Annotated in this window: 59 protein-coding genes (1 of these 59 running past the window's edge); 45 read left to right on the top strand and 14 right to left on the bottom strand. The window is 33.1% G+C overall.

Translation table 11 applies throughout. From position 1 onward, the window contains the following. Positions 1–156 precede the first annotated feature (156 nt). Positions 157–1,263, bottom strand: coding sequence for a Glu/Leu/Phe/Val family dehydrogenase (locus tag GSY47_RS14360; protein ID WP_179006935.1), 1,107 nt, complete (start codon positions 1,261–1,263; stop codon positions 157–159). Positions 1,264–1,467: 204 nt separating this feature from the next. Between GSY47_RS14360 and GSY47_RS14365 the strand changes: the two genes are divergently transcribed. The 4 genes from GSY47_RS14365 to GSY47_RS14380 all read left to right on the top strand — a co-directional run bounded on the left by GSY47_RS14365 (position 1,468) and on the right by GSY47_RS14380 (position 5,228). After that, positions 1,468–3,246, top strand: coding sequence for an ABC transporter ATP-binding protein (locus GSY47_RS14365; protein WP_219071418.1), 1,779 nt, complete (start codon positions 1,468–1,470; stop codon positions 3,244–3,246). A 68-nt stretch (positions 3,247–3,314) separates the two neighbouring features. Beyond that, the gene (locus tag GSY47_RS14370; RefSeq protein ID WP_091496046.1) at positions 3,315–3,683 is read left to right on the top strand and encodes a PUR family DNA/RNA-binding protein; all 369 of its coding nucleotides are present in this window, start codon (positions 3,315–3,317) and stop codon (positions 3,681–3,683) included. Positions 3,684–3,829: 146 nt separating this feature from the next. Continuing rightward, positions 3,830–4,654, top strand: coding sequence for an alpha/beta hydrolase (locus GSY47_RS14375; protein WP_179006931.1), 825 nt, complete (start codon positions 3,830–3,832; stop codon positions 4,652–4,654). A 25-nt stretch (positions 4,655–4,679) separates the two neighbouring features. Next, positions 4,680–5,228 carry an RBBP9/YdeN family alpha/beta hydrolase gene (locus GSY47_RS14380; RefSeq protein WP_179006929.1) on the top strand — a complete coding sequence of 183 codons (549 nt, stop codon included), beginning with the start codon at positions 4,680–4,682 and terminating at the stop codon, positions 5,226–5,228. 79 nt (positions 5,229–5,307) lie between these two features. On the opposite strand, the gene GSY47_RS14385 is transcribed toward GSY47_RS14380, so the two are convergent. Then, positions 5,308–5,643 (bottom strand): tRNA-binding protein, encoded by a 336-nt coding sequence (locus GSY47_RS14385; protein ID WP_179006927.1) that lies wholly within the window; start codon positions 5,641–5,643, stop codon positions 5,308–5,310. 130 nt (positions 5,644–5,773) lie between these two features. Here GSY47_RS14385 and GSY47_RS14390 point away from each other — a divergent pair, with 130 nt between their 5' ends. The 3 genes from GSY47_RS14390 (at position 5,774) to GSY47_RS14400 (ending at position 8,120) form a co-directional block, all read left to right on the top strand. Next, the gene (locus tag GSY47_RS14390; protein ID WP_219071419.1) at positions 5,774–6,667 is read left to right on the top strand and encodes an alpha/beta fold hydrolase; all 894 of its coding nucleotides are present in this window, start codon (positions 5,774–5,776) and stop codon (positions 6,665–6,667) included. Between the two features lie 127 nt (positions 6,668–6,794). After that, positions 6,795–7,349, top strand: a complete 555-nt coding sequence (locus GSY47_RS14395) for a thioredoxin family protein (protein WP_179006924.1) — start codon at positions 6,795–6,797, stop codon at positions 7,347–7,349. Positions 7,350–7,724: 375 nt separating this feature from the next. Next, positions 7,725–8,120, top strand: coding sequence for a GreA/GreB family elongation factor (locus GSY47_RS14400; protein ID WP_179006921.1), 396 nt, complete (start codon positions 7,725–7,727; stop codon positions 8,118–8,120). 103 nt (positions 8,121–8,223) lie between these two features. Here GSY47_RS14400 and GSY47_RS14405 read toward each other — a convergent pair whose 3' ends face one another. The 8 genes from GSY47_RS14405 to GSY47_RS14440 form a co-directional block, all read right to left on the bottom strand. Further along, complete coding sequence (locus GSY47_RS14405; RefSeq protein WP_179006920.1) at positions 8,224–8,523, bottom strand: c-type cytochrome; 300 nt, start codon at positions 8,521–8,523, stop codon at positions 8,224–8,226. 93 nt (positions 8,524–8,616) lie between these two features. Then, on the bottom strand, positions 8,617–9,549 hold the full coding sequence (locus tag GSY47_RS14410) for a peptidylprolyl isomerase (protein WP_179006918.1): 933 nt from the start codon (positions 9,547–9,549) through the stop codon (positions 8,617–8,619). Between the two features lie 42 nt (positions 9,550–9,591). Next, on the bottom strand, positions 9,592–10,746 hold the full coding sequence (locus GSY47_RS14415; protein ID WP_246611334.1) for an MFS transporter: 1,155 nt from the start codon (positions 10,744–10,746) through the stop codon (positions 9,592–9,594). Between the two features lie 142 nt (positions 10,747–10,888). After that, positions 10,889–11,230, bottom strand: a complete 342-nt coding sequence (locus tag GSY47_RS14420) for a cupin domain-containing protein (RefSeq protein WP_179006914.1) — start codon at positions 11,228–11,230, stop codon at positions 10,889–10,891. A 2-nt stretch (positions 11,231–11,232) separates the two neighbouring features. Next, positions 11,233–12,144, bottom strand: a complete 912-nt coding sequence (locus GSY47_RS14425; protein ID WP_179006913.1) for a Zn-dependent protease — start codon at positions 12,142–12,144, stop codon at positions 11,233–11,235. 14 nt (positions 12,145–12,158) lie between these two features. After that, on the bottom strand, positions 12,159–13,031 hold the full coding sequence (locus GSY47_RS14430) for a sugar phosphate isomerase/epimerase family protein (RefSeq protein ID WP_179006911.1): 873 nt from the start codon (positions 13,029–13,031) through the stop codon (positions 12,159–12,161). Between the two features lie 31 nt (positions 13,032–13,062). Beyond that, positions 13,063–13,599 (bottom strand): NADPH-dependent FMN reductase, encoded by a 537-nt coding sequence (locus GSY47_RS14435; protein WP_179006910.1) that lies wholly within the window; start codon positions 13,597–13,599, stop codon positions 13,063–13,065. A 91-nt stretch (positions 13,600–13,690) separates the two neighbouring features. Then, positions 13,691–14,053, bottom strand: a complete 363-nt coding sequence (locus tag GSY47_RS14440; RefSeq protein ID WP_179006908.1) for a hypothetical protein — start codon at positions 14,051–14,053, stop codon at positions 13,691–13,693. Positions 14,054–14,297: 244 nt separating this feature from the next. Here GSY47_RS14440 and trmD point away from each other — a divergent pair, with 244 nt between their 5' ends. The 15 genes from trmD to uvrB all read left to right on the top strand — a co-directional run bounded on the left by trmD (position 14,298) and on the right by uvrB (position 29,031). After that, positions 14,298–14,978 carry a tRNA (guanosine(37)-N1)-methyltransferase TrmD gene (gene trmD, locus GSY47_RS14445; RefSeq protein WP_179006905.1) on the top strand — a complete coding sequence of 227 codons (681 nt, stop codon included), beginning with the start codon at positions 14,298–14,300 and terminating at the stop codon, positions 14,976–14,978. Between the two features lie 239 nt (positions 14,979–15,217). Next, on the top strand, positions 15,218–15,568 hold the full coding sequence (gene rplS, locus GSY47_RS14450) for a 50S ribosomal protein L19 (protein ID WP_179006903.1): 351 nt from the start codon (positions 15,218–15,220) through the stop codon (positions 15,566–15,568). Positions 15,569–15,850: 282 nt separating this feature from the next. After that, positions 15,851–18,070 carry an NADP-dependent isocitrate dehydrogenase gene (locus GSY47_RS14455; protein ID WP_179006901.1) on the top strand — a complete coding sequence of 740 codons (2,220 nt, stop codon included), beginning with the start codon at positions 15,851–15,853 and terminating at the stop codon, positions 18,068–18,070. A gap of 146 nt (positions 18,071–18,216) precedes the next feature. After that, positions 18,217–20,595 carry a TonB-dependent receptor gene (locus GSY47_RS14460; protein WP_179006899.1) on the top strand — a complete coding sequence of 793 codons (2,379 nt, stop codon included), beginning with the start codon at positions 18,217–18,219 and terminating at the stop codon, positions 20,593–20,595. Between the two features lie 30 nt (positions 20,596–20,625). Next, positions 20,626–21,447 (top strand): DUF4249 domain-containing protein, encoded by an 822-nt coding sequence (locus tag GSY47_RS14465; RefSeq protein WP_179006897.1) that lies wholly within the window; start codon positions 20,626–20,628, stop codon positions 21,445–21,447. A gap of 2 nt (positions 21,448–21,449) precedes the next feature. Next, positions 21,450–21,932, top strand: a complete 483-nt coding sequence (locus tag GSY47_RS14470; protein WP_179007719.1) for a GyrI-like domain-containing protein — start codon at positions 21,450–21,452, stop codon at positions 21,930–21,932. A 43-nt stretch (positions 21,933–21,975) separates the two neighbouring features. Then, the gene (locus GSY47_RS14475) at positions 21,976–22,419 is read left to right on the top strand and encodes a DinB family protein (RefSeq protein WP_179006895.1); all 444 of its coding nucleotides are present in this window, start codon (positions 21,976–21,978) and stop codon (positions 22,417–22,419) included. A gap of 97 nt (positions 22,420–22,516) precedes the next feature. After that, entirely contained in the window at positions 22,517–22,972 is a 456-nt protein-coding gene (locus tag GSY47_RS14480) for a RidA family protein (RefSeq protein ID WP_179006893.1), read from the top strand. Positions 22,973–23,039: 67 nt separating this feature from the next. Then, positions 23,040–23,702 (top strand): thiamine diphosphokinase, encoded by a 663-nt coding sequence (locus tag GSY47_RS14485; RefSeq protein WP_179006891.1) that lies wholly within the window; start codon positions 23,040–23,042, stop codon positions 23,700–23,702. Positions 23,703–24,107: 405 nt separating this feature from the next. Then, positions 24,108–25,058, top strand: coding sequence for a 23S rRNA (adenine(1618)-N(6))-methyltransferase RlmF (gene rlmF / locus GSY47_RS14490; RefSeq protein WP_179006889.1), 951 nt, complete (start codon positions 24,108–24,110; stop codon positions 25,056–25,058). A gap of 58 nt (positions 25,059–25,116) precedes the next feature. Next, positions 25,117–25,344 carry a hypothetical protein gene (locus tag GSY47_RS14495; RefSeq protein WP_066032455.1) on the top strand — a complete coding sequence of 76 codons (228 nt, stop codon included), beginning with the start codon at positions 25,117–25,119 and terminating at the stop codon, positions 25,342–25,344. Then, positions 25,329–25,631, top strand: coding sequence for a type II toxin-antitoxin system RelE/ParE family toxin (locus GSY47_RS14500; RefSeq protein WP_179006887.1), 303 nt, complete (start codon positions 25,329–25,331; stop codon positions 25,629–25,631). Before GSY47_RS14495 ends, GSY47_RS14500 begins: the two co-directional genes overlap by 16 nt. 101 nt (positions 25,632–25,732) lie before the next feature. Continuing rightward, positions 25,733–25,969, top strand: coding sequence for a uroporphyrinogen decarboxylase (locus GSY47_RS14505; RefSeq protein WP_179006885.1), 237 nt, complete (start codon positions 25,733–25,735; stop codon positions 25,967–25,969). Positions 25,970–26,054: 85 nt separating this feature from the next. Beyond that, positions 26,055–26,993 (top strand): alpha/beta fold hydrolase, encoded by a 939-nt coding sequence (locus GSY47_RS14510; protein ID WP_179006883.1) that lies wholly within the window; start codon positions 26,055–26,057, stop codon positions 26,991–26,993. Positions 26,994–27,039: 46 nt separating this feature from the next. Then, positions 27,040–29,031, top strand: a complete 1,992-nt coding sequence (gene uvrB, locus GSY47_RS14515) for an excinuclease ABC subunit UvrB (RefSeq protein WP_179006882.1) — start codon at positions 27,040–27,042, stop codon at positions 29,029–29,031. Here the strand turns inward: uvrB and GSY47_RS14520 are convergent. Beyond that, positions 29,028–29,429 carry a TerB family tellurite resistance protein gene (locus tag GSY47_RS14520; RefSeq protein WP_179006880.1) on the bottom strand — a complete coding sequence of 134 codons (402 nt, stop codon included), beginning with the start codon at positions 29,427–29,429 and terminating at the stop codon, positions 29,028–29,030. The two genes, uvrB and GSY47_RS14520, sit on opposite strands and share 4 nt — an antisense overlap. A 57-nt stretch (positions 29,430–29,486) precedes the next feature. Here GSY47_RS14520 and GSY47_RS14525 point away from each other — a divergent pair, with 57 nt between their 5' ends. From GSY47_RS14525 to GSY47_RS14540, 4 genes are all read left to right on the top strand, one after another. Beyond that, entirely contained in the window at positions 29,487–30,284 is a 798-nt protein-coding gene (locus GSY47_RS14525) for an alpha/beta hydrolase (RefSeq protein ID WP_179006877.1), read from the top strand. A gap of 28 nt (positions 30,285–30,312) precedes the next feature. Continuing rightward, on the top strand, positions 30,313–31,323 hold the full coding sequence (locus tag GSY47_RS14530; RefSeq protein ID WP_179006875.1) for a dipeptide epimerase: 1,011 nt from the start codon (positions 30,313–30,315) through the stop codon (positions 31,321–31,323). Between the two features lie 2 nt (positions 31,324–31,325). Beyond that, positions 31,326–32,348: an aminotransferase class I/II-fold pyridoxal phosphate-dependent enzyme gene (locus GSY47_RS14535; protein ID WP_179006873.1), complete on the top strand. Its 1,023-nt coding sequence runs from the start codon at positions 31,326–31,328 to the stop codon at positions 32,346–32,348. Between the two features lie 97 nt (positions 32,349–32,445). After that, positions 32,446–32,913, top strand: coding sequence for a DUF1456 family protein (locus GSY47_RS14540; protein WP_179006871.1), 468 nt, complete (start codon positions 32,446–32,448; stop codon positions 32,911–32,913). 352 nt (positions 32,914–33,265) lie between these two features. Here the strand turns inward: GSY47_RS14540 and GSY47_RS14545 are convergent, their stop codons facing one another. Both GSY47_RS14545 and GSY47_RS14550 read right to left on the bottom strand, forming a co-directional pair. Continuing rightward, positions 33,266–33,973: a LytR/AlgR family response regulator transcription factor gene (locus GSY47_RS14545; RefSeq protein WP_179006869.1), complete on the bottom strand. Its 708-nt coding sequence runs from the start codon at positions 33,971–33,973 to the stop codon at positions 33,266–33,268. Between the two features lie 3 nt (positions 33,974–33,976). Beyond that, a complete protein-coding gene (locus GSY47_RS14550; protein WP_179006867.1) occupies positions 33,977–35,017 on the bottom strand; it encodes a sensor histidine kinase in 1,041 nt (346 codons plus the stop codon). Between the two features lie 222 nt (positions 35,018–35,239). Here GSY47_RS14550 and GSY47_RS14555 point away from each other — a divergent pair, with 222 nt between their 5' ends. Beyond that, positions 35,240–36,037 carry a DUF5694 domain-containing protein gene (locus GSY47_RS14555; protein ID WP_179006865.1) on the top strand — a complete coding sequence of 266 codons (798 nt, stop codon included), beginning with the start codon at positions 35,240–35,242 and terminating at the stop codon, positions 36,035–36,037. Positions 36,038–36,297: 260 nt separating this feature from the next. On the opposite strand, the gene sucC is transcribed toward GSY47_RS14555, so the two are convergent. Further along, positions 36,298–37,491, bottom strand: coding sequence for an ADP-forming succinate--CoA ligase subunit beta (gene sucC / locus GSY47_RS14560; protein WP_179006863.1), 1,194 nt, complete (start codon positions 37,489–37,491; stop codon positions 36,298–36,300). A gap of 416 nt (positions 37,492–37,907) precedes the next feature. On the opposite strand from sucC, the gene gltB reads away from it, so the two are divergent. The 18 genes from gltB to GSY47_RS14650 form a co-directional block, all read left to right on the top strand. Continuing rightward, on the top strand, positions 37,908–42,425 hold the full coding sequence (gltB, locus tag GSY47_RS14565; protein ID WP_179006861.1) for a glutamate synthase large subunit: 4,518 nt from the start codon (positions 37,908–37,910) through the stop codon (positions 42,423–42,425). A gap of 169 nt (positions 42,426–42,594) precedes the next feature. Beyond that, complete coding sequence (locus GSY47_RS14570; protein ID WP_179006859.1) at positions 42,595–44,049, top strand: glutamate synthase subunit beta; 1,455 nt, start codon at positions 42,595–42,597, stop codon at positions 44,047–44,049. A gap of 635 nt (positions 44,050–44,684) precedes the next feature. Further along, on the top strand, positions 44,685–45,908 hold the full coding sequence (gene lysA / locus GSY47_RS14575) for a diaminopimelate decarboxylase (RefSeq protein ID WP_179006857.1): 1,224 nt from the start codon (positions 44,685–44,687) through the stop codon (positions 45,906–45,908). Positions 45,909–46,100: 192 nt separating this feature from the next. Further along, positions 46,101–46,634 (top strand): hypothetical protein, encoded by a 534-nt coding sequence (locus tag GSY47_RS14580; RefSeq protein WP_179006855.1) that lies wholly within the window; start codon positions 46,101–46,103, stop codon positions 46,632–46,634. Positions 46,635–46,831: 197 nt separating this feature from the next. Beyond that, positions 46,832–47,293, top strand: coding sequence for an RDD family protein (locus GSY47_RS14585; RefSeq protein WP_179006853.1), 462 nt, complete (start codon positions 46,832–46,834; stop codon positions 47,291–47,293). 438 nt (positions 47,294–47,731) lie between these two features. Continuing rightward, on the top strand, positions 47,732–48,184 hold the full coding sequence (locus GSY47_RS14590; RefSeq protein ID WP_179006851.1) for a hypothetical protein: 453 nt from the start codon (positions 47,732–47,734) through the stop codon (positions 48,182–48,184). 57 nt (positions 48,185–48,241) lie between these two features. Next, positions 48,242–48,604, top strand: coding sequence for a hypothetical protein (locus GSY47_RS14595; RefSeq protein ID WP_179006849.1), 363 nt, complete (start codon positions 48,242–48,244; stop codon positions 48,602–48,604). A 240-nt stretch (positions 48,605–48,844) separates the two neighbouring features. Continuing rightward, a complete protein-coding gene (locus tag GSY47_RS14600; protein ID WP_179006847.1) occupies positions 48,845–49,999 on the top strand; it encodes a DUF1624 domain-containing protein in 1,155 nt (384 codons plus the stop codon). Positions 50,000–50,123: 124 nt separating this feature from the next. Beyond that, positions 50,124–50,891 carry an ankyrin repeat domain-containing protein gene (locus GSY47_RS14605; RefSeq protein WP_219071421.1) on the top strand — a complete coding sequence of 256 codons (768 nt, stop codon included), beginning with the start codon at positions 50,124–50,126 and terminating at the stop codon, positions 50,889–50,891. Between the two features lie 70 nt (positions 50,892–50,961). Further along, positions 50,962–51,528, top strand: a complete 567-nt coding sequence (locus GSY47_RS14610; protein WP_179006843.1) for a hypothetical protein — start codon at positions 50,962–50,964, stop codon at positions 51,526–51,528. A 15-nt stretch (positions 51,529–51,543) separates the two neighbouring features. Continuing rightward, entirely contained in the window at positions 51,544–52,095 is a 552-nt protein-coding gene (locus GSY47_RS14615; RefSeq protein WP_179006841.1) for a hypothetical protein, read from the top strand. Between the two features lie 47 nt (positions 52,096–52,142). Beyond that, on the top strand, positions 52,143–52,613 hold the full coding sequence (locus tag GSY47_RS14620) for a DUF1572 domain-containing protein (RefSeq protein WP_179006839.1): 471 nt from the start codon (positions 52,143–52,145) through the stop codon (positions 52,611–52,613). Between the two features lie 57 nt (positions 52,614–52,670). Beyond that, positions 52,671–53,654, top strand: coding sequence for a hypothetical protein (locus tag GSY47_RS14625; protein ID WP_179006837.1), 984 nt, complete (start codon positions 52,671–52,673; stop codon positions 53,652–53,654). A gap of 25 nt (positions 53,655–53,679) precedes the next feature. Further along, positions 53,680–54,417, top strand: a complete 738-nt coding sequence (locus GSY47_RS14630) for a hypothetical protein (RefSeq protein WP_179006835.1) — start codon at positions 53,680–53,682, stop codon at positions 54,415–54,417. Then, positions 54,414–55,121, top strand: coding sequence for a PA3715 family protein (locus GSY47_RS14635; RefSeq protein WP_179006833.1), 708 nt, complete (start codon positions 54,414–54,416; stop codon positions 55,119–55,121). The genes GSY47_RS14630 and GSY47_RS14635 overlap by 4 nt, the downstream gene beginning before the upstream one ends. 44 nt (positions 55,122–55,165) lie before the next feature. Beyond that, entirely contained in the window at positions 55,166–55,654 is a 489-nt protein-coding gene (locus GSY47_RS14640; protein ID WP_179006832.1) for a YegJ family protein, read from the top strand. Positions 55,655–55,679: 25 nt separating this feature from the next. Beyond that, positions 55,680–56,381 carry a M949_RS01915 family surface polysaccharide biosynthesis protein gene (locus GSY47_RS14645; protein ID WP_179006830.1) on the top strand — a complete coding sequence of 234 codons (702 nt, stop codon included), beginning with the start codon at positions 55,680–55,682 and terminating at the stop codon, positions 56,379–56,381. A 230-nt stretch (positions 56,382–56,611) separates the two neighbouring features. Further along, on the top strand, positions 56,612–57,671 hold the 5' portion of the coding sequence (locus GSY47_RS14650) for a hypothetical protein (protein WP_219071422.1). 128 nt of this gene lie beyond the right edge of the window; only the first 1,060 of its 1,188 coding nucleotides appear in the window; its start codon is at positions 56,612–56,614; the stop codon falls past the right edge of the window.

Genomic DNA, 57,671 nt, shown 5'->3' on the forward strand with positions numbered 1-57,671 from the left:
CTTTTTAGCGGTCAGTTTTCAGGATTTAGTGGTCAGTGATCAGTTTTTAGTGAGCAGTACCAAACATTCGCAAAAAAAAAATCTCAGTTACAGATTAAACTGTAAACTGAGACTTTAAGACTGAACACTTAAAAAAAGTGAACACTGAACACTTAATTACTTAGCCGCGTTCTCGATTCTTCTTTGATCGATACGATTTTGAGCAATTGTAAGTGCCGCTTTATGCGTTGTCATATTATTTTTAGCAGCAAAATCTATAATTTCTAAAGTTGTATTATAGATATTCTCTGTTTTTGTCATGATTTCAGCTTTACCGTAGTTTGCCAATTCAGCATAAACATTGATGATTCCACCAGCGTTGATTAAGAAATCCGGAGCATATAAAATTCCTCTTTCTTGTAAAATCGCACCGTGAACATTTTCATCTGCTAATTGATTATTCGCTGCACCCGCAATTACCTTAGCTTTAATTTTATTTACTGTATTATCATTGATTGTTGCTCCCATTGCACAAGGTGCGTAGATATCTACATCAGCAGTATACAAATCTTCTCCAGTGTAGATTGTTGCATTGTATTTTGAAGCAACCTGATACAATTTTTCTTCATTAATATCCGTAATTGTTACCTGCGCTCCTTCTTTAGTTAAATAATCAACCAAAGTTTCCCCTACGTGTCCAATTCCTTGTACCAAAACTTTTTTACCATCTAAAACATCAGTTCCAAACTGACTTTTAGCAGCTGCTTTCATACCTAAATAAACTCCATAAGCAGTAACTGGAGAAGGGTTTCCAGAACCACCTCTTTCTTCAGAAATACCTGTCACATAAGGAGTAACATCTCTTACAGTATCCATGTCTTTAGTTTCCATTCCGACATCTTCTGCTGTAATATATCTTCCGCTTAGTGAATGAACGAATTCACCAAACTTACGCATTAATTCAGGTGTTTTTTGTGTTTTAGCATCACCGATAATTACGGCTTTTCCTCCACCAATATTAAGTCCAGTAATAGCAGATTTAAACGTCATACCCCTAGAAAGACGTAAAACATCGTTTAAAGCTTCCCATTCTGTGTTATAATTCCACATTCTGGTTCCTCCCAAAGCTGGCCCCATAACCGAATTATGAATACCAATAATTGCTTTTAAACCTGTATCTTTGTCATTGCAAAATACAATTTGTTCGTGATCGTCAAAAGATAATTGACCAAAAACAGGATCCATTTTTTGAAGTTCCTTTCCAGTTGCGAAAGTTGCATCCATAGCGCTAGTATTAATTAGGTTAAAATTATGAATTCGTCAAAAAGACAACTCAAACTTAATTAAAAAATACACATGTGCTAATTTTTTATCTTTAAAATAACAATATTACAATATAATTGTTTTGATTAAATCGTAAGTTATTATAATTTTATTTAATAATAATTCTTAAATCCAAATCAATTCAATATCAGATTTCTTAAAAAAATGAAAGAACTAAGCTATTTAAATAAATATTTCATCAAATATAAATATAGTTTTTCACTTGGTATTTTAACCACTATAATCGCACAAATATTTTCTTTGTATACTCCAAAGCTTATCAGTAAGTCTTTAAACGCTATTGAGAATTTTGATAAACTACCAATTGCCGATCAAAAATCAGAGATTATAATTGCTGCTTATCGCCAAGATTTAATCCATAACGTATTATTAATCATTGGCACAACGATTGTAGCCGGCTTTTTAACGTTTTTAATGCGTCAGACCTTAATTGTAATGTCCCGCCATATTGAATTTGACTTGAAAAATGAAGTTTTTAGACAATATGAAAATCTATCACAGACTTTTTACAAACAAAATCGAACTGGGGATTTAATGAACCGAATCAGCGAAGACGTTTCAAAAGTCCGCATGTATGTTGGCCCAGCTGTTATGTATACTATTAATACAGCTATCCGTTTTGCAATTGTTATATTATATATGTATAATGTATCGCCACGTCTTACCTTATATACCATATTACCACTACCGATTCTTTCGTATTGTATTTTTAAATTAAGCTCAGAAATCAACAAACGAAGTACTACTTTTCAGCAGTACCTTTCCAAGGTTTCAAGTTTTACTCAGGAAATATTCTCAGGAATTCGTGTAATCAAAGCGTATTCTTTAGAAAATCAGCATCAGAATATTATGGTTGATCTTGCAGAAGAAAGCAAACGTAAAAGTTTAAGTCTGGCAAGAGTTCAATCTTTATTTGGCCCATTGATGATTGCGCTTATTGGAATCAGTAATTTGGTGGTAATTTATTTTGGTGGAGTAATGTATATCAACGGAAGCATTCCAAACATTGGAACTATTGCCGAATTTATTTTATATGTAAATATGCTGACCTGGCCTGTTGCTTCTTTAGGATGGGTTTCATCTATGGTTCAGGAAGCAGAAGCTTCTCAAAAACGTTTAAATGAATTTTTGAAGATTGAACCTGAAATTAAAAACAACAATGAAAGTTCATCAGTGATACAGGGAACGATTACTTTCGACAATGTTTCTTTTACCTATAACGACACTAATATTGAAGCACTAAAAAATCTTTCTTTCACAGTAAAAAAAGGAGAAACACTGGCAATTCTAGGAAAAACTGGTTCTGGAAAATCTACTATACTTTCTCTAATATCCAGATTGTATGATGTAACCGATGGAGAAATTAAAATTGACGAAAACGAAATTAGTACTTTAAATCTAAATGATCTCCGAAATAATATCGGAATTGTACCTCAAGATGCTTTCTTATTTTCTGATACTATTAAAAATAATATCAAATTCGGAAACCAGAATGCAACTGACGAAGAAGTGTATGAAGCAGCCAAAAATGCAGTGGTTCATGACAACATTATTGCATTTAACAAACAGTATGACACTATTTTAGGAGAAAGAGGAATTACGCTTTCTGGAGGTCAGAAACAACGTGTTTCGATTGCTAGAGCAATTATTAAGAACCCTGCAATCTTACTTTTTGATGATTGTTTATCTGCCGTTGATACTGAAACCGAAGAAATGATTTTAAACAATTTGTTTGAGATTTCGAAAGACAAAACAACCATAATTGTAAGTCACCGAGTATCATCTGCTAAAAATGCAGACAAAATTATTATACTCGAAGATGGTAAGATTATTCAACAAGGTTCTCATAATCAATTAATAAATCAGGAGGGATATTATGCATCGTTATATTTAAAACAACTTTCGGAAAAAGAATTACTTTAATTGTTGCGTAATAGATAATTTTTTATGATTTTTGAGTACTATTAATTCCAAAAATGATAGAACGTATTATGAGAGAAAATGACATGTTAGAAAAAGAAGAGATTTTTTCTAAAGTATTACGAGCAGGAAGAAGAACTTATTTCTTTGATGTGAGAGCTACCAAAGCCGATGATTACTATATTACTATTACCGAAAGCAAAAAGTTTACTGAGGAAGATGGTTCTTTTCACTTCAAAAAACACAAAATTTACTTGTACAAAGAAGATTTTAGTGCTTTCGCAGAAATTTTAGAGGAAATGACTTCTTATGTTTTGAACCACAAAGGCGAAGAAGTAATTTCTGAAAGACATCAAAAAGATTTTAAAAAAGAATATAGTTCAGATAAATCCGAAAGCCCAAGATCTAGTTTTACAGATATTGATTTTGATGATATTTAATTCAAAATAAAACTTTATTATAAAGTACGAGTCCAAATTGTTCTGCATTTTGGGCTTTTTTTATATATTAATTTATTATTTTAGACTTTAGACTTCAGATTTTAGATTCTATCTAATCGAATAAATTCAACAATACAATATAAAAAATGAGAAAATTAATTATTCTTCTAAGTTTCTTTCTTTACGGAGTTTCATTATCTGCACAGAATCTAGAATATGAAACGAAAAATAACATTCAATATTATAGTGCGTCTGTAAATAAATCAGATAAGTATATCAATGAAAGATGTGTGCTCGATATTTACTATCCTAAGAATAAAAAGGATTTCGCAACTATTGTGTGGTTTCACGGCGGCGGATTGACTGGTGGCAACAAAGAAATTCCCGAAGCTTTAAAAAACAAAGGTTTTGCAATTATTGGAGTAAATTACAGATTATCTCCTAAAGCAAAAGCCGAAAAAGCGATTGAAGACGCGGCGGCTGCCGTTGCATGGACTTTTAACAATATTGCCAATTATGGAGGAGACAAATCAAAGATTTTTGTTTCCGGACATTCTGCTGGAGGTTATTTAGGAATGATGATCGGTTTAGATAAAAAATGGCTTCAAAAAGAAAACATCGATGCCAATCAAATTGCGGGGCTTATTCCGTTTAGCGGACAATGTATTACACATTTTGAAATTAGAAGAGAAAACGGAATACCAGAAAAACAGCCTACAATTGATGCTTTTGCTCCTTTATTCCATGTCCGCGGCGATGCTCCGCCTTTGTTATTAATTACCGGAGATCGTGAATTAGAAATGCTGGGACGTTACGAAGAAAACGCTTATATGACAAGAATGATGAAACTGAACGGACATAAAGATACCAAACTTTACGAATTGGATGGTTATGGTCACGGAATGACAGAACCTGCTTTTCCGCTCTTAGTAAATGAAGTAAACCGAATTCTGAAAGAACTTAAAAAATAATCACTAAATAAAAAATTCCACGGCAATGGAGACACAACTTTTAATCATACCAGGACTTGGAGATTCTGGCGAAAAACACTGGCAGACCTTTTGGCATCAAAAATTCAAAAACTCGATTCGCGTTGTACAAGACAATTGGGATGAACCTGTTCGGGAAGAATGGCTTGAGCGCTTAAATGAGAACATTTTAAAACTAGACCAACCAACCATTCTTGTAGCGCATAGTCTGGCTGTTTCATTGGTTTTACATTGGGCAGAAAAATATAATAATCCGAATATAATTGGTGCTTTTTTAGTCGCTCCTGCTGATGTCGATTCACCTCAACACACACCAGAATGCACAAGAAACTTCTCTCCGATTCCGCTTTACAAATTACCTTTTCCATCTGTAGTCGTTGCAAGCGAAAATGATCCTTATGCTTCTTTCGAAAGAAAAAAATACTTTGCTGAACAATGGGGAAGTCATTTCGTAAATATCGGTCAGCAAGGGCATATCAATTCCGATTCTGACTTAAAATATTGGGAAGAAGGTCAGTTGCTATTACAGAAGTTAATTGAGAATATTAAAAAGTAATCAGTGTTCAGATTTTTAGTGTTCAGTAACGATAATTAAACTCTTGCAAACTGAACACTAAAAACCTAAACACCGAACACTAACCTATACGTAACCCATTTTCTATTTTAAAATCCGGAGCTAATAAAACAACATCTCCTTCCTCTCCTACTGCACCTAAAACAAGGCATTCGCTCATAAATTTTCCAATTTGCTTTTTAGGAAAATTGACTACTGCCACAATTTGTCGATTGATTAAATCTTCTTTTTGATATCGTTTAGTAATTTGTGCGGATGATTTTCTAATTCCGATTTCTGAACCAAAATCTATTGTTAATTGATAAGCCGGTTTTCTGGCTTCTGGAAAATCATTTACTTCTAATATGGTTCCTACGCGCATATCGGTGCGCTCAAATTCACTCCAAGTTAAATCCATTTTTATTGTATTAGTAGTACAAACCTATAAATTCTGTAATTAATCTCCCTAATTCTATAACCTATTTCTTTTATTAAGAAGCTAATTTTACGAGAAGATAATAATGGTACTCACGTAAAAAAGATATAAAATGGAACATACACTTAGCAATACAAACTTATCATTAAAGGATTTTGAATCTAATCTAAAACAAGTCCATACTGATAAATACATAGAAGTAGCTCAAAATGTTAGATTATATGTAAAAGATTATGGAAAAGGAAAACCTGTAATCCTTATTCATGGATGGCCTCTTTCAAATGAAATGTGGGAATACCAAATTGATCATCTTGTACAAAATAATTACCGAGTAATTGCATACGATCGACGCGGATTTGGTAAATCATCGCAGCCATGGGATGGCTACGATTATGATACTTTAACGGATGATTTGAAAGAAATTATCGAGCAATTGGAATTGGAAAATGTAACACTTGTAGGTTTTTCTATGGGTGGCGGAGAAGTGGTTCGCTATTTCAGCCGTCATGGAGGAAAAGGTGTTACTAAAGCGGCTTTAATTTCATCTATTATACCTTTTCTTCTAAAAACAGACGATAATCCAGACGGACATCCAAAAGAAAAAAGTGAAAATACAGCCGCTGCAATTAAAGAAGATCGAATAGCATTTGTTGACAATTTCGGAAAAACTTTCTTTGGCATCAATATCATCAACAAGCCAATCAGTACACCATTATTAGAATATTACAGAACTTTATGTTCTCTTGCTTCACCAAGAGCAACTTTAAAATGTGCAGAATCTTTTTCTTATACTGATTTTAGGGATGAACTGGATTTTATAAAAGTTCCAACTCTAATCATTCATGGAGATGACGACAAAATCGTACCAATTGACCTTACTTCAAGAAAAGCAGCTAAAGCAATTGCAAATAATACGTTTATTGAATATGAAGGAGCGCCTCACGGCTTATTTTATACCGACAGAGAAAAACTAAACGAGGATTTACTTCAATTTTTAAATTCTTAAAAAAAACAAAAAAGTATCCAAAGAGCAAGCCGACAATGATAACTGCTTCTTTGGGTATTTTTTTATTCTTGTGCTCTTTTATTTACAGATTTTTAAACCTATTTTTGAAAATCTAATTTCTAATAAAATGGCACGTACAGAATCGACAATGCTTCCTTTAGGAACAATTGCACCTGATTTTTATTTAAAAGATACCAATTCTAATGACACTTTCACTTTTCAAGATTTGAAAGGATCAAAAGGAACATTAGTAATGTTTATCTGCAATCATTGTCCGTTTGTACATCATGTTATTCAAGAAGTTGTAATGATTGCTAATGATTATCGAGTTCAGGGAATTGGAGTTATTGCTATTTCAAGCAATGATGTTGTAAAATATCCGCAGGATTCTCCAGAATTAATGGCAGATTTTGCGTTGGAAAACAAAATCGACTTTCCCTATTTATACGACGAAAGCCAAGAAACCGCAAAAGCTTATCAAGCAGCCTGTACTCCTGATTTTTATTTATTTGATAATCAAGACAAATTATTTTATCGCGGACAATTGGACGATTCTAGACCAGGAAACGGAATTAGCCTGAGTGGAAGCGACTTAAGAGGTGCTATTGATGCCTTAATTTATAACAGAAGTTTGAAAGAACCACAAAAACCAAGTTTAGGCTGTGGCATAAAATGGAAGTAAATACGCACTAAATCCAAAAAGATTCCCTATATTTGCAGATCAATTTATCATCCTTATGGGAAATACAATACCATTTACAGCTCCTGAAAAGTCGTTTTGCTTTGCAAAACCACTCGTTGCTGTAATTATTTCGCATAATAAGGCCTTTATTAATTAGGCCTCCGTCTATTTCAGCTTCTTCTTTCTGACGGAGGATTTACATCAACTTAAACATTTATTTATTTGACAAAAATCAGTTTTTGGTCAGATCTTTTTTTGTTTTTCAAATTAAACATTTCCGATACTTCTTTATTGTGAAATAAGAAATTGTTCGTTTATGTAGATTCAAAAGAAGAATAATCATTTAAATTTTATAACAATAAATTCAATATAGATATGAAACCAACACCCACTTTCTGTAAATCAGATTATCAATTTTTAAGAGAATTGATTTTAAAAAGTAAAAATTCAACAAATACCAAAGAAGCCAATCAGCTTTCACAAGAATTGGATCGTGCCGTAATAAGCAAAGAAAGCGAACTCGATAGTACTGTAATCCGAATCAATTCTATTGTAACGATTGAAGATGTGCAAGCCAAGAAACAAATGAAAATTCAGATCGTTCTGCCTTCTGCAGCAGATGTAAAACAATCTAAAATCTCAATTCTAGCACCATTAAGCGTTGCTATTATTGGTTTTAAAGAAAATGATGAAGTTGATTGGGAACTGCCAGCTGGAATAAAGACTTTAAAAGTAATAGCTGTAGATAATTCGGCTGTACATCATTCTTAAATTTTTAAACACCTCATTCTGTGACGGTGTTTTTTTATATCTATTTGAAAATAAAAAAACTGTTCGATTGAACAGTTTTTTTATGCCTTTTCTAAAACTTAAATTACAATTGCGAATGAATGTAATCTGTAACAGACGCTAATTGGGTTTCGTCTAATTTCGCCTTTTTACCCATTCTTACCAAAATTGGAGCCCATTCTTCTTTTGTAAATTTCTTCGGATCGTACAATTTGTGGCATTTTGCACAATTGTTCTCATACATGTTTTTACCTGCTTCTAATTCAGGAGTCAATGCAACTGTCTTTGATGGTTCAGTAGTTGTCGAAGCAACGGCTGCCGTTTTTTGAGATCCGCAAGCAACCATAAATAATGCAAGCCCTGCAAGGATTAAAATATTTTTCATCAGCTTTGTTTTTTATAGTAAATATAAAAAAATCCCATACACCGCGGTATATGGGATTGCTATTTAAAACAATACTAAATTGCTTCTAAATTATTATTTTACGTCCATTAATTCAACGTCAAAAACTAAAGTTGCATTTGGCGGAATAACTCCTCCTGCACCAGATGGTCCGTAAGCTAAATCCGATGGAATTACGAAACGGGCTTTGTCTCCAACCTGTAATAAAGCAATACCTTCGTCCCATCCTTCAATAACCTGTCCAATTCCTAATTTGAATTCGATTGGTTTTTTACGTGGGTAAGAGGAATCGAAAACTTTTCCATTTTCTAAAGATCCTTCGTAGTGAACAGAAACTGTTTTTCCAGCTTCCGCTTTTTTACCTTCTCCTTTTTGGATCATTTTATAACGTAAACCACTTTCAGTTTTATCAAAACCAGCAGCTAATTGTTCCATTTTTGCTTCAGATTCTGCTTTTAAAGCTGCTTCTCTTTTTAGACGCGCCCCTTTTAAACCAATGAAAGCTTCAATTGCATTCCATTTTTGAGCTTCTTCACCTACTCTAATAATCTCTAAAGTCTCTAATGTATCACCTTGAGTAACAGCATCTACAACATCTTGTCCTTCGATAACATGACCAAAAACAGTATGTTTTCCATCCAACCAAGGAGTTGGAACATGAGTGATGAAAAATTGAGAACCATTACTTCCTGGCCCTGAATTTGCCATAGACAAAACTCCTGGACGATCGTGTTTTAAACTTGGTACAAATTCATCATCAAATTTGTATCCAGGGTCTCCAGTTCCAGTTCCTTTAGGACATCCACCTTGAATCATGAAATCAGCAATAACTCTGTGAAAGTTTAAACCATCATAGAATTTTTGTCCTTGAGGTTTTACTTTATTTTCCATATTTCCTTCTGCAAGAGCTACAAAGTTACCTACAGTTCCAGGTGTTAAATCGTGTGTTAGTTTTACTAAAATCGAACCTTTGCTAGTGTTGAATTTAGCGTATATTCCGTTTTCCATGTTGTTATTTTTTAATTGAACGCAAATTTACAAATTAATTTTTTAATCCATTTGCGCTTTCTGCCTTTTAGATTTTGATTTATAAGTCAATCCGTAAACTGTTAATGATAGTAAAGACAATACCATACAGCCAATAGTTACTGCATGCCATCCGCCCAATTTCCATAATAATAGTCCGTAAGCAGATCCCGCTGCAGTTCCTAAAAAGGTAAGTGACATAAATACAGTGTTCAGTCTGTTTCTAGCTTCTGGCAGCAAAGAGTACACACGGGTTTGGTTTGAAATGTGTACACCTTGAATCCCTATATCAATAAACACAATTCCAATTGCAATTGCGATTACACTTTCAATTGAAAAATAGAAAATCAAAAAGCTAGTTAAAACCAATAAAATTCCATAACCAACTGCAATTCTTGAATTTCCTTTATCTCCTAATTTCCCAACTAAAGGCGCTGCTAAAGCTCCTGAAGCACCAACAATTCCGAATAAACCAATTGTCGCACTATTAAAATTGAACGGTTCGCCTGAAAGCAATAAAACCATAGTTGTCCAAAAAGCTCCAAACTGAGCAAAACTAAAAACATTGATTGCTGTCGCTTCGCGCAAAATCGGTTGTGTTTTTATTAATGTAAATAATGACTTGATTAACTGCCCGTAAGTTCCTTGAAACTGCGGCTTATTAACTGGAAATTTACTTTGAATGACAAAAAAGATCAAAAGACAAATTCCTGCGGCAATATAAAACATCGATCTCCAGCCTAAAACCTGACCGATGAATCCGCTTAATGTTCGCGAAAGCAGAATTCCAACTAAAAGACCACTCATAATTGTTCCAACCACTTTTCCACGTTGTTCAGGCGCGCTCAAAGAAGCTGCTAATGGTAAAATAAGCTGTGGTACAATGGAAGTAATTCCAATTAATAAAGAAGCAATCTGCAAGACTAGAAAACTTTTGGCTGTGGCCGCAATCAGCAAAGCAAGTACTGTTGCAAAAGTGGTCATTAAAATCTGTCTTTTTCTTTCTATTTTATCGCCAAGAGGCACCATAAAAAATAAACCAATTGCATAACCTGCCTGAGTAAGATAGGTTATTGTTCCGGCATTGGCTTCTGGAATTTTAAATTCGTTGGCAATTAAAACAATCAAAGGCTGGCAGTAATAAAGATTTGCAACTATAAGACCAGTGCAAACTGCCATAAAAAGTACATTTGTTTTGAATAAATTCATACTGCAAAAATACCGATCTAATCTTAATTGAAACTTTAAAAAAGTTATAAAATTTTTAATTTTAAGATTAGATCAGAATTTTGAGATCAAATTTCAATTGATTTTGAACCGTTTAGTAATTCAAAAAATCTTCTCTAGCTGGACTAAAAACATCTGTCAGCATTCCTGTTTCCTGACATACAACTCCATGAATTGCATGAGGAGGAATGTAAAAACTGTCTCCTTCTTTTAAAGCCTGCGTAACTCCATTTATGGTAACATCAAATTTCCCGCTCGCTATATAAGTAACTTGTGTGTGATAATGTTCGTGCAAAACACCTATTGCTCCTTTTTCAAAATGAACATTGACAAGCATTATTCTTTCATCAAAAGCCAAAATCTTGCGTTTGATTCCTTCTCCAACTACTTCCCACTCTATTTCATCTCCTTTTAAAAACTCTTTACTTGTTTTCATTTCTATTTATTTTTAATTTTTTCGAGATCTTTTTCCATTAGAGCTAATCCATCGGTCAAATTACTCTCTTTAAAGTATTTTTCTAATTCTTTTAGCCTTTTGAGATTATCGTATTTAAATCCTGAATTTAATTTTCTTTGACAAAGCGAACATAATCTAAGTGTATGTTTATCTGTTTCAACCATGCTGTTAGTTCCATTCATAACGCAATTCGCTTCAATACAATGATAAAGACCAAACATGTGACCAATTTCATGAGAACAAATCTTTAGCAATCTCTCTAAACCCAAATTAAAATCGGCTTCTTTTTGCATTCTATACATCGAACTTACTGCTACTTTATCACTATAAGATGCCAGTCCAAAAACATAATTCCATTCAGGTTTTGGATATAAATCCTTTTCTGTTATAGCCATTAATGCAATTCTTTTTGCTGGTTTTTCTTCCTTTAGAATATCGGTCAAAATATATCCTGCCAAAAGCTGTTCTTGTCCAACATCGCCAATTCTTCTCGCTTTATTTGGAATAATATCATTGGAAACTGTTTCTAAAACTTTAGTCTCAAGCTGAAAAAATATCCGCAAATACTGACGAACCAATTCAATCTGTTTGAGTTGTGAAGAATCAAATTTTCCAATTGGCTTCAAATAGATAATATTCTCTTCTTTGGTCGGAACAACATGTTTTGTGCGAACAAATTGTTCAAAACTCTGCCCCTTTTCTTTACGAGAAAATAACCAATCACCATAAGCTGGCTTTCCAAGCTTAACATCATTAACTTTAATATCTACGAAATAAGGTTCAGGCGGTAATAGTGACTGTGAAATTGATTGCGTCTTTGATTTTAGTTTTTCTTTTTTCTCAGATTGACAAGACAAAACAATCAACGTTACAAGCAAAAGGACTTTCTTCATAAATAAAAATTTAATTAGAGTATATTTTTAGAGATAAAATCGCAACTCTGTTTAATCGATTCAAAAGAATTCTTTGCAAAATTATTTTCCTGTTCTACAAAAAAATGAACCATCCCAGATTGTTTTACTTCTTGGAACAAAGATTTAAAGTCGATGGTTCCAGAACCTATTTCTGTATTTAAATCATTGCTGTTTTTGTCTTTATCCTTCACGTGCCACATTTTAAAACGTCCAGGATTTTCCTTGAATAATTTTAAAGAATCATTTCCTGAATGAATTACCCAATATAAATCCAATTCGAAATAAACCAAATCTTTATCTGTTTCTTTTAATAAGATCTCGTAACCCGTAATTCCATCGTATTTTTGAAACTCAAAATCATGATTATGATAAGCCAGTTTCAAACCTGCTTTTTTGCACATGACTGCGGCTTCATTTAGTCGAGTGGCAATCTTTTTATAATCGTCAATATTTCTTCTAAAAGGTTCATCAATCCAGGGAATGGTTAAAAATTCGCTTTCTAGAATTTTTGCTGCTTCTATCGACGCAATTAATTCGTCTTTATTTCCATCATATAAAAAACTCCCTAAATTATAATGACCACTTACTGCTTTAAGGTCATTATCATCCAAAATCTTTTTAAGTTCTTTAGGAGTCAATCCCCAAAATTGGTCTTTAGTTGAAAATCCATATGTTTCAACTGTCGTGTATCCTGCCTTTGCTACTTTTTCTAAAGTTGTTTTTACATCTTTTGGAAGTTCTTTACGAAGCGTATACAATTGAATTCCTATTTCTTTTTTTTTCATAAAAAATGCTAATGATGGCCGAGCCCAAACCGCTGTTGTGACAAGTCCTGTGGTTACTATAAATTTTCTTCTTGTAATCATGTGGTTAGATAGATTTCAGAAAGTAAATTTATCATAAAAAATGATTCTCAAAATTTTTTGTAAAATTTTGAAGCGCTTCTTTTGTTTTTTCATCTATAATCTCTCCTTCAACACCAACTTTACCTCTAACACCCTGAATTAAGAGCTGGGTTTTATTATCAAATTTAGCTCCCAAAGTTTTCATAATCAATAAAAGCTGTTTATGTCCCATTTCGCCAGAAGCTGAAGCCGTTATTAAACCAGTCTTTTTATCTGAAAAAATTGTTGTGGAGACACACCATTCTAAAGCGTTTTTAAGACTGCCAGGAAGACTGAATACATATTCTGGAGTGCAAATCAAAACACCATCTGATTGTTCTATTTTACTTCTGAATAAAATTATTTCTTGCGGAGGATTCTCGGTATCCGAATCGGGATTAAAATGAGGAAGCGAAGCAATATTTTCGAACATTTCAACTTCAAATTTTACTTTTAAATGATTGGAAATGTATTGCAGAATTTTAAAATTACTGGAGTTATTTCTAGTACTGCCCGTTATGGCAAGTATCTTTATTTTTGTTGAAGGCATTGTTATAAAATATAAATAGTATTTCTAAAGCGATACTTTAAAAATACTATTTATTTGTTAATGTAAATCTGAAACGAAAAATAAAATGATTTTATCTGTTCGTCTTAGAATTCACGCCTGCTAAATTTTTTGAGTCTACTGACTGCGGAGGAAATTTTTGTTTTTCATTATGCCATAAATAAATTTTTCCTTCTTTGTTGACATACATATAATTATATTTCCAATAAGATGGGCCTGCAATTCCTGAATCATCATTATGGTCTTTTGTAAAAACCTGATCTGCATAAAGAAGTATTTCATTCTCCTGATCATCATGAAGTATTCTTACAGGAGGCCCCCAACTCTTCATTAATTTCTGCTTGGTTTCTCCAAGCCATTTCTCATTGGTTTTATTAGTATTGGAGCAGGAAATCTGTAAAACCGCAATGATAAGTAATAGTAAAGTTTTTTTCATAAGTAAATCTGGTAGTTTTTAGTTTTAGTAGTAAATTCTTATAAATTTAACACTATTTTATCAAATAAACATGCTTAAACTTTATTATAACATTAAATTCGATAAAGTGCTCGATTTACACGACGAAATGCATTGATTAATGTAAAATCTTATAACATACTGACAAAAAGCAACTTGTAAATCTTTAAAAATTAGCAAAAATTAACTTTGTATCTTTGCTGACAAGAAAACTATTGAATCGAAAATGCGAATTGACATTATTACTCTTTTACCTGAATTACTAAGAAGCCCATTTGAAGCTTCGATTATGAAACGTGCCATTGATAAAGGCTTGGTTGAAGTTCATTTTCACAACCTTCGTGACTATAGCACTAATCGTCAAAAAAGCGTTGATGATTATCCTTTTGGAGGTGGAGCTGGAATGGTCATGACAATTCAGCCCATAGATGATTGCATTACACATTTAAAAAGTCAGCGAGAATACGACGAAGTTATTTACATGTCACCTGATGGCGAAACTCTTAATCAGAAAATGGCCAATAAAATGTCGATGTATCAGAACATTATTATTTTATGCGGACACTATAAAGGTGTTGACCAAAGAGTTAGAGATCATTTTATTACGAAAGAAATTTCGATTGGTGATTATGTTTTGTCTGGCGGAGAATTGGGAGCGATCGTATTATCAGATGCTTTAATCCGATTAATTCCTGGAGTTTTAAGTGATGAAACTTCAGCTTTGACAGATAGTTTTCAAGATAATTTATTATCAGGGCCTATCTATACTAGACCTGCAGATTATAAAGGTTGGAAAGTTCCAGAAGTTTTAACCAGTGGACATGCTGCAAAAATTGACAAATGGCGCGAAGATATGGCATTTGAACATACTAAAAATAGACGACCAGATTTACTGGAAGGTCATTAATAAAGTATTTAGTCTCAGTTATCAGTTTGCAGACTATGACTGAAACTGAAAACTGAGACTGGGACTGAAGACTAAAGACTAAACTAACTCCCATTTTATCAGCATTTTAAAAAATTAAAATTTGAATTTAATTTTATTGGAATTTAATTTTTTTTATCTACATTTGCACCCGAATTTGACCAACCTCTGGCGAGATCCGTGAATGTTGATCTAATATAAAAACCATAATTTAAATTATCATGGCAGATTTATTAAAATTCGTTCAAGACGAATTCGTTGCTAAAAAAGATTTCCCTGAATTTGGAGCTGGAGACACAATCACTGTTTTCTACGAAATTAAAGAGGGTGAAAAAACTAGAACTCAGTTTTTCAAAGGAGTTGTAATTCAAAGAAGAGGTTCTGGTGTTACAGAAACTTTTACTATCCGTAAAATGTCTGGATCTGTTGGTGTTGAGCGTATCTTCCCAGTAAACTTACCAGCTTTACAAAAAATCGAAGTAAACAAGAAAGGTGCTGTACGTAGAGCTAGAATTTTCTACTTCAGACAACTTACTGGTAAAAAAGCTAAGATTAAAGATAAAAGAAGATAATCATTTATCAAAATGTTATAAAAAACTCGTTTCAGTTCATTCGAAACGAGTTTTTTTTATGCCTTATTTTTAACCAATATCAAAACCGTAATTTTTTAATACCAAAATCATCGATTTAGCAATATATCGAGTATGAAATAACAATCTGTTAATTTCGCCTTTTCTCGCGAAAACTCAACCGATTTCGTTGTGATTTTATTATATTTGCTCCGCTCATTTTGAGCCGAATATATCTTTGCCATCGTTAACTCCTGACGATACGATTATAAAAAAAAAAAGAAAATGACAAAATCAAAAATTTTTTACACCTTAACTGATGAGGCGCCTTTATTGGCAACCTACTCTTTGTTACCAATTGTTCAAGCATTTACAGCTACAGCTGGAATTGAAATCGAAACCAGAGATATTTCGCTGGCAGGAAGAATTCTATCAAATTTCCCAGAATCTTTGACTGATGCTCAAAAAACTGGAGATGCATTGGCAGAACTTGGCCAATTAGCAACTCAGCCAGAAGCGAACATTATTAAATTACCAAACATTTCAGCATCTGTACCGCAATTAAAAGCGGCTATTGCTGAATTACAATCGCACGGATACAATGTACCAAATTTCCCAGAAGATCCTCAAAACGATGCTGAAAAGGAAATTAAAGCTAAATATGCAAAAGTATTAGGTTCTGCTGTAAACCCAGTTTTACGTGAAGGAAACTCTGACCGTAGAGCTCCAAGAGCAGTTAAAAACTTTGCAAAAGCAAATCCACACTCAATGGGTGCTTGGTCTGCTGACTCAAAAACTAAAGTGGCTTCTATGTCAGGTGGTGATTTTTACGGTAGTGAAAAATCATTAACTGTAAACGAAGCAAATGATGTAAAAATCGAATTCGTTGCTAAAGATGGTTCTACAACTGTTCTTAAAGCAAGTACTCCATTAAAAGCTGGAGAAATCATTGATAGTTCTGTTTTAAGCGTAAGCAAATTGAAAGCTTTTGCTGCTGATGTAATTGCTGAAGCTAAAGCTGCAGGAGTTTTACTTTCTGTACACTTGAAAGCTACTATGATGAAAGTTTCTGATCCAATTATCTTTGGCGCTATCGTTGAAGTATATTTTGCTGATGTTTTCAAAAAATACGCTTCTTTATTTGCTGAATTAAACGTTGATACAAGAAATGGTTTAGGTGATATCTATGCTAAAATTGCTGGAAGACCTGAACAAGCAGAAGTTGAAGCGGCTATCGATCAAGCAATCGCTAACGGACCAGCTTTAGCAATGGTTAATTCTGATAAAGGAATTACAAACTTACACGTTCCTTCAGACGTAATTGTTGATGCTTCTATGCCTGCAATGATTCGTACTTCTGGACAAATGTGGAACAAAGAAGGAAAAGCACAAGATACATTTGCTGTTATTCCAGATCGTTCTTATGCTGGTGTCTATACTGCAACTATTGATTTCTGTAAAAAACACGGTGCTTTTGATCCAAAAACAATGGGAAGTGTTCCTAACGTCGGATTAATGGCTCAAAAAGCAGAAGAATACGGATCTCACGATAAAACATTCCAAATGAAAGCTGACGGAGTTGTTCGTGTTGTTGATGCAAACGGAAATGTTTTAATGGAGCAAAACGTTGAAGCAAATGACATCTTCAGAATGTGTCAGGCAAAAGACGCTCCTATTCAGGACTGGGTTAAATTGGCTGTAAACAGAGCTCGTTTATCTGATACTCCTGCTGTTTTCTGGCTAGACGAGAACAGAGCACACGATAGAGAATTAATCGTAAAAGTTCAAAAATACCTTAAAGATTACGATACTACAAACTTAGATATCCGTATTTTAAACCCTATTGCTGCTACTGAATTTACTTTAGACAGAATCATCAAAGGTTTAGATACTATTTCTGTAACAGGGAACGTTTTACGTGACTACTTAACAGATTTATTCCCAATCTTAGAATTAGGAACTTCTGCAAAAATGTTATCTATTGTTCCTTTAATGAATGGTGGTGGATTGTTTGAAACTGGTGCTGGAGGTTCTGCTCCTAAACACGTTGAGCAATTTACAGAAGAAGGATACTTACGTTGGGATTCATTAGGAGAGTTTTTAGCTCTTGGTGCTTCTTTAGAGCATTTAGGACAAACTTTAAACAATGAAAAAGCGATTGTTTTATCTGAAACTTTAGATCAGGCTAATGATAAATTCTTAGCAAATGATAAATCTCCTGCTCGTAAAGTGGGACAGATTGACAACCGTGGATCTCACTTCTATTTAGCATTCTACTGGGCTCAAGCTTTAGCAGCTCAAACTAAAGATGCTGAATTGAAAGCAATATTCACTCCAATTGCTACAGAATTTGAAGCTAACGAAACTAAAATCGATGCAGAATTAATTGGTGCTCAAGGAAAAGCTCAAAACATTGGCGGTTATTACCAGCCAACTCCAGAATTAGTAAGCAAAGCAATGCGTCCTAGCGAAACATTCAACGCTATTGTTGCAAAAATTAAATAATTCAGACGCGCAATTGCATTTCTAGAATAAACACGAAAAGGACAACTCAAAAAGTTGTCCTTTTTTTATCTTAACTTATGTTTAACAGTAGTTTCGAAAAAATATTTAGCGAGAATTGATTATCTATGTAAATCAAAATCAATGCAATGATTACTAAAAGTACCTGCACCTTTTTCATTTTTATTTTAACGGTTTTCAGTTCTTTCTCTCAGGAAAAATTCACGTTAAGCGGTACAATCATTGACAGCAAAAATAACGAAACACTAATTGGAGTTAACCTCTACATTCCAAGCCTAAAAATAGGAACTACCACAAACGAATATGGTTTTTATTCTCTTTCTGCACCAAAAGGAGAATATGAAATTGAAATCAGCTACGTCGGCTATCAGACCGTTAAAAAGACTATTATTTTAAATCAAAATACTAAAAACAACTTTTCTATTAGCTCAGGCGAAGAGCTTCAAGAAGTTGTCATTACTGATAATAAAGGAAAAACAAATATCAAGTCGCCCGAAATGAGCGTTAATAAACTTTCTATTTCGACCATCAAAAAAATGCCGGTTGTTTTAGGCGAAGTGGATGTTCTTAAATCTATTTTATTGCTTCCTGGCGTAACTAATGCAGGCGAAGGGGCTTCTGGATTTAATGTTCGTGGAGGCGGTGCAGACCAGAACCTGATACTTTTAGATGAAGCTACGATATTCAATTCATCTCACGTATTTGGATTCTTTTCCGTTTTTAACCCAGATGCTATCAAAGATTTAAAATTATATAAAGGCGGAATTCCAGCACGATATGGCGGAAGAGCCTCTTCTGTTTTGGATATTTACCAAAAAGACGGCAACAGTAAAGAGTTTCATATGAATGGTGGTATCGGATTAATTTCCAGTCGTCTGCTTGCTGAAGGTCCAATTATAAAAGACAAAGGTTCATTTTTAATAGCAGGAAGAGCTTCTTACGCTCATTTATTTCTAAAATTTTCGGAGGAAGACAAAGACAACTCAGCATACTTTTATGATTTAAACACTAAATTGAGTTATAAACTTAATGAAAATAATAGTTTATACTTATCTGGTTATTTTGGCCGTGATGTTTTTAGTTTAAATAAAAGTTTTACCAATACTTATGGAAATTCAATCCTAAATTTGAGATGGAATCATTTGTATTCTGATAAACTATTTGCCAACTTGTCTTTAATTTACAGTGATTACTATTACGGCTTAGATCTTGATTTTGTTGGTTTCAATTGGGATTCGGGCATTAAAAACTACAATATCAAATATGATTTAAAACATTATCTGTCTGATAAATTCAAATTAAGTTATGGCGTAAACGGAACTTACTACGAATTTAATCCCGGTACTATAAAACCAACAGGAGAAGATTCAGGAATCAATCCAGATCAATTAGATAAAAAATATGCTTTTGAACCTTCTGTTTACTTAGATGCTGAAAGTCAGATATCGCGTAAAATCAATGTTTCTTATGGACTTCGCTACAGCCTTTTTTATAGATTAGGAGCTTCGACAATTAATTATTACGAAAATAATCAGGCCGTAACTTTCAATACAGATATGCAGATTTATGAAAAAGGAATTCCAGTTTCTTCAAAATATTTCAGCAAAAACAAAGCCATCAAAAGTTATAATAATTTTGAACCACGTTTTTCCATTTCGTATCAGTTAAATGATGATCAGGCCATCAAAGGAAGTTATAACAGAATGGTACAATATCTTCAACTAATTTCAAATACTTCTTCTCCTACTCCGCTGGATGTCTGGATGCCAAGTGATCAATATATAAAGCCCCAACTTGCTGATCAGGTAGCACTTGGTTATTTTAGGAATATTTATAGCAGTGATTATTCACTAGAAGTGGAAACTTATTATAAAGAAATCCAAAACAGACTCGATTACATTGACGGAGCCGATTTAATTGCTAATAATGCAATTGAGCAGGTTATTTTAAATGGGCAGATGAGATCTTATGGTCTGGAAATCATGGTCAAGAAAAACAAAGGGAAATTTAATGGCTGGATCGCTTATACCATATCAAAATCAGAACAGCAGACTCCCGGCAGAACATCAGAAGAAACAGGAATTAACAATGGAAAATGGTATGCTTCCGCTTATGATAAAACGCATAATTTAGCGATTACATCGGTCTATAACTTAAATGAAAAATGGTCCTTTGGAGCTAACTTTGCTTTACAATCGGGACAGCCTGTATCCTATCCAAATGGACAGTATGAATATCTCGGAATTACTGTTCCAAGTTATGGATTACGAAACGAAAACAGACTTCCTGCATATCATCATTTAGATGTTTCTGCAACTTTTACTCCGAGAAAAAATAAAGACCGAAATTGGAAAGGCGAATGGGTTTTCAGTATTTATAATCTTTACAACCGAATGAATGCGGCATCGATTAACTTTAGACAAAATGTAGACACAGGTGCCAACGAAGCAGTACAATTGTCTATTTTTGGAATTGTTCCAGCGGTAAGTTATAATTTCAAATTTTAAAGATTCAATTCCGAAATTAAAAATACAAGTATGAAAAAGTTAGTTTTTTTAATAGCATTTTTTACTTCTCTCTTCTTAGCAAGCTGTGAAGATGTTGTGGATGTTAACTTAGATACCGCTCCTCCAAAATTAGTTGTTGAAGCCGTAATAAATTGGGAAAAAGGTACTAGTGGAAGACAGCAGGTTATTAAATTAACAACCACAACAGGTTATTTTGACAATCAAATTCCCATTGTTACAGGAGCTGTAGTTTATGTAAAAAACAGTAAAAACCAAAAATTTAATTTTGTCGAATTAAATAAATCTGGTCGCTATGTCTGTAATGATTTCAAACCTGTAATTAACGAAGAATATACTCTTACAGTTGTAAGTCAAGGAAATACTTATACCGCGACAGAAATCCTCAAATCCGTTGCTCCAATTACCAGAATAGAACAAAAGAACAATGGAGGTTTTACAGGACAGGATATTGAAATAAGAACTTACTTTACTGATCCAGGAGACGAAGAAAATTATTATTTATTTAAGTATGTTTATCCAAATAAAGTCACTTCTAATTTCTATGTCTCTGAGGATAAATTTTATCAAGGAAATGAGATTTTCAGTACTACAGATGACGAGGATTTAAAAGCCGGCAATGAGATTGAAGTAACACATTACGGAATTTCTAAACAATATTACAATTACATGAACATTCTGGTTGGCATTGCCGGAACCAATGTTGGAGGTCCATTTCAATCGCCTCCAGCAACTGTAAGGGGAAATATCATTAATGCAACAGATAAAAATAATTATCCTTTGGGTTATTTTTCCCTTAGCGAGAGTGATTCACAAAAATATACTATAAAATAATGATGCAGCCAGTTATCAAAACCTTAACCGAAAAAAAGCTTATCGGCCACTCTATTGAAATGTCTTTTATAGAAAATAAAACTTTTCAATTATGGAGCGGTTTTATGCCGAAAAGAAAAGAAATAAAAAATGCAGCAAATGCTAATTTATATTCTTTAGAAGTTTATAACGAAAATCATTTTGACAATTTTGATCCTAAAGAAAGTTTCGAAAAATGGGCCGCTGTAGAGGTTTCTGATTTTGAAAATATCCCAGAAGAAATGAAAACTTTAATTATTCCAACTGGTTTATACGCTGTTTTTCTTCATTTAGGCCCTGCAACAGAAGCTCATAAAACGTATCATCATATTTTTGCAGAATGGCTTCCAAACTCAGAATATGTGGTAGATGAAAGACCTCATTTTGCTGTAATGGATGAAAAATACAAAAAAGATGATCCTAATTCGGAAGAAGAAGTATGGATTCCAATAAAAAACAGAAATTGATTTTCTGCTCCAAATATTCTTCATAATTTACAGCTAAAAAAATATGCTAATTCATACCTTAAAAATACTTTTCAATCGAGATTTGGATAAACTAAAATTCGAAATTGAATCTTATGAAAATGAGAACTCTATTTGGATTATCGATAAAAACATATCCAATTCAGCAGGAAATCTCTGTCTTCATTTAATGGGAAACCTAAATACTTATATTGGAGCAGAAATTGGAAAAACAGGATATATTAGAAATCGTCCTTTAGAATTTTCTTTAAAAGATATTCCAAGATCAGAATTAATCCAGAAAATCGAAGACACAATCATTGTAGTAAATAATGCCCTGGATACTTTAACAGAAGCTGATTTAGAATCAATTTATCCTCAGATTGTTTTTGAAAAAGAAATGACTACTGGATTTTTTCTCGTTCATCTTTCTACCCATTTAGCGTATCATTTAGGACAAATTAATTACCATAGAAGATTACTCGATTAACCAAAAAACGGTTAAAACAATAAAACCTCAACATATGTAAATGTTTTAAGAATTAGAATTACGAAACCTTTGTACTCTTAATTTTAATTCTTAAAACATGAAACATTTAATTGTACTTGCATTATGCCTTTGTGCATTTCAAACCAAAGCACAGACTTTCAAAAATCCTGATTCTTTATTCGATCCTAGTCCGTATGGTTTCAGTCACGCCTCCTCTGTAAAAACACCCGGAGAACTGATTTATATTTCGGGTCAGAGCGGCGGTTTGGGTAAAGAACATATCTTAAGTTCAGACTTTAGAGAACAAGTCCAGACAGCTTTAAAAAACCTGACAACGGTTTTAAACAGTTATGAGCTAAAACCAGAAAATGTGATGAAAATTACAGTTCTAATTGTAGATCATTCATCAGAAAAACTAAAAATATGGGAAGAAGAAATTAGTAAAACATGGAAAAAGAAACCTTTTCCTGCCAGTACTTTAATTCCAGTTCCAAGATTAGCACTTGACAAAATGCAGATAGAAGTTGACGCTGTTGCTTTTAAAGCTAATTAAACAAACGCATCTCCAGTCAAAGTCCATAACTTTCGTACATTTACGGCATATTTAAAATCAACTCTAAATGTCTTCACACCATATTGTCCGCGATGATCAAGAACCTGCCTTAATAATTGCCAACGGAGCGGCCTGCGATCCCGAATTATTAGGTCAATTGCTAGAATGGTCTCCGCTTGTTATTGTGTTAGATTCTGCCATTGAAAGAGTAATTGAATTGGGCATTAAAGTCGATGTACTCTTAGGAGATTTTGATCGTGGTTTCGATCCAGAAGCTTATAAAACCTCTCAATATCCTATTGAGATTGTTCATACGCCAGATCAAGACAAAACCGATTTAGAAAAAGCTTTCGATTATTTAATTGAAAGAAAAATTCCCGCCGTAAACGTAGTTTGGGCAACTGGAAAACGTGCTGATCATACTATAACAAACCTAACAAATATTGTTCGTTACAGAAATTTATTGAAAATCGTAATTCTTGACGATCATTCAAAAATATTTCTGTTACCATCAAAATTTGAGAAATGGTACACAGCCAAAACTCCAATTTCATTAATTCCCATTGGTGTGGTAAACGGAATTTATTCTACAAATTTAAAATACGAATTAAACAATGACACGCTTACAATGGGTTATAGAACCGGAAGCAGCAACTCTGTCGAAAAAGATGGGATCGTAACTATTTCACATACAAATGGAGATTTACTATTAATGGAGTGTTTTGATTAGGAATGCTTAAAGAGCCACTAAGTTTAAAATATATTTGTAAAGAAATGAACCGTTCCTACGGAACTCTTTTGAAGATCTTCAATTTATTTCAACGGATTAAAATCAATTGCTACAATATTTGCCATTCCTACGGAATTTGATTGAAAGCATAAAAGAGCCATTAGGCTCGAACAATTTTGTAGAGCCGGATTTCAATCTGGTTTAAATAACAGCCCACCAGAATTAAAGAGCCGTAGGTTCGATACATATTCCGCAATAAGATGAGCCGTTCCTAAGGAACTTTTTTCTATCTACAATCCTAATTCAACGGATTAAAATCCGTTGCTACAAAATTGATTGCTCCTACGGATCTTTCTTTTAATTCTCAAAAAAGGAATACCTATCTTTGCACCGAAATCAATAGAAATGAAAGCAGAAAACAATTCACAAAAAGATAATTTACACCCAAGAAATTTTCATCGTTCACGTTATGATTTTGAATTACTTATTTCTAATTGTCCTGCATTAAAAGCTTTTGTTTCTGTCAATAAACACGGAATTGAAACGGTTGATTTCAGTAATCCGCTTGCCGTAAAAACTTTGAATAAAGCTTTACTTCAAACGTATTACGGAATTGAAAACTGGGATATTCCTAAAAATTATCTTTGCCCGCCAATTCCTGGACGAGCAGATTATATTCATTATATAGCCGATTTATTAGCAGAAACCAACAACAATCAAATTCCTGAAACGCCTCATGTCTTAGGTTTAGACATCGGAACAGGTGCAAATTTAATCTATCCGATATTAGGGAATTCGATTTACAACTGGAGTTTTGTTGGAACCGATATTGATCAAAAAGCGATTGAAAATTGCAGTAAAATTATCGAAGCCAATCCAAAACTCATAGATTCAATAAGTTTACAACAGCAGACAGAATCGAGATTTATTTTTAAAAATATTATCACACCCGAAGATCGTTTTGCTTTCACGATGTGCAATCCGCCTTTTCATGCTTCAGCCGAAGAAGCGAACAAAAGCACTTCTCGAAAAGTTTCTAATCTTAATCCGAAAGAAAAAAGAAACACCAATCCTGTTTTAAACTTTGGCGGTCAAAATGCCGAATTATGGTGCAATGGTGGCGAAATCGGATTTGTAACCCAAATGATTTACGAAAGCGCCAAATATCCATCGCAAGTTTTATGGTTTACGACTTTGGTTTCTAAAAAAGAGAACCTTGCTTCGATTTATAAAATCCTGAAAAAAGTAAACGCCGCTTCGGTAAAAACAATCGAAATGTCGCAAGGACAGAAAAACAGCAGAATTGTGGCTTGGAGTTTTTTTAATAGTTCTGAGCAAAGCTGTTGGAAATTTTAAGACTTTCAAAACCAATAGTATTGGTTATCTTTTGTAACTTCGATTAAATTATGCAATCATGAACACTCTTGAACTTAAAACTATTTTAATTTCTGAAATTGAAAAAATTGATGATGATCAATTTTTATCAGCGTTAAAAACAATTTTAGATAGTCGCAAAACTCCTATCAATTATTCTGAAAGATATAATGAAGATTTAAAAGTTGCCGAAGAAGATATTCAAAATGGTAATTATTATTCTCATAATGAAATTAAGGATCAAATTGAGCAATGGAAAAAGAAATAATTTGGTCTAAAACAGCTCAAAATCAACTTGAAAAAATCTACTTTCATATATTTAAAGAATCGAAGAGCAAAAATATTTCTAACAAGGTAATAGAAACAATTTACAACTCTGTTACAATCTTAAGAACAAACTGGGAAATTTATGAATTGGATGAAATGAAAATTTCAAACAATGGAGATTACCGTGCGTATGAAATTTACAGCTATAGAATATCTTATAAGATAACCTCAAAAGAAATTCATATTTTAAGAATTCGACATACAAGTCGTAATCCTAAAAAACTGTAATCATTTACCAAAACATCATAATGATCTGATTTCCAAACCAAAACCTTGATTTTATAAATAGCTTTTGCTACATTTATTGTAAACTATTTAAAATCAATATTATGGCAGAATACATTGGTTATCTCGCATCTGTTTTTATTGTCGGCGGTTTTTTATTGAAAAACCTTAGAACAATCCGATTTATTAATATGTTTGGCTGTATCTGCTTTGTAATTTATGGCATCTTTCTAAACGATTATCGAGATCTCAATCAATGGCTTTGGCCGGTTATTATTCCAAATGCCATTTTAGCTTTTGTACAGATTTATTATCTGACTTCCAAAAAGGATAAATCTTAAAATTATGATATTTTAAAATAAAATTCTGATACGTTTTCTGCTTACGATAATCGTAACTTTAAGCTTAAAATAGAATTTTATCACTATGTTAAAACAATGTTCCAGACTAATTATCGTATTATTTTTAATCACAAGTTGTGCTTCTAAAAAAGTAAAATTTGAAGATTATGTTTTTAAAACCAAAAGCGAAGAACAGAAATACCAAACTGCCTACGACAAAGCCCTAAAACTTTGGAATATTCCTTATACAGAAGAAGATGTAAAGACAACTTTTGGAACAGCACATGTTATTATTGCTGGCCCTAAAAATGGAAAAGATCTGGTTTTACTCCACGGAATGGACGCCAGCTCTACGATGTGGTATCCAAATATTAAAGCTTTTACCAAAAATCATCGAGTTTATGCCATTGATTTTATAATGGAACCCAACAAATCCAATTTAACAGCAAAACCACTTTCATCAAAAGATATTCTTGCTTTTTACAATGAAGTTTTTGATCACTATAAATTAAAGAAATTTGATATTATTGGTGCTTCAAGAGGCGGCTGGATTGCTACATTATTAGCAACTCAAAAACCAAATTCTATTGATAAAATCGTTTTATTAAGTCCGGCGCAGACTTTTAAATTTATTGATCAAGTCGGAAAAACGACTTCGGCTTTAATGCTGAAACTTTTTCCAAGTGAAAAGAAATTCGGAAAAACATTAAAGACTTTTTCTACACATCCGGAAAACATTAGTGTTATTTATAAAAGACAGTTTTATTTAGCCAATAAATATTCAAAATCGAATTCAAGCATGCTTAAAATGATGCCTTTTTCTCAAAAAGAATTAGAATCCATTACAAATCCCGTTTTGGTTTTAATTGGAGATAAAGATGTCATTAATTCGGAAGAAAGTTTAGAAAGGGCACAAAAATATCTGGTCAATTGTAAAACCAAAACAGTAAAAGATGCTGGACATTTTTTAACAATCGACCAGCCTAAAATCATTAATGATGTCGTTATTAATTTTTTAGATTAGCGTACAAACTTCGTATCTTTACAAACCTAATTTTCATCAGCAACAAATGAATTTCCACGTAACTTCAGAATACAGTCCAAAAGGAGATCAGCCTCAAGCCATACAAAAATTGGCGCAAGGCGTAGTCGACGGAGAAAAATATCAAACTTTATTAGGAGTTACAGGTTCCGGAAAAACATTTACGGTTGCCAATGTTATACAAGAAGTACAAAGACCGACTTTAGTTTTGGCTCATAACAAAACTTTGGCGGCACAGTTGTACTCTGAATTCAAACAGTTTTTCCCTAATAATGCGGTTGAATACTTCGTTTCTTATTACGACTATTACCAGCCAGAAGCTTTTATGCCTGTGACAGGAGTTTTCATTGAAAAAGATTTGTCTATCAATGAAGAATTAGAAAAAATGCGTTTAAGCACCACATCTTCCCTACTTTCGGGACGTCGTGATGTTTTGGTTGTAGCCTCTGTTTCTTGTTTATATGGTATTGGAAACCCCGTTGAATTCCAGAAAAACGTAATCGAAATTAAAAGAGATCAGGTTATTTCCAGAACTAAATTGTTACACAGTTTAGTGCAGAGTTTATATGCCAGAACTGAAGCCGATTTTAATCCGGGAACTTTTAGAATAAAAGGAGATACTGTAGAAGTTTATCCAAGCTATGCTGACGATGCATACAGAATTCACTTTTTTGGAGATGAAATTGAAGAGATCGAAGCGTTTGATGCAAAAACATCACAGGTAATAGAGAAATTTCAAAGATTGACTATTTACCCTGCCAATATGTTTGTAACTTCTCCTGAAGTTTTACAAGGTGCTATTTGGCAGATTCAACAGGATTTGGTCAAACAAGTAGATTATTTTAAAGAAATAGGAAAACATCTCGAAGCGAAACGTCTGGAAGAAAGAACCAATTTTGACTTAGAAATGATTCGCGAACTAGGCTATTGTTCTGGAATTGAAAATTACTCACGCTACCTTGACGGACGTGAAGCTGGAACAAGACCTTTCTGCTTATTAGATTATTTTCCAAGTGATTATTTAATGATTATTGACGAAAGTCACGTAACGGTTTCTCAAGTTCATGCTATGTACGGAGGCGATCGCAGCCGTAAAGAAAATCTTGTGGAATATGGTTTCCGTTTACCTGCCGCAATGGACAACAGACCTTTAAAATTTGAAGAGTTTGAAGCTTTGCAAAATCAGGTAATCTACGTTTCTGCAACTCCAGCTGATTATGAATTGCAAAAGACAGACGGTGTTTATGTCGAACAGATTATTCGTCCAACTGGTTTGTTAGACCCCGTTATTGAAGTGAGACCAAGTTTAAATCAGATTGATGATCTGATTGAAGAAATTCAGGTTCGTTGCGAATTGGACGAAAGAGTTTTGGTAACCACTTTAACCAAAAGAATGGCTGAAGAATTAGCCAAATATTTAACAAAAGTAAATATTCGATGCCGTTATATACATTCTGAAGTGGATACTTTGGAAAGAATTGAAATCATGCAGGATTTAAGAAAAGGTCTTTTTGATGTTTTAATTGGAGTGAACCTACTTCGTGAAGGTTTGGATTTACCTGAAGTTTCTCTTGTTGCGATTTTAGATGCTGATAAAGAAGGCTTCTTAAGAAATCACAGATCTTTAACACAGACTATCGGACGTGCGGCAAGGAATTTAAATGGTAAGGCAATTATGTATGCTGATAAAATTACGGCAAGTATGCAGCGTACTATTGACGAAACCGAATACCGAAGAACCAAACAGATTAATTTCAATGTTCAAAACAATATAACTCCTCAGGCTTTAAACAAAAAAATCGACAGTGCCTTTACAAAAAATCCTTTGGTGGAATATGAATTAGGCCATCCAATTCCTGTGGCGGCAGAACCTGAAACAGCTTATTTATCTAAAGCCGAATTAGAAAAAATGATTCGTGAAAAACGTAAAACAATGGAAAAAGCAGCTAAAGAATTAGATTTCTTACAAGCAGCCAAACTTCGTGACGAAATCAAAAAACTACAGGAACAGCTTGCTTAATTGTGCTGTTCCTGAAAAATTTCGATTAACACAATTGGATTAATTACTGTGTTCGGAGCTTTTCTCATCATTTCTAAAACACGTTTTACCGCAGACATATTTAATCCCATTTGTAAAGCAATCTGCTGAATGGTTTGAAATTCTCTTTCGTGCAAAATGCCGTCGCAATGCATTAGTAAAGCCAGCCTATAAAATTGATTGATGCGTTGTATCTCAGACGGTATCGGAAGTGACTTTGCCTCTTGATGAAATAAATCCTGAAATTCTTCTTCTGTGATATTCAACTCAACAGCGACAATTCTTAAAAATTCAAGCTCTCGTTTATGCAAATGTCCATCTACAGTGGCGAGCGTAATCATTTCTAAAAGTAAACTTCTTTTTTCTGCTTCTGTATTCATCAATTTATTATTTTTAGCTAAAATATTGCTTTTAAATAAAAATACAAAACACGGATAATGAAGAGGATTTTCTTGGCAGTTTTACTTCTATTTACTCTTATTGGCAAAGCACAAAGCACTGCTTCAAAAAATGTATCTACTTTTACAATTGAAGCGCCTCAACTTAATACTTCAAAAAAAATATGGGTTTACCTTCCCGAAAATTATTCTAAAAACATTCAAAAAAAGTACAGCGTTATTTACATGCATGATGCCCAAAATTTGTTTGATGCCAAAACTTCTTTTTCTGGCGAATGGAATGTTGACGAAAAATTAGACAGTTTGAAAGCTCCTGTAATTATTGTAGGAATCGAACATGGAAATGAAAAACGAATTGACGAATTGACTCCTTTTAAAAATGAAAAATACGGCGGAGGAAATGCCGATAATTATTTAGAATTCATTGTAAAAATACTCAAACCTTATATTGACAAAAACTACAGAACCAAAACAAAAGCCAAAAACACCATTCTTTTTGGAAGTTCTCTGGGCGGATTAGTTTCCTATTATGGTGCTTTAAAATATCCTGAAGTTTTTGGAAAAGCGGGTGTTTTTTCGCCTTCTTTTTGGTTTTCTCCCGAGATTTATACTTTTACAGAAAAACAGCCTAAAATTAAGACTAAAATCTATTTCCTGTGTGGCGATAAAGAAAGTGACGATATGGTAGACGATTTAAACAAGATGAAACGTTTATTAGACACCAAACGCTGTTATTGCCTTCATCTCGATAAAACTAAAATTGTAAAAGGCGGAGAACATAACGAAAAACTTTGGCGCGATCATTTTGTTGAAGCGCTGCTTTGGCTGGGTTATTAATTAACGAATAAAAAATACTTCTATAAAAATGAAACTAATTTTAAGAGAATACAATCTCAAACTCAAACATACTTTTACCATTTCAAGAGAATCTATCGATTTTCAGCCTTCTTTAATTGTGGAATTACAAAGCGAAGGTTTTTCTGGTTTTGGAGAAGCGACTTCAAATCCGTATTACAATATTACAGTTCCAATGATGATGCAGGATTTGGAAAAAATCAGAAGTGTTATTGAAAGTATAGAAAATGAAACTCCAGAAATATTTTGGGCCAAAATGCATCCGTATTTACAAGATGATATGTTTGCTTTGTGCGCTTTAGATTTAGCTTATAATGATTTGTATGCTCGCAAAAAAGGCAAAAAACTTTACGAATTGTGGAATTACACAACCGAAAAAAATCCGATGACGGATTATACAATCGGAATTGCTTCTATAGACAAAATGGTTTCTAAAATGCAGGAACTTCCTTGGCCGATTTATAAAATTAAACTGGGAACCAAAGAAGATATCGAAATTGTAAAAGAACTTCGTAAACACACCAATGCCGTTTTTAGAATCGATGCGAACTGTGGCTGGAGTGTTGAAGAAACAATAAACAACGCAGTTGAACTAAAAAAACTAGGTGTTGAATTCTTAGAACAGCCTATGAAAGCCGATAATTGGGAAGGTCATAAAGAAGTTTTCAAACATTCTGTTCTTCCTGTCATTGCAGACGAAAGCTGTATTATTGAAGAAGATGTTCAAAAATGCCACAATCATTTTCATGGTGTGAATGTTAAACTGGTAAAATGCGGCGGTTTAACTCCCGGAAAACGCATGATTGAAGAAGCTAAAAAACTAGGATTAAGAACCATGGTGGGCTGTATGACAGAATCGACTGTTGGAATTTCTGCCATTGCACATTTACTGCCTCAACTCGATTATGTCGATATGGATGGAGCACTTCTTTTAGCAGAAGATATTGCAACCGGAGTAACCATAAAAGATGGCGTTGTCAGCTATTCTGATTTAAACGGAACAGGAGTTACACTTTTATAAAAATGAAAGTCGATAAATTTCCCGATCGCATTATTGAAATTGACCAAGAACAGTATTTGTATTTTGGCGGAACTGCCTATTTGGGACTTCCAACAAATGCATCATTTCAGAATTTAGTCGTTCAAAACATTTTAAAATGGGGAACTACTTACGGAAGCTCAAGAACTGCGAATATTCAATTAACCGCTTATGATGCAGGCGAAAGCTTTTTAGCTTCCCATGTTGGCTCAGAAAGCACTGTTACGGTTTCTTCAGGAATGCTTGCCGGAAAATTGGTTGTTGATTTAATGAAAAAACAAACCGATTGTTTTTTTCATTTGAATGATACACACAACGCTATTCAAACTGAAAATAGTCTTCCGGTATTCTTAAATGGAAATTTAAATAACCGTTTATTAGACTCAAAAACTGAAAGAATAACAATTTTAACCGACGGTGTTCCTTCTTTTGAAACAAAACCTGCCGATTTATCTTTTTTAAAAAACATTTCAAAAAGCAAAGAAATTACTTTAGTAATTGATGAATCACATTCGTTAGGAATTACTAATAAAAATGGCTGTGGAATCTACTCATCAATTTCATTTCCTCTAAAAAGAAAAATAATGGTTTCTTCATTAGGAAAAGCTTTTGGATTAACCGGCGGCGTTATTGCAGGAGATTTAGAATTCATTAATCAAATAAAAGAACTGGAAACTTTTACGAGCGCTGCTGGAATGAATCCTGCTTTTGTGCAAACACTTTCTGATGCTTCAGCAATTTATAATATGCAACATCAAAAACTGCTCGATAATTTAAATTACATTGATTCGATTTTAGTTAAAGACGGCAATGTAAAATTTGATAAAACTTATCCACTGATTTATTTATTATCCAATGAGTTAGTTGAAAAACTAAAACAGGAAAAAATCATTATTGCCAGCTTTAGATACAAAAAAGAAGCTGAACCATTAAATCGAATTGTTGTTACTGCCAATCATTTAAAAGAAGATTTGGATAAATTAGTTAGCGTTTTAAATAAAAATTAGCTACAAGTTCACATTTTTTTTATTCTCAAAAGATTATCAAAAATAATTCGTGAATTCGTGGCTAAAAAATAAACCGTACCTTTGTAAAAAATAAACAATGACAAATAACGATATACTTAAAAAACTTCGCGTGGCTTTGATGCTCCGTGATGACCAAATAGTTGAAATTTTAGAATTAGTAGATTTCAGAATTTCAAAATCAGAATTGGGTGCTTTTTTTAGAGCCGAAGATCATCCAAATTATATGGAATGCGGCGATCAGGTTTTAAGAAACTTCTTAAACGGACTAGTAATTCATTTAAGAGGAACTAAAGAAAATCCTAAAAACCCAAATGAAGTTTTAGCAAAGCATAAAGCTGAAATTCCGAAGAAAGAAACTTCTAAAGAAAGGCCAGAATTTAAAGCCACGCCAAAAGATTCAGAAAAATATAGAGGCGATCAAAGTGCATCAAAATCAGGTTCATCAACTGGAAAGCCTAAAAAGAAAGCATTTCCGAAAGGAAATGGAAAACCAGTTGTTGTAGAAAAAGTGGTTTTCAAAAACGGCAATAAGAAAAAATCGTAATTAGGGATTTAACAGCAATCTCGATAGCTATCGGGAGCAAGTTTTTTTTCTTAAAAGACTAAATATAAACGCAAAGTTCGCAAAGCTATATGGATAAAGCTTTGCGAACTTTGCGTTTTAAAGAGACTCTAATTACAATCTGCATCTGAAATATAACCCGCGGTTTCAACCGCGGGAACGCCCAGAGATACATTGTGTTACATACATTGTCCACCCGTGGTTAAAACCACGAGCTATATTGAAATAAAAATCGAAAAAATTATTTATTTAGCTTTGCGAACTTTGCTTTTGCGGCTACAATTCTTTATAAAAATCTTTGCTCCCGATAGCTATCGGGATTGCGGTTAAAAATCTATATCTTATTCTCCTCTATTTTATCAAAAAAAGCATCCTTAAAAGTCGCTCCAATTGGCAGTTCTTTTCCATTTATGAAAACCGAAAAATTATCCGTTGATTCGATGTGTTTTAAAGAAACCACATACGATTTATGAATCTGAATAAATTCATTTTCTGGAAGAGATTCTATTACATTTTTCAAAGAAGAATGCGTAATAATCTGCTGTTTTTCGGTATGAATGCACACATAATTTTGTAAACTTTCTGCGTACAAAATATCTTTCAAAAATACTTTCTGGAACTTATTCTTTCCATCCGTTTTAATAAAAAGAAAATCAGGAAGATTATTTTGATTTGAGATTTCTATTTTAGGCTCTGAATTTAGTTTTGAAACGGCTTGATAAAAACGTTCAAACGAAATGGGCTTTAATAAATAATCAACTGCATTCAGCTCAAAACCTTCTAAAGCAAAATCAGGATAAGCTGTCGTAAAAATGACTTTTATATTTTTAGAAATAATCCTGGAAAGCTGTAAACCTGTTAACTGAGGCATTTGAATATCCAGAAAAATGACATCAACTATTTGGGTATTCAAAAATTCTAATGCCTTTAAGGAATCATTAAAAACTCCTGCTTTTTCAAGAAAACTTACTTTTCCAATATAATTTTCTAATATTCTAGTTGCAGGAGGTTCATCATCTACAATAATGCATTTAAAAGCCATAGATTAGTTTTTTAGTGGTATTTTTAAGTAGGTTTTAAAGGTATTATTTTCTTCTGTTTTTTCAAGAATAAATTGGTCTTTATACATGTATTCGAGTCTTTTCGTCAGGTTCTCAAAACCAATTCCGGTTGAAGAATAGTTTTCTCCATTTACATTATAATTAAAAGTAGAAATCTCTAAAAATCCTTTTTTAATCTGAATTGAAATCAAGGCTTTCTCTTCTTTATCATTAAGTTTTCCATGTTTAAAAACATTCTCCACAAAATGAATTAAAGCCGAAGAAAGTATTCTTTCATTTGAATATTCTCCTTCAACAGAAAAATCCAGATACAACTGATCTTCAAAACGTTTTTTCTGTAAATGAATATAGTTCTGAATAAATTGAATTTCTTTTGAAAGTACCGCTTCATCTTTGTCAGTTTCGGTAATTACATATCGAAGCAAATCAGAAAGCACCAAAATATCATCCGCCATTTCATCTTCTTTTAAAACCAACTGACTGTAAAACGAATTCAGCGTATTAAATAAAAAATGCGGACTTACCTGTGCTTTCAACATTTGAAATTCTGCTTTTTTATTCTCCAAAAGCAATTCCTGATTTTGTTTCTGAGAGTATTGAGACTGCCAGAATAAATAACTTAAGGCACTAAGAATAATAGCTGGCAATCCATAAAAAAAATTATCTTTTATATAATAGGTTATTTCTCTGGTTTCTTCAAAATAATTATGCTCTCCAGTAATTTTGAACATAATTATTTCCTGCAAAAAATATCTCACACCTGCAAAAATCAGCAAAGAAACTGGAATACTTAAAAAGTAAAAATGGATTTTCTTTTTATTCAGAAACCAATCACAAACGGTATAAAAGTTCAATATATAAACTACAAAAACAGATAGCATAAAGGTAGATATAACCCATAAATAAAGCTCAGTCTGCTGTACCATTGCCATTCGGTTATTTATTCCGTAATCCCAAAGACAGTAGGTTAAAAACAATCCGAGGAAAAGAATAATATGATAGTAAAAAGGTATTTTAAGTTTCATATAAATCAATTGTAGGATCAAAAATACGATTATGACTTTAAAAGAAAATGATATTTATATGAAACCTCCTTTTTTTAATGATGAACATCTCAAAACGTTACACAAACATTTTAAAAGTGAAATTTGGATAGTTGGTCAAATGAAATTCAGTATTCATCAAAAATGAAAATACAGCTATAAATCTGCTGATACATTTGCAATGAATTTAAAAACAAAATCATCATGCAAAAAATCATTTTATTACTAGCAATTATTACGCTAAACTTAACTTCTGCTCAAACCAAGAAAAAACAAATTCTATTAATTGGGACGTTTCATTATGCTAATCCTGGTCTTGATGTTGCTCAGGTAAAAAGTTTCGATATTTTATCTGAAAAGAGCCAAAAAGAACTTGAAATAATGACTGACAAAATCAAGAAATTTGGTCCTGATAAAATATTTGTAGAATGGGAATTTAGCAAACAAGCCGACTTAAACAAGTTTTACAATAAGAACACTGACAGTCTTTTTAAAACTAATAAAAGCGAAATTACACAACTAGCACTTCGTACCGCTAAAAAACTGAATCACAAAAAATTATACGGAATGAATCTTTATACTTCTTTTCCATATGACAGTTTAATGATGGCAATGGAAAAAGCAAACCAGAAGGATTTAATGAAAAGAAACAATGAGTCAACAAAAAAGTTTGAAAAAGATCATAATGAAAAAATAGCAAAAAGTTCATTACAAGAAATGATGCTGTATTACAATACAAAACAAGCCGAAAATGAAAATCTGCAATGGTATCTGGAAATAGCAAACAGAGCAGGAAATCCAGATGATTTCTCAGGACCGTCTTTAGTTTCAAATTGGTACAAAAGAAATTTATATATGTATTCTTTAATTCAGAAATTGACGGAAAGCACAGATAATAAAATAATGATTTTAGTTGGCGCTGGTCATGCTGCGATTATTAGAGGCTTTATAGAACATGATCCTACATTCCAAATTGTAGATTTGGCAACTGTTTTGAAATAATTTTTTTTTAACCGCAAAGCACGCAAAGGATTACGCAAAGTTCACAAAGTTTTTTTGCCACGAATTCACAAATTTTATTTTCAAAGATTATCAAAAATAAAATTTGTGAATTCGTGGCTATTTTCAACATATAGCTTTGCGAACTTTGCATTTATACTCACAATACTTGGTAAAAATCCTCGCGTGCTTTGCGGTTAAACAAAAAAAATCCATTCCTCTCGGAATGGATTTTCTAATATAAATTGATTTCTTATTTCTAATTAAGAAAGAGCAGCTTTAACTTGGTCAGCAGCTTCTTGAAATTGAACTGCAGATAAGATTGGCATACCAGAATTGTCAATTAATTCTTTTGCAATTTCAGCATTTGTTCCTTGCAAACGAACAATAATTGGCACTTTAATAGCGTCACCCATGTTTTTGTAAGCGTCAACAACACCTTGAGCAACACGGTCACAACGAACGATACCTCCGAAGATGTTAATCAAAATAGCTTTTACGTTTGGATCTTTCAAGATAATTCTGAAAGCTGTTTCAACACGTTTTGCGTCAGCAGTTCCTCCTACGTCAAGGAAGTTAGCAGGCTCAAAACCAGCATATTTAATTAAGTCCATAGTTGCCATTGCAAGTCCAGCTCCGTTTACCATACATCCTACAGTACCGTCAAGGTCAACATAGTTTAGACCAACTTCTTTAGCTTCAACTTCGATTGGATTCTCCTCACGGATATCTCTCATTTCAGCATATTTAGGTTGTCTGTATAAAGCGTTATCGTCGATGTTAACTTTAGCATCAACAGCTAAGATTTTGTTATCAGATGTTTTTAAAACTGGGTTGATTTCAAACATAGAAGCATCAGAACCAATGTAAGCATTGTATAATGCATCGATGAATTTCACCATTTCTTTGAAAGCATTTCCAGAAAGACCTAAATTGAAAGCAATTCTTCTTGCTTGGAAACCTTGTAATCCTACAGAAGGATCAACTTCTTCAGTAAAGATTAAGTGTGGAGTGTGCTCAGCAACTTCTTCGATATCCATTCCACCTTCAGTAGAATACATGATCATGTTGCGTCCTGTACCTCTATTCAATAAAACAGAAACATAAAATTCAGAAGTTTCGCTTTCTCCAGGATAGTAAACATCTTCAGCTACTAAAATTTTGTTTACTTTTTTACCTTCTGGCGGAGTCTGAGGCGTAATCAATTGCATTCCGATGATTTGTTCTGCTAACTCTTCAACTTGTTGTAAGTTTTTTGCCAGCTTAACTCCACCACCTTTTCCACGACCACCTGCGTGAATTTGTGCTTTTATTACATGCCATCCTGTACCAGTTTCGGCAGTTAATTGTTTTGCAGCAGCTACAGCTTCAACCGCATTGTTAGCCACAATTCCGCGTTGTACGCGTACTCCGTAACTCGCTAAAATTTCTTTTCCTTGATATTCGTGTATGTTCATAATATAGAATTTGTCTGGTTCTGAATTTATTTCAGAATAAAAGTGCGACAAAAGTAACAAATAACAACTTAATAGGAAAATCTTTTTCAATTAAATAAATGTTATATGTAGGTATTGAGCGTTGATAATTTGTCAAAGCAAACAAATCGTTAACGGAATAATTTGTTAATGTTAACACAAACTGCACAAAACGTTTGATATTTAACAAAAAATTCACTGGATTCAAGACCTAACCGACGATTTTTCTTAATATATTTTATCCTTAATTATGATTTTGATAATTCGCAATGCTTTCTTTAATAATATTATTATTTAAGAACCCTTTTTCTAATATTACTATAAAAATGAAAGCGAATATATAATTTCACTACATTATGTTTAACGAAATCTTTATTTTTGTAGAAAAAATATCAAGAATGAGAGTTAAAGAACAAGGGCTTTATCTGCCTGAATTTGAACACGACAATTGTGGTGCAGGATTTATTTGTAATTTGAATGGTATTAAGTCAAATGATATTATTCACAAAGCATTAGACATCTTAATTAAATTGGAACATCGTGGTGCCGTTAGTTCTGATGGAAGAACTGGTGACGGGGCCGGAATTTTATTCGACATTCCTCATGATTTTTTTAAGAAAGTTTGTGACTTTGAAATCCCAGAAGCGCGTGAGTATGCAGTAGGAATGGTTTTTTTACCAAAAAGCAAAAACCAGGTTTCTTTTTGTATTAATGCATTTGAGGCAACTATTAAAGACCAAAACTTAAAAGTTTTAGGTTGGAGAGATGTGCCAGTTGACGTTGAAAATTTAGGTGAAATCGCCGCAGAAAAAGAACCAACAATTAAACAAGTTTTCGTTTCTAAAGACGGACAAGATTTAACTGAACAAGAATTTAATGCAAAACTTTTTGCAGCTAGAAAAATTGCTGAACATGCCGTAAGAGGATCTAAAACCTCTGAAAGCCACATGTTTTATTTTACTAGTTTATCGACAACTACTATAATATATAAAGGTCTATTGATGCCGGAAGACATCAGCCGTTATTATATAGATTTGAAAGATCCAGACTTGGTGACGCGTTTAGCGCTTGTACACCAACGTTTCTCTACCAATACATTCCCATCTTGGGACTTAGCTCAGCCGTTTAGATACATGTGTCATAATGGTGAGATCAATACACTTCGTGGAAACGTAAGCCGTATGCGTGCTCGTGAAGAGCTTATGCAAAGCAAAGTTTTTGGCGAAGACATTAAAAAATTATTCCCAATTATCTTAGAAGGAAAATCAGATTCTGCTTCTATGGATATGGTGGTTGAACTTTTATTAATGACTGGCCGTTCGCTTCCAGAGGCAATGATGATGGTAGTTCCTGAAGCTTGGGAAAAACACCAAACTATGTCTCCTGAGAAAAGGGCTTTCTATGAGTACAATGCTTGTATCATGGAACCTTGGGATGGCCCTGCTTCTATTCCGTTTACAGATGGAAACGTAATTGGTGCTTTACTAGACAGAAACGGATTGCGTCCTTCTCGTTATACTTTAACAAAGAGTGGTTTCGTAATTATGTCATCTGAAATTGGTGTATTAGATATCGATCCAGAAGATGTAATTCAGCATGGTCGTTTGGAGCCAGGAAAGATGTTCTTGGTTGATATGAACGAAGGTCGTATCATCGAAGACGAAGAAGTTAAAAAAGCGATAGTTACAAAACGTCCTTACCAGCAATGGGTTGACGAAAACTTATTGCCATTAGCTAGTGTTCCTTACACAAACAACCCTACTCCTGTTGAAAAATTAGATTTCTTAACAAGACAGCGTTTGTTTGGTTACACAATTGAAGATTTAAAAACGATCATCAACCCAATGGGTAGCGACGGAGCTGAAGCAATCAGTTCTATGGGTAATGACACGCCTTTAGCTGTTTTATCTGATCAGCCTCAGTTGTTGTACAATTACTTCAAACAATTGTTTGCTCAGGTTACTAACCCGCCGTTGGATGGTATTCGTGAAGAAATTATTACTGATATCAGTTTAGCGATTGGCGGAGATTTCAATATTTTCGAAATTGAATCGAAACAATGTAAAAAATTAAAAATCCAAAATCCGGTTGTTTCTAACGAAGATTTGGATAAAATCAGAAATATCGATCACCCAGATTTCAAATCGGCTACTATTTCTACTTTATATAAAATAGAAAAAGGAGTTAACGGTTTAGAAAGAGCACTTGAAAAATGTGTTCAGGCCACTTTCAAAGCGGTTGAAGAAGGATGTAACATCATTATCTTATCTGATAGAGGTGTGAGCGAAGAATTAGCTCCAATCCCAATGTTGTTGGCTTGTTCTTATATTCACCACTCTTTGAACATTTTACAAGTTCGTTCTAAATTCGGAATCATCATCGAATCTGCTGAACCTAGAGAACCTCATCATTTTGCTTTATTGTTTGGATACGGTGCAAGTGCCATCAACCCTTACATGGTAAACGAAATCATTCACGATCAAGTTGAAAAAGGTTTCATTACAAAAGTAAAAGCGGATTATGCAGTTGTTAACTACAACAAAGCGATTGCAAAAGGAATCGTGAAAATCATGAACAAAATTGGTATCTCTACTTTACATTCATATAGAGCTGCCCAGATTTTCGAGATTTTAGGTTTAAACAAAACATTTACATCTAAATACTTCCCTTACACTCCATCAAGAATTGAAGGTATTGGTTTAATGGAAGTGGAGAAAGAAGTAAAAAAACGTTTCCAAAAAGCTTTCCCAAATTCAAAAGTAGCAAGTTTGCTTTCTCTTGAAATTGGAGGTATTTACAGATGGAGACGTGGTGGAGAAAAACACATGTTTAATCCAACTACAATTTCTAAATTACAGCAAGCGGTTCGTTTAAACAGCCCAGAAAGCTATAAAGAATACTCAAATGCCGTTAATGAGCAAAGCTCAAACTTAATGACCATTAGAGGTTTATTTGAATTCAACAATTTGGATCCAATTTCTATTGATGAAGTAGAACCTTGGACAGAAATTGTGAAGAAATTCAAAACGGGTGCAATGTCTTACGGATCTATTTCTAGAGAAGCACACGAGAATTTAGCGATTGCAATGAACAGAATTGGCGGAAAAAGTAACTCTGGAGAAGGTGGAGAAGATCCAAAACGTTTCCAGAAAGAAATTAATGGAGATTCTAGAAACTCTGCAATTAAGCAAGTTGCGTCAGGACGTTTTGGTGTTTCGATCAACTATTTGACAAACGCTAAAGAAATCCAGATTAAAATGGCTCAAGGAGCAAAACCTGGTGAAGGTGGACAGTTACCTGGAGAAAAAGTAGTGCCTTGGATCGCTGAAACGAGAAACTCTACACCTTATGTAGGTTTGATTTCGCCTCCTCCTCACCACGATATTTACTCAATTGAGGATTTATCTCAGTTGATTTACGATTTGAAAAATGCAAACCGTGAAGCTCGTATCAACGTAAAATTAGTTTCTGAAGTTGGAGTTGGAACCATCGCTGCCGGTGTTGCCAAAGCAAAAGCTGACGTTATCTTAATTTCTGGTTACGACGGAGGAACGGGAGCTGCACCATTGACATCGTTACAACACACAGGTATTCCATGGGAACTTGGTTTAGCCGAAGCACAGCAAACTTTAATTCTTAACGACTTAAGAAGCCGTGTAGTTTTAGAATGCGACGGACAGTTAAAAACAGGTCGTGACGTTGCGATTGCAGCTTTATTAGGAGCTGAAGAATTCGGATTTGCAACTGCTCCGCTTGTAGCTTCTGGATGTATAATGATGAGAGCTTGTCACTTAAATACTTGCCCAGTTGGTATTGCAACTCAGGATCCAGAATTGAGAAAGAATTTCAAAGGAACTCCAGAGCACGTAATCAACTTCATGTATTTCATTGCCGAAGAGTTAAGAGAAATCATGGCGCAGTTAGGTTTCAGAACTTTAAAAGAAATGGTAGGTCAGTCACAAAAATTAAATGTGAACAAAGCCATCAAACATTATAAAGCAAATGGTTTAGACTTGTCATCAATTCTATACAAACCGGAAAAAGCGAAAACAGAACCAAATCATAATACAACTACTCAAGATCACCAACTTGAAAATGTATTGGATTTTGACATCATTAAAGAAGCGATTCCGTCTATCTATAGAAAAGAAAAAACAAGAGTAACTTTTAAAATTAAAAATACTGACCGTTCTGTAGGTGCTATTTTGAGTAACGAAATCTCAAAAATCTACGGCGCACAAGGATTACCTGATGACACTATTTTAGTTGATTTTGAAGGTTCTGCCGGACAAAGTTTTGGTGCTTTTGCAACAAACGGATTGTCATTTAAAATTCACGGAAACTGTAATGATTATTTAGGAAAAGGGCTTTCTGGAGGAAAATTAATTGTAAAAGTACCTCCTACTGCAACTTTCAAACCTGAAGACAATATCATTATTGGAAACGTTGCCCTTTACGGAGCTATTACCGGAGAGGCTTATATTAATGGAATGGCCGGAGAGCGTTTCTGTGTGAGAAATTCTGGAGCAACAGCAGTTGTTGAAGGAATTGGAGATCACGGATGCGAGTACATGACCGGTGGTACAGTAGTAGTTTTAGGAAAAACAGGAAGAAACTTCGCTGCGGGTATGAGCGGTGGTGTAGCTTATGTTTACGATCCAAACAAGAAATTCGATTCTACAGTTTGTAACATGGAAATGGTTGCATTCGATCCAATGGAAGAAGAAGATCTTACGAAACTAAGAAAACTGATCAAAAATCATTCGTTGTACACCAGCAGTCCATTAGCAAAAAGAATTTTAGCAGACTGGGAAAACCAACAACAGCACTTCGTAAAAGTAATGCCAACGGATTACAAAAAAGCATTACAAAGAATTGCAGAAGAGAAAAAAATAGAAGAATTAATAGCGGGATAAATGATTTTAGATTTTAGAGTTCAGATTTTAGATTAAAACTTAACCGCAAAGCTTTGCGAACTTAAAACACTCAAAAAAGCAAAAAAGACCTTGCTCCCGATAGCTATCGGGATTGCGGTTAAAAAAATTAGAACTTTAGAATTGATCATTTACATTTAATTAAAATGTCATGGGTAAAATAGGCGGATTTAAAGAATATAACAGAGCCGACGAAAGTAATTTAGCAGTAGCAGAACGTGTTTCGAACTACAACGAATTTACTATTCCGGTACCAAAAGATAAATTAAAAGAACAAGGATCAAGATGTATGGACTGTGGAATTCCTTTTTGCCACAGTGGTTGTCCATTAGGAAATTTAATTCCTGACTTCAACGACATGGTTCATCAGGAAGAATGGCAGAGTGCGTTAGAGATTTTACAATCTACTAACAACTTCCCTGAATTTACAGGTCGTTTATGCCCTGCTCCATGTGAGAAATCATGTGTATTAGGAATCATCAAAGATCCGGTTTCTATCGAAAACATCGAGAAAAGCATTGTCGAAAGAGGTTTTGCTGAAGGATGGATTAAACCACAAGCGCCAAAAACTAGAACTGGTAAAACTGTTGCTGTTATTGGTTCAGGACCTGCAGGTCTTGCGGCTGCTCAACAATTAAACAGAGCGGGTCACACCGTTACTGTTTTTGAAAGAGACAACGCAATTGGAGGTTTATTACGTTACGGAATTCCAAATTTCAAATTAGAAAAAGGAATTATTGATCGTCGTGTAGCTATTCTTGAAGCAGAAGGAATCACTTTCAAAACCAACGTAAATGTTGGTGTTAATTTCAGTGTTGAAGAATTAAACCAATTCGATTCTATCGTTTTATGCGGAGGAGCAACGGAAAGAAGAAGCTTGCCAACTAAAGGAATCGAAAGCAAAGGCGTTGTTCAGGCAATGGATTTCTTGACACAGCAAACTAAAGTTTTATTTGGAGAATCAATTCCAGATCAAGTTAAAGCAACTGGTAAAGATGTAATCGTTATTGGTGGTGGAGATACTGGTTCTGACTGTATAGGAACTTCAAACAGACACGGAGCAAAATCGGTTACTAACTTTGAGATTTTACCAAAACCTCCAGTTGGAAGAAGCGAGTCAACTCCTTGGCCTTTCTGGCCGTTGCAGTTAAAAACATCATCTTCTCATGAAGAAGGTTGCGACAGAAACTGGTTGATCAACACTAAAGAATTCATTTCTAACGATAAAGGCGAATTAACTGGATTAAAAACAGTTGAAGTACAATGGAAAATGACTCCTGGTCAGCGTCCTGAATTAATCGAAAAAGAAGGTTCTGAAAAAATCTGGCCTTGCGATTTAGCTTTATTGGCGCTTGGATTTACAGGTCCTGAAAAAACGTTAAGCGAGCAATTAGGAATCGAAACTGATATGAGAAGCAACTACAAAGCGCATAACTATCAAACAAACGTACCTCACATTTTCACTGCTGGTGATATGAGAAGAGGACAATCATTAATCGTGTGGGCTATTTCAGAAGGTCGCGAAGCAGCAAGAGAGGTAGATTTGTTCCTTATGGGCTCTACAAACTTGCCTACTAAAGGAAAAGGAGATCTTCCTAGCCTATAAAAACTAAACAAAAATACAACACATACTACCAACAAACCCTTGAATTACTATTCAGGGGTTTTGTTTTTTTAGTCACAGATTATTTTTTTCGCCACGAATTCACGAATTACTCTAATTTATATATGCTGTTTAAAACTATTCTTTTCTTTAAATTTCACGAATTATATTCTAAACATGCCAATAGTCATTCAGAATAAAAATTAAAATAATTCGTGAATTCGTGGCGGAAAAATTTTCTCATTTTAAAGCATCACAATTGGCATCTTAATAAACATAAGTTCCCGCTTTCGGCTATATCTCTCCGTTTCACTGCGAGGATACCGCCTCAATCGGGGCTAAATTCAAACATTTGGCTTCTTTTAAAAATTAGGATAAAAAGAAATACATTTAATTAGTGTAATTCATAAAAAAACAATTTCAACAGCATTTAAGAATAAGTTAAATTCGTGAATTCGTGGCAAAAAACCTTTGTATCTTTGTACCTATGTCCCTTTGAACCTACTAATACGTTACAAAATTCGAAAACAAGCAACTTTTTGTTTAAAAACAAACAATTTGTTATAATTTGTTATTTTTCTACATTTTATTTGCTGGTAATCAAAAGTGTAATAACTTTGCCCAAAATAAGTTTAAAAATGCAAGCAAAAGATTTACTGCAGTTAGCAGACCAATTTGGAAGTCCATTGTATGTTTACGATGCCGAAAAAATCCAATCTCAGTACAACAGGTTAACTAAAGCTTTCTCTAAGGTAGAAAACTTAAGAGTTAATTACGCCATGAAGGCATTGTCTAACGTTGCGATTCTTCAGTTATTAAAGAACATGGGGTCTGGTTTAGATACTGTATCAATTCAGGAAGTTCAGTTAGGACTTCATGCTGGCTATGAACCCGAAAGAATTTTCTTTACACCAAACGGCGTTTCTCTTGAAGAAATCGAAGAAGTTGCCGCAATGGGCGTACAAATCAATATCGACAATTTATCTATTTTAGAGCAATTCGGAACAAAACATCCACATATTCCGGTATGTATTCGTATCAATCCACACGTAATGGCGGGTGGAAATGCAAATATTTCTGTTGGACATATCGATAGTAAATTCGGAATTTCTGTTCACCAGATTCCGCATATCTTGCGAATTGTCGAAAATACAAAAATGAGCATTGTTGGAATTCACATGCACACAGGATCAGATATCTTAGATATCGAAGTATTCTTGTATGCTGCTGAAATCTTGTTCGATACCGCTAAACATTTCAAAGATTTACAATTCTTAGATTTCGGAAGCGGCTTCAAAGTTCCTTACAAAAAAGACGATATCGAAACAGACATCGAAGAATTAGGTAAAAAATTATCTAAAAGATTCAATGCTTTCTGTGCTGAATACGGAAGAGATTTAACGTTGATTTTCGAACCAGGAAAATTCTTGGTAAGTGAAGCAGGTCATTTCTTAGTAAAAGTAAACGTAGTAAAACAAACGACTTCAACAGTTTTCGCTGGAATCGATAGTGGTTTCAATCACTTAATTCGTCCAATGTTTTACGGATCTTCACACCATATCGAAAACATCTCGAACCCGAAAGGAAAAGAGCGTTTTTACTCTGTTGTAGGATACATTTGCGAGACTGATACTTTTGCCAACAACCGCAGAATCGCAGAAATCACTGAAGGTGACATTTTAGAGTTCAGAAACGCAGGAGCATATTGTTTCTCAATGTCTTCAAACTACAACTCAAGATACAAACCAGCTGAGGTTTTATGGATGAACGGTCAGGGAATCTTAATTCGCCAAGCCGAAACATTCGAAGATTTACTTAAAAATCAAATTCCGTTACCAGAAGAAGTTGCTGCTACGGTTTAACAATAGAAAAAAAAGGAATATCACCGAAGTCCCGTTTCTTAATTGAGACGGGATTTTTTTATTGTAGATTTTTGAGTTTGGATTTTAAATTTATGCTTTCTGGCGAAGGAGAAATCTTCGCAAATAACTCCATAAAGTCTCGAATTAAAATTTATTTAATACCTTTCCTTATCCTATTACAAAACCTCTTAAATGAACTTTGAAGTACTTAATATACGTAAAATAGAAGCTGTGACTGGGAATTTCAAATTACATGAAGACTATATTCTTTCATACGATCATTTTGATGGATGGACTCAAAGATTATTAAACTTAGGAATTTATATTGATATCATTTTTGAATGTAAAGTTAAATTACATTTTCGCGATAGAAATATGGAAAAGTTCGAAAAACAATTTGAATGCGAAATACCTTTTGAAATTAAGAACATAATTTTAAAAGTCCTAAATCTCGACCACGTATTATTAAAGCATTATTATGCTGATATGGCTATGGAAGACATGGGTCATGAAGATATTGTTATAAATCATAATGGTGTATCTCATAATATTGGAATAGGTATTTTATTGAAAAAGCCACGAGCAGAAAATCCATCAGAAAATTTATTTTTTGATTTAATTCAACTTTTGGAAAAGTGGCAGGAAGAAATCTATAATGAATGTTTAACGGAATTAACGCCATCCAGTCAAATTCCCATTGATCAAAAGCGTAAACGAAGAAAATAAAATCTTTTAATTTCTATCAGAAAAAACACGACTTTATTAGATATAAAAGTATTTAACAAAAAATCCCATTTTCTCCCAATTACTATTTTGTAAAAAAAATAAATACCTTTGGAATTATTCAAAAAAAATCTCAATAATATAAACTTACAAAAGCACAAATAACATTTTATTTTGTGCTTTTTTTAAATCAACCCCAAATGATCCCAGAAAAAATAGCCACTAAACCAAATCTTACAAAACGAATTCTTGCAGGATTAATTGATTATACATTATTGATTGGGGTCACTATCGTCATGTTTATTTATTTTGGAGAAAAAGTCCAAAACAACTATGAACTTCATGATTTTCCAGCATTAGCAAACGCATTAATATGGTTTGGATATCTAATAGGTTTTGAAGTAAAATTTGGAGGAACTCTTGGAAATCTTGTGTTTGATTTACAAGTTGTTTCTATAAAAGACAACAATTCCACAAGTTTAACTTTAGGACAATCCTTTATAAGACATTTATTCGATTTTTTTGATCTCTGGTTTTTTGGATTATTGGCAATATTGCTAATCAAAAACACTAAATATAACCAAAGACTTGGAGATTTATGCGCTCAAACAATTGTAATTGACACAAAAGACGACCAACAATTTTATAAACGCTTTATTTAGAAATAAAAATATTTTCACATCCAAAAATCAACAATTCAATTGTAATTACGCTTCTATCAGTTAACTATGAAAATCATACTACGAATATTATTTTTTATTGGACTTTTTCTTTTTATAGGCAGTTATTTCATTAGCCCTTATATTATCAATGATGGCCCGTACATCGTAGTTGATGCGGACAGTGTCGGATTTTTAAAAATGTTATATATCATCACTAGCACTATTTTCGGATATTTATCTTTTTCATTCCTTAAAGTTTTTAAAAATAAAATCTATTTGACTTTTTGCTTTATTTTCCTTGCCTTGAGTTTACTATTTTTGGCCAAAATGTTTTTTTATTTTGACACTTTTTTAGACTCATAATCTGATTTTCAAAATGAAAAGAAAACTCAATTAAAAATCCTATTTTTAACATCCCAAATCAAATCCAAAAAATAAATGAAACCTACAATTCTTCTATTAACATTGTTTTTTCTATCTGCAACAAACTCATTCAGTCAAACTTTAGCCGATTTAAAACTAAAACCAAAAGAAATTCCAAAAGGCGGTTATATGGTTAGCGACGGTAATGTTTGCATTACACCACAAGCCTGCTCTTTTTATAATGATATTGAAACGTATAGCAACATTGTTGGAACTATAAAAAGTAAAGCGATTCAAAGTTTTAAAAGCAAAGCAGATCGTGGTTCTATTATGTATTTTGAGTTTGATCATGTTTTTAAGGGTGATCGTTTCCTGCAAGGTTTACTTTGGGGAAAAGCAGGCGAACCAACGGATGAGCATCCGGAAGAATATATTGCGAAAGGTAAATTTTTAGTAATTTGGAGCTTGAAGGCAGATAGTCCGTTAAAGGAAAAATCTGAAACTAAAGTGGAAGCTATTTTAGAGTAAATCCTAATCTTCGCTTCATTTTAAATGCTTAATTTTGCTTCATAAAAACATTACAAAATGAAACCACAAATACGAATTCTAATTTATTCTATACTTTTCTTTTTATATCTTACTTCTACGCACCTACTACTTGAATTAAACGAAAAAATCAAAGGAGATCCGTTTGTAACTTTAGGAGTTGGTTTCGGCATTTTGAATCTTATTTATGCTTTTACAGCACTAAAATGGAAACCTTTACTTAATGTGCTTTGTGCTGTAGCAATTGCCGCTTTAGCAATGTTTCTCGCTTTACAGTTTACCAATTTACATCTGTTTGTCAATTACGATCCTTATCAAGTTAAAACTGCCATTTTTGCCAATGCTGTTTTCTCCATTATTTTTTGGGAGATTGTGTATCAGGTGAAGATTAGGAAGTCATAAAAAATCAATATCAATTGCCTCCAGCTTTTGGAGGTAAATAAAAGTCTTTCAAATAGGGCTTTAGTCAAACTTATATTTTTTTGGCTAAAGCCCTATTTTTTTTCCTACACATCCCTCCAGCTAAAGCTGGAAGCAATTCATTTTAAAACTCTTTCTTTAAAGCTTAATGAATTTCATGAGCATAAAAACATTTAAAAATAATTCACTAGATTTACTCATAAGCAGTTAAAAATCAAACTTATGAAACGACAACCATCCATAGACATTGTTCGAGGAATTGTAATGATTATTATGGCTCTGGATCATGTTCGAGATTTGATGCATGTTGATTCGATTACGCAAAGTCCAACCGATTTAACAACTACTTCTCCTTTGTTATTTTTTACGCGTTTTGTTACTCATTTGTGTGCACCAACATTTGTTTTTCTGGCAGGAACTTCGGTTTATCTTTCACTTCAAAATAAAAATAACCTATCCAAAACGAGAACCTTTTTATTGAAAAGAGGACTTTGGCTGCTTGTACTAGAATTTACAATTGTTAATTTTGGATTGTTCTTCGATATTGGTTTTCATTCCATTTTATTTGAAGTGATAGCCACGATAGGTTTTGGTTTTATCATTTTAAGTTTACTGCTCAAAATCCGCTCTCAAACATTGGGCTTTATCGGACTGTTTATACTCTTTTTCCACAATCTCTTACCGCTTATTCCTTTTTCCGAAAATTCAATTATAAAAACGGTTTCAAAACCGTTTCTTAGTCCAACTGTATTTCCCTTTTCAGGAAGAGCATTTATTATGGGATATCCGCCAATTCCGTGGCTTGGAATTATGCTGGTTGGTTTTGCAACAGGACAATTCTTTGAATTGGCTGAAGAAAAAAGAAAAATACTATTCACCAAAATTGGTTTGAGTGCTTTAGCATTGTTTACCATAATTCGGTTTGTTAATATTTACGGAGATCCTGCTTTATGGACAACACAAAAAAATGCCGCTTTTAGCTTTTTGTCATTTATGAATGTAACTAAATATCCTCCTTCACTCCTATTCTGTTTAGTTACTTTGGGCATTATGTTTTTGCTTCTTGCTTTTGCGGAAAAACTCCCAATCAGAATCCAAAAAGTGGCTTTAGTTTACGGAAAAGTGCCTTTGTTTTATTTTGTCGTTCATTTTTATGTCATTCATATCCTAACACTTCTTATGCTTTTTACGCAAGGTTTCAGCTTTTCGCAATTTGAAACAGGAACTTTTGGAAGACCAAAAGGAATGAAAAGCGGTTTCCCTCTGTGGACAATTTATCTCATTTGGATTTTCGTTGTGGCTCTTCTATACAAACCTTGTCAATGGTATGGAAAATATAAAGCTGAAAATCAGCATTGGTGGTTGAAGTACATTTAGAATCAATTCAAAAATTAAGAATTGCAAGCTTTACTTTTTTATTAAAAGAGTAAAAAAATAATTATGTTTTGTACGTATTTTTTTATATTAGCATTTTGAATTTTCTAAGCCAAAATCACTTACAATGAAAAAACTACAATTAATTGTTCTGACAGTTTTTCTTTCTGCTTTAAACGCTTCTTTTTCTCAGTCAAAACCAAAACAAACTGTACCTTCAAGAGAAGTTGTTGAAGAATTTTATGATGCCATTTTTGCCAATAATACACAAAAGGCATTAAAAATGATTGGCACTAAATTTCCAGCAAACTATGAGCCAAGCAATAAAATAGCACCAATGCAGGCGGCGATCTGGCAAAATAATCTCACACTGGTTAAAGCTCTTGTAGAAGGCGGAGCAGTTATCAATAAGCCAAAAAGTGATGAATCTTATATTGAAACTGCAGCTGAAAAAGGCACCTTAGAAATAGTTAAGTATTTAATCCAAAAAGGAGGTAATATAACCAATTCAAAAGCTTTTAATACGGCAGGTTTCAGTCATTTTTATGACTGTGCAAAACTATTGCTCTTAAAAGGCGCAAATCAGGAAAAAGGAGATATCAGAGGTAAACTCTGGGTATTTGAACAAGCTGTACGAAAATCGGATTATGAGATTTTGAATGCCTTAAAGTTAGATAAAGCCGAACTAGACTCTAATAATTATGATGGAGAAACTGCCCTAATAATTGCTGTAAAAAAGAATAATATCGAAATGGTAAAATACCTCTTAAAAAAAGGTGTTGATAAAAACAAACCGGAGACATTTGATGCTGGAGACGATATCTCGTATGGAAAAAAACCTGTTCAAATTGCTGTAAAAATGAAATTTACAGAAATTGCAAAACTGCTGAAATAATTTTTTTTGAATAAAAAACCAGTTCTAATCATCGCTTATCACAATACGCGTTTAAAATGATAATCAAAAATTGAACAAAAAAACAATAATTGCACTTACAGCTATATTCATTATTATTATAATTTTTAATAATGTTTACACAAAAAACCCAGATAAAGAAGGTTATGAAGGAGATCTGGTTCCAATTCAAAAAGAAATTAAAAACATTGCTGGGTATGAAAGAGCTACACACTTAATTCTGAAAAACTGGAGCAAGATTTATCACGAAATAAATCATCCGAACAAAAAGAACAGAGGTTCTCTTATGATAAAATATAGTATTATTGATAGTCTCCGGCAAATACAAAAAGAAAGGCTAAAACTGCGATTTATTTCTGGCGAAAGCCTTTATAACATGTTAATTGAAGGCAAGGACACCACTATTATATTTGAACCATACAGCGCAGCTGATTATTACATGAGAAGCAACACGAAGGACGAAGAGGCTGGATACACACTTTTTAAACATAATATTATTTATACGACCAAACCTCTTCAGACATTTAAAATTGAGGACAACGATGATGATACACCCAGCGCCGTTATTAAAATTAAAGACCGCTATTATTATCGTATAAACTCTTATCTTGAATACTGAAAAAAATCTTAAATTATGAAAATTAGCATTCTGTTTCTATCTGCCTTAATTCTTATTTCTTGTAAAAAGGAAACCCAAACCGAAAAGCCACAAATTACTCAAAAAGATACCAGACAAATTGCTCCAAAACCTGAAACTAAAGTAGAGGAAACGGATACTATTATAATTTCTAAAAAACATAAAATCAATCAAATCGTTTGCGATTTGGATGGTGACGGGAAAAACGAGATTGTAGAAATCGTTAGAAGTACAAATACCTACAAAAGTGGTTTGAAAATAACGTATGGAAACGGAAAAAAAACGGATTATCTTGGATTAGGAAAAAATGTTTTAAATCAGGGATTTGACGAAATCGACTGGGCCGGAATATTTGAAAAAGCGCCAAAAGGAGAAATTGTTTGGAACAATGTAAATGATGATGGTGAAATTATGGGAGATGAAGAAATAAAAGAAGAGGACAAAATAAGACTCCCAAATGATGGAATCTTTATTCATGCCGAAGAAAGCTGCGGAGGCGGTATTATTTACCTAAAGAATGGAAAATACGACTGGATTCAGCAAGAATAAATTTTTCTAATTCTATAAAATTGTATAAAATTCTAAAATATTGAAAAATGAAAAATGCATTAGAAATTGCCAATCGTTTTAGAGAAACTATTTTAAACGGAACCTGGATTGCCAATACCAATTACAAAGACCAACTCGAAAATCTAGATTGGAAAATTGCTGTTACTCCTGTTCAGAATTTAAATACCATTGCGCTTCTGGCACAACATATTCATTATTATATTGAAGGAATAAACAATGTTTTTAAAGGCGGAACACTTGACATAAAAGACAAATTCAGTTTTAACTTTCCTCCTATCTCTTCACAAGAAAACTGGGAAATGTTTTTGATACGATTTTGGAATGCAACCGAAGAGTTTGCTTCTTTTGTTGAACAAATGTCTGACGAGAAACTAAATCAGTTTTTTGTGGACGAAAAGTATGGAAGCTACCAAAGAAATATCGACGCTATGATTGAGCACAGTTATTATCATTTAGGACAAATTGTTTTGATAAAAAAATTACTGACTAATCAATAACAGTTCTTCAAAACACAAACGAACTATTAATTTTTATAAGACCTCCCAGTTAAAAAAATGAAGAACCTAATTTTACTTTTATCCTTATTACTAGTATTTATAAGCTGTAAGAAAGACAAACAATCTCAGAAAAAAGAAAATAATGCTGCTGAAGACACAACCAATATTGTAGATTCTAAAAATGACAGTATCGCTTTATTAGCATTAACTAAGAAACTTTACGAATGGGAAGAGAAAAAAAGTACCGGCAGTGATTTTAGCCCTATTGAAGATAAAAATGTCGACAGCATTTACAGCGGAATTGATATGAAGCTTCATAAAGCTAGACTTAAAGAACTCGAAAACACTCATTTATTTTCAAAGGATTTTATTGATAACTATAATAAAATTGCATTAAAAATTGACAGTGAATTTAAAAGTGGTACTTTAAAATGGAATGTTGGCGAACTTCCTCCGTTTGGTTCTGGAGCGAGTCCGTGGTGTAATTGTCAAGATAAGCCCGATCGTTTTCTAGATAAAATCTGGATTATGCACCTTTCAATAGAAAACAACAAAGCATTCTACAATTGGAGCTGGGGCGATGGAACTGTATATAATGTTAAAGCTGTAAAAGAAAACAACGAATGGAAAATATCATATCTGGAAGGTTTTGATTATGATAGCTTTGTCGAAAGTTTTCAGAAAACAAATGATTTTACTGGGAGATGGAAAAATGATATGGTTGCGCTAAATATTGGAAATAAATCGTTGGCTTTTGAATATCATGGACAGTGCGTTTACTTTTATCCGGTTCGTAAAATAAGCGATACCGAATTTGAAATGATCTGGGCCAAAGAAATGGATTGTAAATTTGATAATGGCACAGATGAAACTTTTGGGTTAAAAGAGATTCCACAGATCGGAAAGCCCTTTTCAAAACTTACCCTTAAAAATAATATTCTACATGTTCAGTATTATTACAAAAAATGGGTAGAAAAATACAGCGAACAAGTAAGCGGTGTCTTTACTTCACAATATGAAAAAGAACGTGAAGAATATTAATAAAAAAAAACAAAGAGAAAATCTAATGAAACCATCAGCATTATTACTATTGATTCTGTTTTTATTCTCCTGCAAAAAGAATGAAGAAAAAAATGACCCAAAAATTACAAATCAAAAAGCACAAGACACCTTAAAAGTACAAACAGAAAATGATGATATCGAAAAGCTTGATACTTTAAAAATAAATTATCTCGAGCATAAAAACCTCTTAAATATTCTTACTATTCTTCCAGACAGTTGTATGAGAAGCTGGGAATGGAAAAAAACAGATAGAATCGAATATGTCCAAAAAATAAAACAAAACAACTATACACTCCCATCAAAGGGCCATTTTTCCAGTATCGAACTTATACAACCAAATACAATACATATAGGAGTTGTTGACGGAAGCTGGATTTTGTCTATCTACAAAATAAAGCCCAATAATTACATTGTCCTAACAGATGATAAAGTAGGTGATGGAAATGAGTTTATGGCTTTCGAGTATCTAAATGGAGAATTAATTTATATACCATTCAAAGATGTATTTGATCAGTTTTTTACAACATTACTTATTAATGAAAACGATAAAAAATGCCTTGAATACTTTAAAGACAATTACATCGGTTTTGAGTATGATTTTATTGGAACCAAAAAAATACATATCACTAATTCTTTATTAGAAGAAGCCAAAAGTTGTTTTAAAGGAAACACTTTAAATTATGAATTTAACCCAGAAATGAAAAGATTCGAATTAATAAATATAGAAAATACAAAATCATGACAAGATATCTCTTTACTTTATTGCTTTGTGTACAGTTTTCATTTTCTCAAAGTGCAGATCATCTCAATACTATTCTGAAACAGCTTAAACTGAACGAAAGCCAAATAAGAATTGAGCTTTTTACTGAAAAAATATTACCCTATGATAAAAACAAAAGTGTTTTAGTAATTCCAAAATATGCTTCTGATATAGAAGAAGGTTCTTTCGTATTGGACGCTTATATATTGGTAATTGATAATGTGACAGGAAAAATAATCTACAAATTTATTGAACCCAATGCTTGGACATCTGATGCTCTAATTTTAACCGACATTACTATTGATACCGGTTTGTATTATCTAAACAAAACGACAAGAGCATTTGGAATCAGGGCAGATTACCGTACCCAGAGCCAGCCCAACCCCTTCAGCGAAACCAACTTATCGCTGTATATTGTCGAAAAAAACACTTTAAAACCTGTGCTTCATAATTATAGGGTTTATAAATATGGCGGTGAATGGGACATGAAATGTGATGGCGAATTTGAGGACATTGATTCTACTATTGATATTGATAAATTACAAAACAATAATTTTAATAATCTTATTATAAAAACAAAGATTACTAAAACAGAAAACACCTTTAAAAATGACGATTGTGATTCTAAAGAAACAATTAAAAAAGAGACAACCAAATTGATTTTTGATGGCAAACAATACAAATAGAGAAAACAATCATCATTTAAACCCAACGAAATACCACTAAATAAATGAAAACAAAAATTATAATCTTACTAAGCATACTTTGTCTTACGAGCTGTAAAGAATCTAATAAAATTGAGAGAGAAAACGAACCGCCAATTTACAGCGTAGAAAGTCAAGATGAAGAAATGAATGCGGCCATATTAAAAGCAAATGAAACCTTAGATGATTTTAATTCGGGATTAATAAATCCTAAAGCTGAAAGTCACGCCTTGAAAGTTAAGTTTACCAATTCAAGTGGAACAGAACATATGTGGGTTGGCAATATTGTTTTTAAAGATGGGAAATACTCTGGAATTTTAAATAATGAGCCTGAATACGTTAAAGAGTATAGATCTGGTGATCAAATAGAGGTTGATCCTTCAAAAATTAGTGACTGGATGTATATCGAAAATGGAAAATTATTTGGAGGTTACACAATAAAAGTACTGCGAAACAGAATGAGCGAAGAAGAACGTAAACAATTTGACGAAGAAAGCGACATGCAGATCGATTAATTAATTGAATTTTTTAAAATTACTCATGAAAAATATATCATTCTTACTTTTGTTTCTTTTTTTCTTTTCAAACTGTAAATCAGACAAAAAAGAAGAAAGTACAGTTAGCTTAAAAAATCCCTCAATAAAAGAGATTCCTTTTGTTTTAAATGTTGAAAAGATCGATTCTACACAATTTCCAGCTTCAATTAAATACGAAGGTTTTATCAAAAATGCTGTTCGATGGAAAGACAAACTAGGCGATAATATTGTAATTACAACTGAAACTGGTTATCACTTCAATAAAAAATTCAACCATGAATTTGATAACAGTTCAGATGCCGAATTATTTGCCTATCATTTTATAGTTTCAGAAAATAAAGTAAAACAAACTTGGCGTGTTTATGATTTTATTTCGGATTGTCCCGTAGATATTGTGGCATCGTTTGTCAAAAATACTTTTCAAGTTACAGATTTAAATAACAATGGAATTGCTGAAATATGGGTAATGTACAAAACGGCTTGTCAAGGTGGTGTCGATCCTTCCGATATGAAAATTATCATGTACGAAGGAAATCAGAAATATGCCATGCGCGGAGAAAGTAAAGTTCAGGTTGGTCTTTTGGATAACGGCGAAAAACAATTTGTTGGAGGTCAATATAAATTGGATGACAATTTCAAAAAAGGACCAAAAGTTTTTAAAGAATTTGCCCAAAAATTATGGAAAGAAAATTTGATTGAGAATTAGAAGATTAAAAAAACAAATTCTTAATTTCTTTTGAAAAACTAAACGTTCTATTTTAGCCCCGATGGAAGCGATATCCTTTTTCTTGCTTCTTTAGCAAGGAAAAGATTTAGCGGACAGCGGGACTGAACGTTCTTATGAAAATGATCGTTTGTGCTCCTTAAAAAAATCTAAAAAAAGGCATAGTTGTTGAAAGTTAAAAGAAATATATTTACACCTTCAAAAGAAACACTATGCAAAAAATTACTTTACTCTTTTTTATATTCTTTTTAGCTCTTTCTTCTTGTGGCGTAAAAACGACTCAAGCCTTAATAAGTGACGGAAATTATGATGGAGCTATTGATCGCGCGGTCGAAGCTTTAAGATCCAACAAAGATTCTAAGGGAAAACAAGATTATGTTTATTTATTGGAAGAAGCTTTTGCTAAAGCGAAAGAAAGAGATTTACGCGATTTGGAAATACTTTCTAAAGACTCTAATCCTGCTAATGCTGAACGTATTTATAATACTTATTTACAACTGCATAATCGTCAGGAAAAAATCAGACCTATTTTACCTCTGAAGTTAATCAAGCAAGGCAAAAATGCCTATTTCCCTTTTGACAACTATTCGGACCAGATTGTAAACAGTAAAAATGTGCTGTCGAAATATTTGTATGAAAACGCTTCGGCTCTTTTGAAATCGAACAATAAAATGGATTTTAGAAAAGCTTATGATGATTTTGCTTATTTGGAAAGCATCAATCCTGGCTATAAAAACACCAAGAAATTAATGGATGATGCTCTTTTTAAAGGGACAGATTTTGTAGATGTTTATGCGAAAAACGAAACCAATATGGTGATTCCGAAAATACTTCAGGAGGATTTATTGGATTTTAAAACCTATGGTTTAAATGATAAATGGACAGTTTATCATAGCACAAGACAAAAAAATACAACTTACGATTATAGTCTGATTATTAATTTTAGAGATATTTTGATTTCGCCAGAACAGATTAAAGAGAAAGAATTCATTAAAGAAAGACAGGTAAAAGATGGCGTAAAAACACTTTTGGACAGTCGTGGAAGACCTGTGAAAGATAGTCTAGGTAAGGAAATTAAAGTAGATAATATTAAAATTCTTCGTGCTACGGTTTATGAATTCAGACAATTTAAATCTTGTCAGGTAACGGCAAAAGTTGATTTTGTGGATTTGAAAACGAATCAACTTGTTCAAACATTTCCTATCAGCAGTGAATTTGTTTTCGAGAATATTTATTCGAATTATAAAGGGGATCGTAATGCCTGCGAAGACA

This window comes from Flavobacterium quisquiliarum (assembly GCF_019308285.1).
GTDB lineage: Bacteria > Bacteroidota > Bacteroidia > Flavobacteriales > Flavobacteriaceae > Flavobacterium > Flavobacterium quisquiliarum.

Coding starts and splice junctions, on each gene's coding strand:
- GSY47_RS14360 (WP_179006935.1), bottom strand. CDS start 1,263: ATGGATGCAACTTTCGCAACTGGAAAGGAACTTCAAAAAATGGATCCT.
- GSY47_RS14365 (WP_219071418.1), top strand. CDS start 1,468: ATGAAAGAACTAAGCTATTTAAATAAATATTTCATCAAATATAAATAT.
- GSY47_RS14370 (WP_091496046.1), top strand. CDS start 3,315: ATGAGAGAAAATGACATGTTAGAAAAAGAAGAGATTTTTTCTAAAGTA.
- GSY47_RS14375 (WP_179006931.1), top strand. CDS start 3,830: ATGAGAAAATTAATTATTCTTCTAAGTTTCTTTCTTTACGGAGTTTCA.
- GSY47_RS14380 (WP_179006929.1), top strand. CDS start 4,680: ATGGAGACACAACTTTTAATCATACCAGGACTTGGAGATTCTGGCGAA.
- GSY47_RS14385 (WP_179006927.1), bottom strand. CDS start 5,643: ATGGATTTAACTTGGAGTGAATTTGAGCGCACCGATATGCGCGTAGGA.
- GSY47_RS14390 (WP_219071419.1), top strand. CDS start 5,774: ATGGAACATACACTTAGCAATACAAACTTATCATTAAAGGATTTTGAA.
- GSY47_RS14395 (WP_179006924.1), top strand. CDS start 6,795: ATGGCACGTACAGAATCGACAATGCTTCCTTTAGGAACAATTGCACCT.
- GSY47_RS14400 (WP_179006921.1), top strand. CDS start 7,725: ATGAAACCAACACCCACTTTCTGTAAATCAGATTATCAATTTTTAAGA.
- GSY47_RS14405 (WP_179006920.1), bottom strand. CDS start 8,523: ATGAAAAATATTTTAATCCTTGCAGGGCTTGCATTATTTATGGTTGCT.
- GSY47_RS14410 (WP_179006918.1), bottom strand. CDS start 9,549: ATGGAAAACGGAATATACGCTAAATTCAACACTAGCAAAGGTTCGATT.
- GSY47_RS14415 (WP_246611334.1), bottom strand. CDS start 10,746: ATGGCAGTTTGCACTGGTCTTATAGTTGCAAATCTTTATTACTGCCAG.
- GSY47_RS14420 (WP_179006914.1), bottom strand. CDS start 11,230: ATGAAAACAAGTAAAGAGTTTTTAAAAGGAGATGAAATAGAGTGGGAA.
- GSY47_RS14425 (WP_179006913.1), bottom strand. CDS start 12,144: ATGAAGAAAGTCCTTTTGCTTGTAACGTTGATTGTTTTGTCTTGTCAA.
- GSY47_RS14430 (WP_179006911.1), bottom strand. CDS start 13,031: ATGATTACAAGAAGAAAATTTATAGTAACCACAGGACTTGTCACAACA.
- GSY47_RS14435 (WP_179006910.1), bottom strand. CDS start 13,599: ATGCCTTCAACAAAAATAAAGATACTTGCCATAACGGGCAGTACTAGA.
- GSY47_RS14440 (WP_179006908.1), bottom strand. CDS start 14,053: ATGAAAAAAACTTTACTATTACTTATCATTGCGGTTTTACAGATTTCC.
- trmD (WP_179006905.1), top strand. CDS start 14,298: ATGCGAATTGACATTATTACTCTTTTACCTGAATTACTAAGAAGCCCA.
- rplS (WP_179006903.1), top strand. CDS start 15,218: ATGGCAGATTTATTAAAATTCGTTCAAGACGAATTCGTTGCTAAAAAA.
- GSY47_RS14455 (WP_179006901.1), top strand. CDS start 15,851: ATGACAAAATCAAAAATTTTTTACACCTTAACTGATGAGGCGCCTTTA.
- GSY47_RS14460 (WP_179006899.1), top strand. CDS start 18,217: ATGATTACTAAAAGTACCTGCACCTTTTTCATTTTTATTTTAACGGTT.
- GSY47_RS14465 (WP_179006897.1), top strand. CDS start 20,626: ATGAAAAAGTTAGTTTTTTTAATAGCATTTTTTACTTCTCTCTTCTTA.
- GSY47_RS14470 (WP_179007719.1), top strand. CDS start 21,450: ATGCAGCCAGTTATCAAAACCTTAACCGAAAAAAAGCTTATCGGCCAC.
- GSY47_RS14475 (WP_179006895.1), top strand. CDS start 21,976: ATGCTAATTCATACCTTAAAAATACTTTTCAATCGAGATTTGGATAAA.
- GSY47_RS14480 (WP_179006893.1), top strand. CDS start 22,517: ATGAAACATTTAATTGTACTTGCATTATGCCTTTGTGCATTTCAAACC.
- GSY47_RS14485 (WP_179006891.1), top strand. CDS start 23,040: ATGTCTTCACACCATATTGTCCGCGATGATCAAGAACCTGCCTTAATA.
- rlmF (WP_179006889.1), top strand. CDS start 24,108: ATGAAAGCAGAAAACAATTCACAAAAAGATAATTTACACCCAAGAAAT.
- GSY47_RS14495 (WP_066032455.1), top strand. CDS start 25,117: ATGAACACTCTTGAACTTAAAACTATTTTAATTTCTGAAATTGAAAAA.
- GSY47_RS14500 (WP_179006887.1), top strand. CDS start 25,329: ATGGAAAAAGAAATAATTTGGTCTAAAACAGCTCAAAATCAACTTGAA.
- GSY47_RS14505 (WP_179006885.1), top strand. CDS start 25,733: ATGGCAGAATACATTGGTTATCTCGCATCTGTTTTTATTGTCGGCGGT.
- GSY47_RS14510 (WP_179006883.1), top strand. CDS start 26,055: ATGTTAAAACAATGTTCCAGACTAATTATCGTATTATTTTTAATCACA.
- uvrB (WP_179006882.1), top strand. CDS start 27,040: ATGAATTTCCACGTAACTTCAGAATACAGTCCAAAAGGAGATCAGCCT.
- GSY47_RS14520 (WP_179006880.1), bottom strand. CDS start 29,429: ATGAATACAGAAGCAGAAAAAAGAAGTTTACTTTTAGAAATGATTACG.
- GSY47_RS14525 (WP_179006877.1), top strand. CDS start 29,487: ATGAAGAGGATTTTCTTGGCAGTTTTACTTCTATTTACTCTTATTGGC.
- GSY47_RS14530 (WP_179006875.1), top strand. CDS start 30,313: ATGAAACTAATTTTAAGAGAATACAATCTCAAACTCAAACATACTTTT.
- GSY47_RS14535 (WP_179006873.1), top strand. CDS start 31,326: ATGAAAGTCGATAAATTTCCCGATCGCATTATTGAAATTGACCAAGAA.
- GSY47_RS14540 (WP_179006871.1), top strand. CDS start 32,446: ATGACAAATAACGATATACTTAAAAAACTTCGCGTGGCTTTGATGCTC.
- GSY47_RS14545 (WP_179006869.1), bottom strand. CDS start 33,973: ATGGCTTTTAAATGCATTATTGTAGATGATGAACCTCCTGCAACTAGA.
- GSY47_RS14550 (WP_179006867.1), bottom strand. CDS start 35,017: ATGAAACTTAAAATACCTTTTTACTATCATATTATTCTTTTCCTCGGA.
- GSY47_RS14555 (WP_179006865.1), top strand. CDS start 35,240: ATGCAAAAAATCATTTTATTACTAGCAATTATTACGCTAAACTTAACT.
- sucC (WP_179006863.1), bottom strand. CDS start 37,491: ATGAACATACACGAATATCAAGGAAAAGAAATTTTAGCGAGTTACGGA.
- gltB (WP_179006861.1), top strand. CDS start 37,908: ATGAGAGTTAAAGAACAAGGGCTTTATCTGCCTGAATTTGAACACGAC.
- GSY47_RS14570 (WP_179006859.1), top strand. CDS start 42,595: ATGGGTAAAATAGGCGGATTTAAAGAATATAACAGAGCCGACGAAAGT.
- lysA (WP_179006857.1), top strand. CDS start 44,685: ATGCAAGCAAAAGATTTACTGCAGTTAGCAGACCAATTTGGAAGTCCA.
- GSY47_RS14580 (WP_179006855.1), top strand. CDS start 46,101: ATGAACTTTGAAGTACTTAATATACGTAAAATAGAAGCTGTGACTGGG.
- GSY47_RS14585 (WP_179006853.1), top strand. CDS start 46,832: ATGATCCCAGAAAAAATAGCCACTAAACCAAATCTTACAAAACGAATT.
- GSY47_RS14590 (WP_179006851.1), top strand. CDS start 47,732: ATGAAACCTACAATTCTTCTATTAACATTGTTTTTTCTATCTGCAACA.
- GSY47_RS14595 (WP_179006849.1), top strand. CDS start 48,242: ATGAAACCACAAATACGAATTCTAATTTATTCTATACTTTTCTTTTTA.
- GSY47_RS14600 (WP_179006847.1), top strand. CDS start 48,845: ATGAAACGACAACCATCCATAGACATTGTTCGAGGAATTGTAATGATT.
- GSY47_RS14605 (WP_219071421.1), top strand. CDS start 50,124: ATGAAAAAACTACAATTAATTGTTCTGACAGTTTTTCTTTCTGCTTTA.
- GSY47_RS14615 (WP_179006841.1), top strand. CDS start 51,544: ATGAAAATTAGCATTCTGTTTCTATCTGCCTTAATTCTTATTTCTTGT.
- GSY47_RS14620 (WP_179006839.1), top strand. CDS start 52,143: ATGAAAAATGCATTAGAAATTGCCAATCGTTTTAGAGAAACTATTTTA.
- GSY47_RS14625 (WP_179006837.1), top strand. CDS start 52,671: ATGAAGAACCTAATTTTACTTTTATCCTTATTACTAGTATTTATAAGC.
- GSY47_RS14630 (WP_179006835.1), top strand. CDS start 53,680: ATGAAACCATCAGCATTATTACTATTGATTCTGTTTTTATTCTCCTGC.
- GSY47_RS14635 (WP_179006833.1), top strand. CDS start 54,414: ATGACAAGATATCTCTTTACTTTATTGCTTTGTGTACAGTTTTCATTT.
- GSY47_RS14640 (WP_179006832.1), top strand. CDS start 55,166: ATGAAAACAAAAATTATAATCTTACTAAGCATACTTTGTCTTACGAGC.
- GSY47_RS14645 (WP_179006830.1), top strand. CDS start 55,680: ATGAAAAATATATCATTCTTACTTTTGTTTCTTTTTTTCTTTTCAAAC.